This is a genomic window from Pseudostreptobacillus sp., from assembly GCF_977040545.1.
Window position 1 is genome coordinate 1 of sequence record NZ_CDRRBS010000001.1, and the last position, 42,026, is coordinate 42,026.

37 protein-coding genes are annotated in these 42,026 nt (G+C 27.3%); 5 read left to right on the forward strand and 32 right to left on the reverse strand.

Going from position 1 to position 42,026, the window contains the following annotated elements; translation table 11 throughout:
• From ACWYO2_RS00005 to nagB, 15 genes are all read right to left on the reverse strand, one after another.
• The coding region (locus ACWYO2_RS00005; RefSeq protein WP_455514446.1) for a glycine--tRNA ligase subunit beta at nucleotides 1-702 on the reverse strand (702 nt) is incomplete at its 3' end.
• Complete coding sequence (gene glyQ / locus ACWYO2_RS00010) at nucleotides 702-1,583, reverse strand: glycine--tRNA ligase subunit alpha (RefSeq protein ID WP_455514447.1); 882 nt, start codon at nucleotides 1,581-1,583, stop codon at nucleotides 702-704. The genes ACWYO2_RS00005 and glyQ, both read right to left, overlap by 1 nt.
• A gap of 2 nt (nucleotides 1,584-1,585) precedes the next feature.
• A complete protein-coding gene (gene lspA / locus ACWYO2_RS00015; RefSeq protein ID WP_455514448.1) occupies nucleotides 1,586-2,065 on the reverse strand; it encodes a signal peptidase II in 480 nt (159 codons plus the stop codon).
• 1 nt (nucleotide 2,066) lies between these two features.
• Complete coding sequence (gene ileS, locus ACWYO2_RS00020; RefSeq protein ID WP_455514449.1) at nucleotides 2,067-4,856, reverse strand: isoleucine--tRNA ligase; 2,790 nt, start codon at nucleotides 4,854-4,856, stop codon at nucleotides 2,067-2,069.
• A gap of 10 nt (nucleotides 4,857-4,866) precedes the next feature.
• Complete coding sequence (locus ACWYO2_RS00025) at nucleotides 4,867-7,161, reverse strand: Tex family protein (RefSeq protein WP_455514450.1); 2,295 nt, start codon at nucleotides 7,159-7,161, stop codon at nucleotides 4,867-4,869.
• 134 nt (nucleotides 7,162-7,295) lie between these two features.
• Entirely contained in the window at nucleotides 7,296-8,255 is a 960-nt protein-coding gene (locus ACWYO2_RS00030) for a transketolase family protein (protein WP_455514451.1), read from the reverse strand.
• The gene (locus ACWYO2_RS00035; RefSeq protein ID WP_455514452.1) at nucleotides 8,255-9,070 is read right to left on the reverse strand and encodes a transketolase; all 816 of its coding nucleotides are present in this window, start codon (nucleotides 9,068-9,070) and stop codon (nucleotides 8,255-8,257) included. Before ACWYO2_RS00035 ends, ACWYO2_RS00030 begins: the two co-directional genes overlap by 1 nt.
• 11 nt (nucleotides 9,071-9,081) lie before the next feature.
• Nucleotides 9,082-10,437, reverse strand: a complete 1,356-nt coding sequence (locus ACWYO2_RS00040; RefSeq protein ID WP_455514453.1) for a PTS ascorbate transporter subunit IIC — start codon at nucleotides 10,435-10,437, stop codon at nucleotides 9,082-9,084.
• A 33-nt stretch (nucleotides 10,438-10,470) separates the two neighbouring features.
• The gene (locus ACWYO2_RS00045; protein ID WP_455514454.1) at nucleotides 10,471-10,740 is read right to left on the reverse strand and encodes a PTS sugar transporter subunit IIB; all 270 of its coding nucleotides are present in this window, start codon (nucleotides 10,738-10,740) and stop codon (nucleotides 10,471-10,473) included.
• A 13-nt stretch (nucleotides 10,741-10,753) separates the two neighbouring features.
• Nucleotides 10,754-11,173 (reverse strand): PTS sugar transporter subunit IIA, encoded by a 420-nt coding sequence (locus ACWYO2_RS00050; RefSeq protein WP_455514455.1) that lies wholly within the window; start codon nucleotides 11,171-11,173, stop codon nucleotides 10,754-10,756.
• A 1-nt stretch (nucleotide 11,174) separates the two neighbouring features.
• The gene (locus tag ACWYO2_RS00055; protein ID WP_455514456.1) at nucleotides 11,175-13,100 is read right to left on the reverse strand and encodes a BglG family transcription antiterminator; all 1,926 of its coding nucleotides are present in this window, start codon (nucleotides 13,098-13,100) and stop codon (nucleotides 11,175-11,177) included.
• Nucleotides 13,101-13,272: 172 nt separating this feature from the next.
• Entirely contained in the window at nucleotides 13,273-14,229 is a 957-nt protein-coding gene (locus ACWYO2_RS00060) for a type I phosphomannose isomerase catalytic subunit (protein ID WP_455514457.1), read from the reverse strand.
• Nucleotides 14,230-14,239: 10 nt separating this feature from the next.
• Complete coding sequence (locus ACWYO2_RS00065) at nucleotides 14,240-14,773, reverse strand: hypothetical protein (RefSeq protein WP_455514458.1); 534 nt, start codon at nucleotides 14,771-14,773, stop codon at nucleotides 14,240-14,242.
• 3 nt (nucleotides 14,774-14,776) lie between these two features.
• Nucleotides 14,777-16,126, reverse strand: a complete 1,350-nt coding sequence (locus ACWYO2_RS00070) for a glucose-6-phosphate isomerase (RefSeq protein ID WP_455514459.1) — start codon at nucleotides 16,124-16,126, stop codon at nucleotides 14,777-14,779.
• Between the two features lies 1 nt (nucleotide 16,127).
• On the reverse strand, nucleotides 16,128-16,967 hold the full coding sequence (nagB, locus tag ACWYO2_RS00075) for a glucosamine-6-phosphate deaminase (RefSeq protein ID WP_455514460.1): 840 nt from the start codon (nucleotides 16,965-16,967) through the stop codon (nucleotides 16,128-16,130).
• 155 nt (nucleotides 16,968-17,122) lie between these two features.
• Here nagB and ilvA point away from each other — a divergent pair, with 155 nt between their 5' ends.
• A complete protein-coding gene (ilvA, locus tag ACWYO2_RS00080; RefSeq protein WP_455514461.1) occupies nucleotides 17,123-18,328 on the forward strand; it encodes a threonine ammonia-lyase in 1,206 nt (401 codons plus the stop codon).
• A 73-nt stretch (nucleotides 18,329-18,401) separates the two neighbouring features.
• Here the strand turns inward: ilvA and ACWYO2_RS00085 are convergent, their stop codons facing one another.
• From ACWYO2_RS00085 to hrcA, 7 genes are read right to left on the reverse strand one after another with little or no spacing between them, the layout of a single operon-like run.
• The gene (locus ACWYO2_RS00085; RefSeq protein WP_455514481.1) at nucleotides 18,402-19,031 is read right to left on the reverse strand and encodes a DUF421 domain-containing protein; all 630 of its coding nucleotides are present in this window, start codon (nucleotides 19,029-19,031) and stop codon (nucleotides 18,402-18,404) included.
• On the reverse strand, nucleotides 19,028-19,477 hold the full coding sequence (locus ACWYO2_RS00090; RefSeq protein ID WP_455514462.1) for a DUF3290 family protein: 450 nt from the start codon (nucleotides 19,475-19,477) through the stop codon (nucleotides 19,028-19,030). Before ACWYO2_RS00090 ends, ACWYO2_RS00085 begins: the two co-directional genes overlap by 4 nt.
• 38 nt (nucleotides 19,478-19,515) lie before the next feature.
• Nucleotides 19,516-20,664 (reverse strand): molecular chaperone DnaJ, encoded by a 1,149-nt coding sequence (gene dnaJ / locus ACWYO2_RS00095; RefSeq protein WP_455514463.1) that lies wholly within the window; start codon nucleotides 20,662-20,664, stop codon nucleotides 19,516-19,518.
• Entirely contained in the window at nucleotides 20,664-21,533 is an 870-nt protein-coding gene (locus ACWYO2_RS00100) for an aldose 1-epimerase family protein (RefSeq protein WP_455514464.1), read from the reverse strand. The genes dnaJ and ACWYO2_RS00100 overlap by 1 nt, the downstream gene beginning before the upstream one ends.
• A gap of 39 nt (nucleotides 21,534-21,572) precedes the next feature.
• A complete protein-coding gene (gene dnaK / locus ACWYO2_RS00105) occupies nucleotides 21,573-23,384 on the reverse strand; it encodes a molecular chaperone DnaK (protein WP_455514465.1) in 1,812 nt (603 codons plus the stop codon).
• A gap of 11 nt (nucleotides 23,385-23,395) precedes the next feature.
• Nucleotides 23,396-23,950 carry a nucleotide exchange factor GrpE gene (locus ACWYO2_RS00110; RefSeq protein WP_455514466.1) on the reverse strand — a complete coding sequence of 185 codons (555 nt, stop codon included), beginning with the start codon at nucleotides 23,948-23,950 and terminating at the stop codon, nucleotides 23,396-23,398.
• 13 nt (nucleotides 23,951-23,963) lie between these two features.
• Nucleotides 23,964-24,992, reverse strand: a complete 1,029-nt coding sequence (gene hrcA / locus ACWYO2_RS00115) for a heat-inducible transcriptional repressor HrcA (protein WP_455514467.1) — start codon at nucleotides 24,990-24,992, stop codon at nucleotides 23,964-23,966.
• A 146-nt stretch (nucleotides 24,993-25,138) separates the two neighbouring features.
• Here hrcA and fni point away from each other — a divergent pair, with 146 nt between their 5' ends.
• From fni to sstT, 3 genes are read left to right on the forward strand one after another with little or no spacing between them, the layout of a single operon-like run.
• Complete coding sequence (gene fni, locus ACWYO2_RS00120; protein WP_455514468.1) at nucleotides 25,139-26,074, forward strand: type 2 isopentenyl-diphosphate Delta-isomerase; 936 nt, start codon at nucleotides 25,139-25,141, stop codon at nucleotides 26,072-26,074.
• A gap of 9 nt (nucleotides 26,075-26,083) precedes the next feature.
• Nucleotides 26,084-26,848, forward strand: coding sequence for a gamma-glutamyl-gamma-aminobutyrate hydrolase family protein (locus ACWYO2_RS00125; protein ID WP_455514469.1), 765 nt, complete (start codon nucleotides 26,084-26,086; stop codon nucleotides 26,846-26,848).
• The gene (sstT, locus tag ACWYO2_RS00130) at nucleotides 26,845-28,041 is read left to right on the forward strand and encodes a serine/threonine transporter SstT (RefSeq protein WP_455514470.1); all 1,197 of its coding nucleotides are present in this window, start codon (nucleotides 26,845-26,847) and stop codon (nucleotides 28,039-28,041) included. The genes ACWYO2_RS00125 and sstT overlap by 4 nt, the downstream gene beginning before the upstream one ends.
• Before the next feature lie 66 nt (nucleotides 28,042-28,107).
• Here sstT and ACWYO2_RS00135 read toward each other — a convergent pair whose 3' ends face one another.
• The 8 genes from ACWYO2_RS00135 to gyrB all read right to left on the reverse strand — a co-directional run bounded on the left by ACWYO2_RS00135 (nucleotide 28,108) and on the right by gyrB (nucleotide 39,362).
• The gene (locus ACWYO2_RS00135; protein ID WP_455514471.1) at nucleotides 28,108-28,779 is read right to left on the reverse strand and encodes a thiamine diphosphokinase; all 672 of its coding nucleotides are present in this window, start codon (nucleotides 28,777-28,779) and stop codon (nucleotides 28,108-28,110) included.
• Nucleotides 28,780-28,781: 2 nt separating this feature from the next.
• Entirely contained in the window at nucleotides 28,782-31,193 is a 2,412-nt protein-coding gene (gene pheT / locus ACWYO2_RS00140) for a phenylalanine--tRNA ligase subunit beta (protein WP_455514472.1), read from the reverse strand.
• 10 nt (nucleotides 31,194-31,203) lie between these two features.
• Nucleotides 31,204-32,220: a phenylalanine--tRNA ligase subunit alpha gene (gene pheS, locus ACWYO2_RS00145; RefSeq protein WP_455514473.1), complete on the reverse strand. Its 1,017-nt coding sequence runs from the start codon at nucleotides 32,218-32,220 to the stop codon at nucleotides 31,204-31,206.
• A gap of 15 nt (nucleotides 32,221-32,235) precedes the next feature.
• A complete protein-coding gene (locus tag ACWYO2_RS00150; protein ID WP_455514474.1) occupies nucleotides 32,236-33,558 on the reverse strand; it encodes a hypothetical protein in 1,323 nt (440 codons plus the stop codon).
• Complete coding sequence (locus ACWYO2_RS00155) at nucleotides 33,551-34,006, reverse strand: YfcE family phosphodiesterase (RefSeq protein ID WP_455514475.1); 456 nt, start codon at nucleotides 34,004-34,006, stop codon at nucleotides 33,551-33,553. Before ACWYO2_RS00155 ends, ACWYO2_RS00150 begins: the two co-directional genes overlap by 8 nt.
• A gap of 4 nt (nucleotides 34,007-34,010) precedes the next feature.
• Complete coding sequence (locus ACWYO2_RS00160) at nucleotides 34,011-34,784, reverse strand: GntR family transcriptional regulator (protein WP_455514476.1); 774 nt, start codon at nucleotides 34,782-34,784, stop codon at nucleotides 34,011-34,013.
• 12 nt (nucleotides 34,785-34,796) lie between these two features.
• Complete coding sequence (gyrA, locus tag ACWYO2_RS00165; protein ID WP_455514482.1) at nucleotides 34,797-37,280, reverse strand: DNA gyrase subunit A; 2,484 nt, start codon at nucleotides 37,278-37,280, stop codon at nucleotides 34,797-34,799.
• A gap of 132 nt (nucleotides 37,281-37,412) precedes the next feature.
• Complete coding sequence (gyrB, locus tag ACWYO2_RS00170; RefSeq protein WP_455514477.1) at nucleotides 37,413-39,362, reverse strand: DNA topoisomerase (ATP-hydrolyzing) subunit B; 1,950 nt, start codon at nucleotides 39,360-39,362, stop codon at nucleotides 37,413-37,415.
• 307 nt (nucleotides 39,363-39,669) lie between these two features.
• On the opposite strand from gyrB, the gene ACWYO2_RS00175 reads away from it, so the two are divergent.
• On the forward strand, nucleotides 39,670-40,245 hold the full coding sequence (locus tag ACWYO2_RS00175) for a HEPN family nuclease (RefSeq protein WP_455514478.1): 576 nt from the start codon (nucleotides 39,670-39,672) through the stop codon (nucleotides 40,243-40,245).
• A 172-nt stretch (nucleotides 40,246-40,417) separates the two neighbouring features.
• Here the strand turns inward: ACWYO2_RS00175 and ACWYO2_RS00180 are convergent, their stop codons facing one another.
• Complete coding sequence (locus ACWYO2_RS00180) at nucleotides 40,418-40,780, reverse strand: Rid family detoxifying hydrolase (RefSeq protein ID WP_455514479.1); 363 nt, start codon at nucleotides 40,778-40,780, stop codon at nucleotides 40,418-40,420.
• Nucleotides 40,781-40,839: 59 nt separating this feature from the next.
• A complete protein-coding gene (tuf, locus tag ACWYO2_RS00185) occupies nucleotides 40,840-42,024 on the reverse strand; it encodes an elongation factor Tu (protein ID WP_455514480.1) in 1,185 nt (394 codons plus the stop codon).
• Nucleotides 42,025-42,026 lie beyond the last annotated feature (2 nt).

A 42,026-nucleotide genomic window follows, 5' to 3' on the forward strand; every position in this document is an offset into this window, starting at 1 on the left:
ATCTCCATCATTTTCACAGTTATTTTTAATACTATCAATAACCATTTGACGTCTTTTGATTGGATCTACAACTACATATTCTTTAAGTAATTCAGATTCATACTTACTTGAATCAGATATCAATATATCTTGATTTCCATAAAGTCTCATCCCACGTGTTCTATTTCCTGATTTAACACCTTCAAATTCAAATTCTATTACTTCATCATCTAAAGTAGCTAGTATCCATTTAATAGGTCTTGCAAATCTAAAACTTCTTTTTCCCCACTTCATATTCTTATCAAATTCTATAGACTTAATAGTTCTAACTAATATATCAGAAATTATATCCTTAGTGTATACTCCTTTAAGATTTTTCTCTACATAAATATACTCACCTTTATCAGTTTTTTCTATCTTTATATCATTTTCTGTAAGTCCTTGTGATTGTATAAATCCTTTAGCTGCTTGTGTTAATATCCCATCTTTATATGCTACACTTACTGATGGTCCCATTTTCTTTTCATAAAAATCATCTTGTTTTTCTGATATTTCTGATATATATACAGCTATTCTTCTAGGTGAATTAAATTCTACATCACCAGAAAATTTAATTCTTTCTTTATTTAATTCTTTCTTTAAGTTTTCAAGTAAATCCTTACTTGCCTTTAAAACGTATCTTGAAGGTAGTTCTTCCACTCCTATTTCAAATAAAAGTCTCATTATTCTATACCTCCTTTTTTAAGTAATGGATGTCCTAAATCCTCACGTGTTTTAACAAATATTTCAGCACATTTTTTAGCCATATCTCTTACTCTTAATATATACGACATTCTTTCTGTTGTACTTATAGCTCCTCTTGCATCTAAGTTATTAAATGTATGAGAACATTTTAATACATAATCATAAGCTGGAAGAACTAAGTTGTGACTCAAGCAATTTTTTGCTTCTTTTTCATACATATCAAATAATTTGAAATTCATTTCCACATCACTTACTTCAAAGCTATATTTACTCATTTCATATTCATATTGATAACGTCTTTCACCATACTTAACACCTTTAGACCATTCTAAATCATATACATTATCTTTATTTTGTAAATATAGAGCTATTCTTTCAAGACCATATGTTATTTCAGAAGGAACTATTTCTACCTCTATTCCTCCAACTTGTTGGAAATATGTAAACTGAGTAATTTCCATACCATCAAGCCATACTTCCCAACCTAATCCCCAAGCTCCCAAAGTTGGAGACTCCCAGTTATCTTCAACAAATCTAACATCATGATTTTTAACATCTATACCTAAAGCTTCTAAACTTTTAAGATATAGTTCCTGAATATTATCTGGAGATGGTTTCATAATTACTTGAAATTGATGATGTTGATACACTCTATTAGGATTTTGTCCATATCTTCCATCTTTAGGTCTTCTTGAAGGTTCAACATATGCAACACTCCAAGGTTCAGGTCCTAAAGACATAAGGAAAGTGTCAGGATTAAAAGTTCCTGCACCTGTCTCTACATCGTAAGGATTACTTATTATACATCCTTGTTCACTCCAATATTTTTGAAGTGTTAATATTATATCTTGAAAATACATAATTATTCTCCTTTTGTTTTTTTAAATACATAATTAGATAATAGATAATATACAACTAATATATATATACCTATATGTATATATGCATCTGCAACATTAAATACAAAACTCCATATACCACGAAAATCTATCATGTCTATTACAAATCCTCTTAAATATCTGTCTATCATATTACCTGTTGCTCCTGATGCTATAAATATTACACCTATTTTATTAATAATATTTGTATTTAAAAAATTCTTAGTTTCTGTATAAAGTAAATAAATTATTAAAAGTGTACTAATTATAGTAAATGCAATTATACTTCCTTGAAATAATCCAAATATACCACCATGATTCTCAACATATGTAAACTTTAAAAAATCACCTAATATATTAATTGAATATCCTATATTTCCACCAGAAATATTATACATAAATTGCTTAGTTAATTGATCAAATAATACAAGAAGTACATATAGAGTTATAAGTATAAAATACATATTATTGATTCTCCTTTTGTAATCTTAAAACTTTTGCATCTCTTAGTGTTACATCTGGATATTCTGAATCAGTTCCTACTTCTAAACTATATTTCCAACATCTTTCACATTTCTTACCTAATGCTCTAACAACTTTAGCTTTTATTCCTTCTATTTCTGTTTCTTCTAATTCAGTTGCATTTTCAACAAATTCAACTTGAGATACAAGTAAAATATCCGATATATCCCACTCACTATACTCCTTAACAAAACTATATTCTGAATTAGATATATTTATTAACACTCTAGCATCAAGAGATAAACCTATAAGACCATTTTGTCTTTCTTTTTCTATTTTTTTATTTATTTCTCTTCTTAAAGAACCTAATTTTTCCCATTTTTCATTTAATTCATTATTGATATACTCAGGATTTTCTTCTACCCATGAAGTTAAATGTACACTTTCCTCTTTACCTTCATAATCAAGTCTTTCCCATATTTCTTCTGCAGTAAATGATAAAACTGGAGATATAACCCTTACAAGTACATCTAAAATATTTGAAAGTACAGTTTGAGCTGATCTTCTTTCTAATGAATCTTTATATTCACAATATAGTCTATCTTTTATTATATCTAAATAAAATGATGACATTTCAACTGAACAGAAATAAAGTATTTCTTGGAATAATGCATAAAATTCATAATTTTCATAATGCTTAGTTGTTTTTCTCTTTAACTCTTCTAATTTATGCATAGCCCATTTATCTATTTCTAACATATCTTTATAATCAACTTTAGTTTTTCTATCAAAATCATTTATATTTCCTAGTAAATATCTAGCTGTGTTTCTTATTTTTCTATATGAATCAGACATTTGTTGTATTATATTATCTGATATTCTAACATCTTCTCTATAATCAACAGATGATACCCAAAGTCTTAATATATCTGCACCGTGTACATCTATGATATCTTTAGGAGTTATTGTATTTCCTAAAGATTTAGACATTTTTCTTCCTTGTCCATCCATAACAAATCCATGAGTTAATATCTTCTTATACGGAGCATCAAAAGTTGATGCAACTGAAGTAAGTAGTGATGATTGGAACCATCCTCTATGTTGATCTGAACCTTCAAGATATAGATCAACTGGTCTTTCATATCCTCTTGTTACAACAACAGATCTATGAGAAACTCCAGAATCAAACCAAACATCTAATATACTTCTTTCTTTTCTTAATTCAACTTCTCTTAAATTAAATTTATCTAATAATTCATCTCCTATAATTTCATTTGCTGAATATTTCCACCAAATATCTGTACCTTCTTTTTCTACAAGCTCTATAACTCTTTCCATTATTTCACTATGATATATAACTTCATTTGTTTTAGCATTATAGAAAATTGGTATAGGTACACCCCAAACTCTTTGTCTTGATATAGTCCAATCTGGTCTATTTTCCATCATAGAAGTTATTCTATTTCTTCCCCAAGTAGGAACAAATTCAACTTTTAATAATTGTTCTAAAGCATTTTTTCTAACTTCTCCATCTACTTTTATAAACCATTGTTCCGTAGCTCTAAATATTACAGGTTTTTTACTTCTCCAATCATGAGGATAAGAATGTGAGATTTTTTTCAAACCTAAAAGTTTTTGATTTTCTTCAAGTTTTTCTATAATAGCTTTATTAGCTTTTTTATAAAACATTCCTTCAAATCCTGGAGCTTCACTTGTCATATGTCCTTTATCATCAACAGGAGATAATATTCCTATTTCATATTTTTGTGCCGCTATATAGTCATCTACCCCATGTCCTGGTGCAGTGTGAACACATCCTGTTCCTGCTTCAAGAGTAACGTGTTCTCCAAGTATTATAATACTTTCTCTTGAATATATAGGATGTGTGTAAGTTAATCTTTCAAGTTCACTTCCTTTAAATTCTTTTATCAATTCAAATTCTGTTATTTCCATTTCCTTAAATGCAGAAGATGATAATTCTTTTGCAAGTATTAAATTCCCTTTTGAAGTTTTATAAACTCCATATTCAAATTCTTCATTTAATGCTATAGCAAGATTAGCAGGTATTGTCCATGGTGTTGTTGTCCATATCACAAATGATGCTGATTCAAGTCCTAATTTTGATAAACTATCAGCCGTTAAATCCATTTTTACAAATATAGAATCAGATTCAACATCTTTATACTCAATTTCAGCTTCAGCAAGTGCTGTTTCTGTTGTAGGTGACCAATATACTGGTTTAAGACCTTTATATACATATCCATTTTCATATATATCTCTAAATACTCTTAATTCTTCAGCTTCAAATTCTTTCTTTAAAGTTATATATGGGTTATTCCAATCTCCAAGGATTCCCATACGCACAAAATCTTTCTTTTGATTTTCAACAGATTTAAGTGCATATTTTTTACAAGCTTCTCTAAGTTGTAAAGGACTCATTTCCTTAACTTTTTCTCCAAGCTCTTGTATCATTTTCCATTCTATTGGTAATCCATGTGTATCCCATCCTGGTATATATGGTGCATTATATCCTCTAAGTCTTTTATATTTTAATATTATATCCTTAAGTATTTTATTTATTGAATGACCTATATGTAAATCTCCGTTTGCATAAGGTGGCCCATCATGCAAGAAGAATGTAGGTTTATTTTTATCTAAACTTTTTTCATAAATATTTTTCTTAGTCCAATCTCTTATTACAAGGGGTTCTTTTTGTGCAAGATTAGCCTTCATTTTAAAACTTGTTTTAGGTAAATTTAGGGTAGAAGCATAATCTACTTTTTCATTTTCCATTGTTTTCCTCCTATTTCTTTATTTTAAATCCTCTAGCCATTAGCTGATTTTCCAATTTTCTTTGTTCTATTTCTTCTTTTCTTTTTTTATCATCAAATTTTTTCTTAACTACTTTTTTAGGTTTTACATAATTAGGATTTTTACGTGTTAATCCAACTCTTTGTCTAGGTATATCTATATCTAATACCCTAACTTTTATAATTTGTCCTATTGATAACACCTTAGTAGGATCTGTAATATATTCATCTGATATTTGAGATAAATGTATCATAGCATCATTTTTTAATCCTATATCTACAAAAGCTCCAAATTTAGTAACATTCCTTACAGTTCCTTCAAGTTCCATACCAACTTTTAAATCTTCTATACTTAATACATCTTCTCTTAAAAGAGGTTTATCAAAATCATCTCTTGGATCACGTCTATCTTTTATTAAAGCCTCATATACATCCTTAACAGTTTTATCTAATCCAGTTTTTTCTATAATTTCCTTTAAATCAGCACCATTTAATTTTTCTCTTACAGATTTAAGATCTTCTTTTAACTCCATTACACTACTATTACATTTTTTAAGAATTTCTTCTGCAATATAGTATGACTCTGGGTGAATTATTGTATTATCTAAAGGATTATCACTATCAGGAATAACAATAAATCCTGCTAATTGTTCAAATGCTTTTGCACCTAATCCCTTAACTTTTAAAACTTCTTTTCTATTTTTAAAATCTCCATTTTCTTTTCTATAATCAACTATATTTTTAGCTATATTTTTCTTAATACCTGATACATATCCAAGTAATGCAGCACTTGCAGTATTAATATTAACTCCAACTCTATTCACTATTTTTTCTATAGTTTGTTCTAATTCTGTATTTAAGTTCTTTTGATTAACATCGTGTTGATACATTCCAACACCTATAGATTTAGGATCTATTTTAACAAGTTCTGCTAATGGATCTTGTATTCTTCTTGAAATAGATATAGTCCCTCTTACAGTAACATCAAGGTCTGGGAATTCTTCAGCCGCTATCTTAGAAGCTGAATAAACAGAAGCTCCTGCTTCATTAACTATAATATATGAAATCTTTTTATCTTTATACTCTTTCAATATATCAGATACAAAACTAGCTGTTTCACGCGATGCTGTACCATTACCTATAGCTACTATATCTACATCATATTCTTTAATATATTTTAATATTTTTTCACGAGCCGTAGCTAATTGTTTTTCACTATGCATTTCTTTAACTAAATAAACTACATCATTTGCTCTAAAGAATCCTTCATTATCAATAATAGCAAGCTTTGCCCCTGTTCTATAACCAGGATCTAATCCTAGTATAGTTTTTTTATATAAAGGTGGTTGTAAAAGTAAATCTTCTAAATTCTTTGCAAAATTAGCAATTGCTTCTTCTTCTGATTTTTCAGTTAATATATTTCTCAATTCATTCTCTATTGATGGATAAATTAATCTATCTAAAGAGTCTATTATTACATTTTCTAAAAATGATTTTAAATTCTTATTTTCAAAATATGTTCCGTATATATGAGATACTATATTTTCTCTAACATCATCATCAATTTCTAAATCTACCTTAAGTATTTTTTCATTTTCTCCACGATTAACTGCTAATATTCTATGAGACAGTATTTTATTATATGCTTCACTAAAGTCATAATAATCTTTATATACTTGTTTTTCATCTAACTCTTTATTTTTTTCTATTAATTTAGATACAAGTTTAGATTTATCCGTTAAAACTTTTCTTAAATATTCTCTTATTTCTATATTTTCAGATAATTTTTGAGCTATTATTAAATGCGCTCCTTCTATAGCTGATTTAACATCAACAACATTTTCGTTTATAAAGCCTTTTGCTTCTTCTTCAAGCATTTCCATATTAGTTTCTGGTTTAACTAAATATTCTGAAAGTGGTTCTAATCCATTTTCAATAGCAATATCAGCTTTAGTTTTTTTCTTTTTCTTATATGGAAGATATAAATCTTCTACTCTTTGTAGAACTTGAGCTTCTTTTATAGCTAATTCTAACTCCGGAGTAAGAGCTCCTTGTTCTTCTATCAATCTTATTACTTCTTCTTTTCTTTTTTCTAAATTTCTAAAATATGTAACTTTATCAACTATATCTCTAATTTGTTCTTCATCAAGATTTCCTGTAACTTCTTTTCTATATCTAGAAATAAAAGGTATAGTGGATCCTTCATCATAAAGTTTAATTGTTTGTTCTACTTGATTTGCACTAATTTTTATATCTTCTGCAACAAGTTCAAATATCTTATTTTCCACAATTTCTGCCTCCAACATGTTATTCATAATATTTTACCATATTTTAGACCTAATTTCCACCATAAATTAAAAGGATTGACTCCTATAAAACAAAGAGTCAATCCTAATTTATTTTTTAATATATTTAATATTAACTATATATTATTTTTTACAGCTTGATATATATCTTCTGCTCTTAATCCATATTCTTCTTGTAAAAATTCAAGAGTTCCAACTTGACCAAATCTTTCTTTCACTCCTACTCTAACAAGCTTAGTTTGACATTCTTCTGCTAAAACTTCTGCAACTGCACTTCCTAGACCATTTGTAATACTATGATTTTCTGCAGTAACTACCAACTTTTTACCTTTTGAATGTTCAATTATAGCTTCTCTATCTATAGGTTTTAAAGTGAACATATCAATTACTGTAATTGATATTCCTTCTTCTTCAAGTTTTTTAGCTGCCATACGAGCTTCATGTACCATCATACCAATAGCAATTATACAAATATCACTACCAAGTTGTAATACATTAGCTTTTCCTATTTCAAATTTAGAACCTTCTTCATAAATTTTAAATACATTTTTTCTTGTTAAACGTATCCAATAAAATTTATCTTGTTTGCTATATACTTCATCTAAAACTGATTTTAAAACATTAGAATCTGTAGGTTCTATAACAACTGAATTCGCAAGCCCTCTTATTAGACCCATATCTTCAAATGACATATGAGTTCCACCATTATGAACAGCTTGTATTCCTGCATCTGAAGCTATTACTGTTATCGGATTATTTTGATATAGAGAAGATATGAAAATTTGATCTAAACATCTTCTACTTGCAAAAGCTGTAAATGTATGTACAAAAGGTTTAAGCCCTACTCTTGAAAGACCTGCTGCACAAGAAATTTCTTGAGCTTCCATTATACCTACATTAATAACACGCCCTTTATATTTTTCTACCAAACTTCCACTACCAAGAGAACCCATTAAGTCTGCATCTAATACCACTACTTTTTCATCTTTTGTTAAGTATTCTTCAAATTTATTTGTACACACTTTTCTTAACTCAAGTTCTTCTTTAGTAGTTTCTCCATTATATACTTTAAACATTAATTACCCTCTCTTTCTAATTCGGCTACTACTCTTTCAAGTTCTGCTTTAACTTCAGCATTTGGACGTATATGATGATTACCTTTGAATTTTTCTATAAATTCTACACCTTGACCTTTAATAGTATCAAGCACTATAAATAAAGGTCTATCCGTTTTCTTTAAAGTTGCTTCTTTTATAGCTTCAACATCATCCCCTTTTACAGTAATAGCATCAAATCCAAAAGATTTAGCTTTTTCTTCAAAAGAATAAGGTCTATTAATATCTTCTAAATATCCATCTAATTGTTGTTTGTTATAGTCTAAAAATACAACCATATTATTTAAATCATTATGAGCAATAAATTGCATAGCTTCCCATACTTGACCTTCTTGAGATTCTCCATCCCCTATAATACAAAATACTTTATTATCTTTACCTAATATTTTTAATCCTTTAGCTATACCAGAGGCTATAGATATACCTTGACCAAGTGATCCTGTTGTAACATCTACTCCCTTAGTTTTAAGTCTATCTGGATGACTTGGTAAATTTGTTCCATTAACATTTAAAGTTAATAAATCTTTTACATCAAAGAAACCTTTTAATGCAAGTGCGCTATAAAGTGCAGGCCCTGCATGACCTTTAGAAAGGACAAGATAATCTCTATCTTCCCAATTAGGATTCTTAGGATCATACTTCATTACATCATTATATAAAACTGCTAAAGTTTCTACTACAGAAAGTGAACCTCCATAATGACCAAATCCTAAATTATTTAACATCTTAACAACATTAATTCTAATATCTCTTGCAAATTTTTTAGTATTTTCCATATTTAATATCCTTAATCTTCTTTTTTAGCTATAAAGTTATGTCCTACAAGTAATATTACTATTGCAAATATTATACAAGTTATTACTGTTGGTGATAATACTTTAGAAGCTCCTCCTAATATTATACCTAAAGTTGCAAAGTCTGCATCTGAGAATGTAGATTCTGCAAATCCTAAAGTTGCAAGTAATGGGAATAATACTGCTGGTAATGCTGTTAATAATAATCCATTAGCAAATGCTCCTATCATAGCACCTTTTCTACCACCTGTTGAGTTACCAAATACCCCTGCAGTTGCTCCACAGAAGAAGTGAGGTACTACACCTGGTAAGATTAATGGTAATGCAAATACTCCTTTAAATACCCATAATAGAACTAAACCAACTATACCTCCTAAGAAGCTGAATAAGAACCCTATTAATACAGCATTTGGTGCATAAGGGAATACTATAGGACAATCAAGTGCAGGTTTTGCATTAGGAACTAATTTTTCAGAAATTCCTGTAAATGCTGGAACTATTTCATTTAATATTAATCTAACACCTTGTAATACTACGAATACTCCTCCAGCAAATGCTATTGCTTTAATTAATACAAATACTATATAGTTTTGTCCATCAGAAAGAGTTGAAACAAATTCATTTCCTGCAGCTATTGCTAGAACTAAGTAAATTACCATCATTGTTAATGAAATTGAAATTGAACTATCTCTTAAGAATGATAAGTTCTTAGGAAGTTCCATTTCTTCAGTTGATTTAGAACCTTTACCTACAGCTTTTCCTATATATCCTGATAAGATATATCCTAAAGTACTAAAGTGACCAAATGCAACACTATCATCACCTGTAATACCTTTCATAAATGGTTGAGCAAGTGCTGGGAATACTGCCATTGTTAATCCTAATAATACTGATCCAACAATTACAAGCATGCTTCCACTAAATCCTGCTATAGTTAACAGAACAGCTATCATACAAGCCATGTATAAAGTATGGTGACCTGTTAAGAATATATATTTCAAACGAGTGAAACGAGCAATTAAAATATTAGCAACCATACCTAAAGCCATAATTAATGCAGTTGGTGTACCAAAGTCTTTTAATGCAACAGCTATAATTGCTTCATTATTAGGAACTACTCCTGTAATATGAAATGCTTGTTCAAAAATTTTACCCATAGGAGAAAGTGATGCAATGATTAAATCTGCCCCTGCTCCTAAAATTAAGAATCCCATTATAGTTTTAATTGTTCCTTTAATTACATCTGTTAATGGTTTTCCTTGTAATACTAATCCTACTAGAGCTATTAACCCAACAAGAATTGATGGTGTTTTTAATATCCCTACGATTAAATTTAATAATGATATCATAAAATATCCTCCTAAAATTTATTTATATTTGTTTTATTTTAATCTTTCTGTTAATTTTTCTTCAAGTTCTGGCATACTTATTATGCTATTTAGAACTACTATTTTATCTTTAGGTATAGAAGTTGCACTTTCTGCAATATCTCTACCCATAACGAATATATCAGCTGAATTTGATGTAACTGAAGCAAGATCTGAATGTGTCGCTTCTGCCTCTTTACCTATTTTTTTTAAAACTTTCTTTATGTTCATTTCAAGCATAAAGCTTGAACCAAGTCCTGAACCACAAACTGCCATTATTTTCATTTTATCCTCCTATTTATCTATTTAAAATTTTAATTAACTCATTTTTATCTTCAGCTTTAAGAAGATCTTTTATTTTTTCTTCATCTTGGAATATTTCAAGTAAAGCTCCTATAGTATCTATGTGTGAATTAGAATCTTTAGCTGCCAAAATAAATATTAAAGATATTGGATCACCACCAAAATCTACAGGTTTATTTACTTTTAAAAAAGAAACTCCAGTCTCATTAACACCATTTTCTGGTCTTGCATGAGGCATAGCTATATGTTCTCCTAAAATAATATAAAACCCTAAATCATTTATACTTTTTATCATAGCATCTACATAGCTTTGTTCAATATTCCCTGATTTAATCAAAGGTTCAGAAGCTAACTTTATACTTTCTTCCCAATCTTTAACCTCACTTAATACATTTACATTAGACTCATTAAACATGTTACTCCTCTCTATAGTTATCAATATATTCTACTAACTTTTGATAACTATCAATATTTGTAATTTTTTCCATAAAATTAGGCCTTAATATTAATTTATATATATCATTTAAAATTTCTAAATGATTTCTTTCATCACTAGTTGAAAAACAAAAGAATATCTTTGCCATTCTGCCTTTAATATCAACCGCTTCCTTTAATATTAATAAAGAAAGATCAGTTTTATACACATTACCCATAGATTGTGAATGTGGCAAAGCAATGTTATTATCAATTATTATATATGGTCCTAATTTTTCAATATTATCTATCATACTTTTAGTATATCTACTATTTGCTGCACCATGTTCTTCAAGTATATGACCTGAAATTTTTATTGCTTCTTTCCAATCTTTAACCCTATTTTTAAAAACAACCTTACTCTCAGATAAAATTTCTAGTAAATTATTTTTCATTTTTAATTTATCAATAAATATATTAGAATACTTTTGATTTAATAATTTTTTCAAAACTATTTCATCAAAATTACCTATTTCTTTAAGATCTTTAATAAAATTATCTATTACTATTTTATCTTTTTTTCTTTTTATTCCAAGTGACTCTAGTTTTTTATAGTCTTCTATTTGTAACACTGGATTAATTTTAATTGCTTCAAAATCTAAATCAACCGTTGTTAAAATATAGTCTATATTCATATTTTTAGAAATATCTTTATTTATCATATACGCGGGTAGAACATCTATTATATCTACATCAAAATGATCTTTTAAGTAATATTCTAATACTCTAGAAGTTCCATAACCTAATCCACATACCAGTATGACTTTTTTTCTATTATTGATTTCAATTCTATCGATTGAAGCTTTAAAATGATACATTATCAATGATAATTCTATATCTGTAAATTTAATTTCAAAAGTTTCTTCTATCTCAACTAAACCTTTTTTTAATATATCTATTAAATTCTCATCATTCCAATCAAGTTTTTCATAAAATGTATTAGATAATTTAATATTCTTTTTTAATCTATATATAGAAACTTTTAAGTGACTTAATAAAAAGTCATATAATATAGCATCTTCTGTCAAATCTACATTTAAATTATCACTTACATATTTAATCAACTTTTTAATTAAAAAACTTTCATCTAACCATGACTCTAAATTAGAATTAATAGATAAGCCTATCAGTATATCAGCTATAGTATTAAATGATTTTTTATCATCAAAATATTTATCAAATATTTTTTCTATAACAAAGTAATCATTCCCTGCTATAAGATTAGAATTTACTGTATTTTTTTCATAAAAAATATAATGACAATATATTGAAATAAGTAATTTTAAATATACATCTTCACTAATATTTAACTTAATATTATTAGAGGTTTCTTTGATAAACTCTTTAATATTGAATATCAAATCTTTATCCAAAACATCATCTATATACTTATTGATTCTACGATTTCTATATATTCTTTCAAGAATTTCTATCTTTTTAATATTACTCTTTTTAATATAATAACCTTTAGAATTAATATATTCAAATTTTTCATTCATAGATTCCATATCAGATTTTATAGTATTTCTTGAAACTCCTATAATTTTAGATAGAGAAGATATATTTAGTCCTGTTAAATTAAATATACTATTTAAATATATGAGATCTATTCTATCATCTTTAATTAAATCATTACTCTTATCATTTTCTTTAAGAATTTTAGTTATTGAATCAATATCAAATATAAATCTTGAATCTTTAATTAAAATCTTAGGATTTTTATTTTTTAATAAATAATAATTTATCTTATTAATATAATATTGTATAGATCTTTTAGAGACACCAAAATGTTCTGAAACCTGATTTATAGTCAGTTCTTCTTCTGTTAAAAGCATTTCTAATATTTTTACTTCTCTTTCATTTAACATTATTTTCACTCCTATATGGTATAGTATACCTTGAAAAATATATATGGCAATTATAAACCTTTTTCATAAAAATGAAAAGAAGTGACCACCTATACATTAATGGTAACTATACTTTTAAGATAAAATAAAAATACCTATAATCAAATAACAATATAATTATAGGTATTTCATATTATATAGCCAAACTTCTTAATAATTCCAAACTTCCTTTAACTTTTACTTTAATATTCGCTGGAATTAAAACTGTTTCACCTTTTTTAACTTTTAAACTTTCTCCTAAATATTCTATAACACCTTCACCTTCTAATATAGAATATATCAACATATTTTTATAACTATCTTCAAACTCATCTAATATTTTTATTCTATCTATAGAATAAAAATCTGTATTAGAGATATTTTTTCTAATTTCATCATCTTTAAAATTAGTGTTTCTAACTTCAGGTATTAAATTAAAGTCTATAACTTCAGCTGCTCTATCAAGATGAAGTTCTCTTTTTTTCCCATTATCTAATCTATCAAAATCATATATCCTATAAGTAATATCTGAATTTTCCTGAATCTCAGCAAATATAACACTACCTTCAAGACTAGCATGTACACTTCCAGGTATAACATCTATTATATCCCCAGTTTTAACAGAAACAACATTAAATAAATCTACAAAATCATTATTTTTAGTCTTCTCTAAAAACTTCTCTTTATTTATACCTTTTTTCATACCCATTATTAACTTAGCATCATCACTTGCATACATGATAAACCAAGACTCACACTTACCCAATTCATTATGATTCTTCAAAGCATATTCATCACTAGGGTGTACTTGTATAGATAATCTATCATTTACATCTAAATACTTAATTAATAAAGGAAATCTATTTCCATATTTAGTATATATTTCTTCTCCAACAAGTTCTTGTTTAAATTCTTCTAAAAGACTTTGTAACTGTCTTCCTGAAAGATATCCATTTTCAACTTCACTCATCCCATTTTTATGAGATGAAACTTCCCAAGATTCACCAAAATTTCTATCATCAGGTAATTCTATACCAAGTTTTTCTTGTAAATTTCTACCTCCCCATACTTTAGGTATTAACACTTTTTTAAATTTCAAAGGATACAGCATAATAATCTCCTTACTGTGCTTTTTGTATTTGTTCTGATTGTTGCTCAGTTTGTTGTGTTGTTTGGAATTCCTTAACAAAGTTTACAAAGTCTTCTTTGTTATTTAATACCCATTTTCCATCTACTTTAGACATATTAGCTTTTAAATCTTTTTCTACATATTTAAGTTCTTTTTCTTGTCCCAGTTTTTCAAAGTATTCTTTTGCAAATACATTCATTTTTTCTTCAGTTAAACCCTCAGATAATGATTTTTGTATTATTTCATTTAACAGTTCTTTCATATATACTTCAAGATCAACTCTTTTCATATGTACATCTATTTCTGATTTATCTTTTTCTTGATTTACATTATTTATACTATATTCAAACTTTTTAATTAAACCATCCATACCTTTTGCTAATTCATTGTCAGCTGTTACAATATTTTCATTTCTTATTGATTCAAGTTCTGTAACTAAAGATTGTTTAGATTTAGGTTCACCACAAGAAATGAAAATAGTAAATGCAAATAATGTAAAAATAATAGGTTTCAAAAATTTTTTCATCAATTATTCTCCTAACAATTCTTTTAATTTTTTAGTTTCTTCTTCATAACCTGGTTTTTCAAGTAAAGCAAACATATTTTTCTTATACTCTTCAACTCCTGGTTGATCAAACGGATTTATACCTAACATATATCCACCTATAGCTACTGCTTTTTCAAAGAAGTAGAATAAATATCCTAAATTGAAAGGAGTAGCTTCAGGTATGCTAATAACAAGATTTGGAACATTTCCTGTTACGTGTGCTAATATAACTCCTTTTGCAGCTTGTTTATTAACATAATCTAAAGTTTTACCTGAAATGTAGTTCAATCCATCTAAATCAACTTCTTCTTTATTTATCAATATATCTTCTTCTGGTTTATCTATTAATAATACAGTTTCAAACATAGTTCTTCTAGCTTCTTGTATTGATTGTCCAATAGAATGTAAATCAGTTGAAAAATCAGCTGAAGTAGGATATATTCCCTTACCATCTTTACCTTCTGATTCAGCAAATAGTTGTTTCCACCATTCTGCTATAAAATGTAATCTCGGTTCATAATTTGTTAATATTTCTATATTTTTACCCTTGTTATATAATATATGTCTAGTTGCAGCATATATCATTGCATCATTTTCATAAAAATTCTTATTTGAATAATCTTCCATAGCTGTTGCTGCACCATCCATTAATTCTTGAATATTTATCCCAGCTACAGCTATTGGTAATAAACCTACGGCTGTTAATACTGAAAATCTTCCACCAACATTATCTGGAACAACAAAAGTTTCATACCCTTCACTTGTTGATAGATTTTTTAAAGCACCTTTTGCTTTATCTGTAGTAGCATATATTCTTTTAGCAGCTTCTTTTTTCCCATATTTTTTCTCTAATTTTTCCTTAAATACTCTAAATGCAATAGCTGGTTCTGTTGTAGTCCCTGATTTTGATATTACATTTATAGAAAAATCTTTATCTCCAACTAAATCTAATAAATGTTTTAAATAAACAGGACTCATATTAGTTCCTGCAAAGAATATTTGAGGACCTTTTCTAACACTTTTATCTTGATTATTATAGAAAGTATTTGATAAAAATTCTATAGCTGCTTTTGCCCCTAAATATGAACCTCCTATACCTATAACTATTAGTATTTCTGAATCATTTTTAATTTTTTCAGCTGCTTTTTGAATTCTAACAAATTCTTCTTTATCATAATTTTTAGGAAGATCTACCCATCCTAAAAAATCATTACCTGCACCACTTTTATTTTCTAATATTTGATTAGATAATTCTACAAATGGTCTTAATTGATCATATTCATGTTTTTTAATAAAGTTTTCTGTATATTTTGTTTCTAATTTTAATTTCATTTTATCTCTCCTTAGCTAAATTTTCTAATTCTTTTTCTAATTTTTCTAAATCTAAATTTACAGATTCTATATCTTTAAAGTATCTATATGTTCTAACTTTTAAATCAAGAGCAGCATCTTCATCTATTACAAGTATAGCTTTTCTATGTAATTGTAATGCTGATATAGTCCATAAATGATTAACACCTTCTTCTATACCCTTGTGTATAGCATGAGCTTTTTTAGGCCCATTTGCCATTATCAACACTTCTTTTGAATCCATAATAGTCCCTACTCCTACTGTTAAAGCAAGTTTTGGAACTTTTGTAATATCATTATTGAAAAATCTTGAGTTTACTAATATTGTATCTTCTGTTAATTCTTTATCTCTAGTTCTTGATGCAAGTGAAGATCCTGGTTCATTAAATGCTATATGACCATCTTCTCCTACTCCACCTAAAAATAAGTTTATTCCTCCAACAGACTTAATCTTATCTTCATATCTTTTACATTCAGCTTCTAAATCAGTTGCAAGTCCATCTAAAATATTAATGTTTTCTTTTTTAATATCTATATGATTGAAAAAGTTGTTATACATAAAATAATGATAACTTTGATCATGAGTTGGTTCAAGTCCAACGTATTCATCCATATTAAAAGTAATAACATTTTCAAATGAAACTATACCTTTTTTATTGAGTTCTATTAAATTTCTATAAGTTTCTAAAGGTGTAGAACCTGTAGGTAGGCCTAAAACAAAAGGTCTATCTTTTGTAGGTTTAAACTTTAATATTTCACGTGCAACATGAAACGCAGTCCATTTACCAACTTCTTTTGAATTTTTAACAATAAGTAATCTCATCAAAATCTCTCCTATTCTATTAAATTATTACATATATTTAATATAATTATAACTAGTTTAAAGGTGAGTGTCAAGAAAATAATATAACAAAAAAGTATAAAAAAAATTTTTTCTATGTTATACTATAAATATATAACATAAGGAAGGTAAATACTATGATTAAATTAAAAGATATAGAATTAGCTTATGACAATATTAAAGATTCAATAAAAAGAACACCACTTATAGAATGTCCTTTATTAAATAATATTACAGGGGGTAATGTAAGGCTTAAACTTGAAAATTTACAAAAAACAGGATCATTTAAAGTTAGAGGTGCATTAAATAAAATAAAAAACTTAACAGATGAAGAAAAAGCTCGTGGAGTTATAGCATCTTCTGCTGGAAATCATGCTCAAGGAGTAGCTTTGGGTGCTCGTGAATCTGGAATTAAAGCGACTATTGTTATGCCAAAATTTGCTCCTATTTCTAAAATTGAAGCAACTAAAAGCTATGGTGCTGAAGTAGTTCTTCATGGAGATACTTTTAATGACGCTTATTTAAAAGCACGTGAGATACAAAAAGAAAATGATTATGTATTCCTACATGCTTTTGATGATGATGTTATTATTGCTGGACAAGGTACATTAGGACTTGAGATTTATGAAGATTTCAAAGATGTTGATATAGTTCTTTGTGCTGTAGGTGGCGGAGGTATAATGGCTGGAGTAGCTGTTGCTCTTAAAGAACAAAACCCAAATATTAAATTAATAGGAGTAGAAGCTGAAAATATGGCCTCTATGAAAAAAGCTTTAGAAAAAGGTAAACCTTATCTTGTAACTGGACCTACAACTATAGCTGATGGTATAGCCGTTGGTCAAGTAGGACAAATTCCTTTTGAAATATTTAAAAAATACGTAGATGATATAATCACCGTAAATGAAGATGAAATAGCTCAAGCTATACTATTTCTACTTGAAAAATCAAAAGTTGTTGCAGAAGGAGCAGGAGCTAGTGCACTTGCGCCATTGCTATTTAACAAAATAGATGTAAAAGGTAAAAATGTAGCAGTTATAATTTCTGGTGGAAATATAGATATAACTAATATAGAAAAAATAGTTAATAGAGCTCAAATAGTACAAAAAAGAAGAACAAAATTAAATATACGTGTTAAAGATATTATAGGAGAATTGAGTAAAATAACTAAATTACTTTCTGAAAATCATACAAATATACTATATCTTAATCAAACAAGATATTGTGAAAAACTTCAAAGTAATGAACAATTATTAGAAGTTGTTATAGAATGTGTAAGTAAAGATCACTTAGATAGTGTTCTTAATATTTTAAGTGAAAATAAAATTGAATATAGTATCGTATAAAAAATAATTAAAAAAGTGTACTTAGATAGAAAGAACAATGAACATGTTCTTTTAAAGTACACTTTTATCATTTTTAATATGTTGTAATAAAAAGCTGTTCCTTTTCATATTCACATAAAAAAACTTCTCTTAAATTATATCCTTGCTTTTTCAATTCATCAAGTAACCATTCTTCACTTTTATCTATTATTTCCAAAACATTTTTCTGTATAGTTGCATCTGTAATCAAAGGAAATTTAGTATTTTCTTCTCCATATTGAACTACAATAAGTTGTCCATTTTGTTCAAGTATTGCCTGTTTTACTTTATTTACACTATATACGTTTTGATTTCTAAGCTTAAATGAAATCTCTTGTGCTGTTAATCCTGCTCGTCTACAACCCTCAACATCAATAATCCCTTTTTTTATAAGTATAACAGGTTCACCATCTATCATTTTTTTCAAAAAATGATTATTAGTTTTAATCCATTTTAAAGCTAAAACTAAAAAAGACCATAATAATAGTATTATAAAATACTGTAATAATGTAATACCAGGATTATATATAACTCCACCTATTATACCCCCTAAAACATAATTTTGTATCTGATCGCTTGCACTTGATGGAGCAAGATTACCCTTACCTGATATATTAATAACAAAAGTTATAGATAAAAGTCCTAATGCAAGTTTTAATCCTATTATTAAATATGCAATCATTATTTTTTTACCTCCACCAACTCTATATCTGGATTTAATATATTCAATCTTTCAAACATATATGTATTATCACTTTTTATAACTCTATAATACCAATCTTTAGTTTTAATAACTATACCTATATTATTATCATTTGAACGTGTTATATATATTTCATCTTTAGGTACTCCTAATTTATTAGAAGCTTTTTCAACAATATTTATCGAATCATAATAACTGCTATTTATAGCATTAAAATTTCTATAATCATTAATTTTAAGACAAGAAAACAAAACTATAGCTATCATAAATAATATTATTAATTCTCTATATTTACTATCTCCATTAGATTTAAAATACATAAATACCGAAAATATTATTATACCTAAAAATATTATTAATATTATCATTTGAAAAATATTTGCTGATAATATATGTTCTTTTAAATATTCATAAGAATAAAATTTCATGATTAATCCTCTTTACTAATAAATTTTCTTATAAATCTTTAAGAAAATAAATCCTTTAATTTGTCAAAAAATGTTTTACTTTGTTTTTGATTTTTTTCAGTCAAACTATCATCAAAATTAATTAATTTTTCTTTTTGTTCACTGTTTAATTTAGTAGGAACTTCAACAAAAATTTCAACTATTTGAGATCCTATGCCATAACTATGTTTAATTCCAGCATCTCTTATTCTCATTTTAGTTCCATTTTGTGTTCCTTCTGATATTTTTATTTTAGTTTTACCTCTTAAAGTTGGAACCTCTATTTCCCCTCCTAAAGTTGCTAATTTAAAGCTTATAGGCACTTTACAATAAACATCTATACCATTTCTTGTAAATATTGAATGACGTTTCTCTCTAATTTGTATATATAAGTCACCATATTCACTTCCGTGACCTTCATAATTTCCACCAGATCTAATAACTAATCTTGAACCATCTTCTACACCTGCTGGTATTTTAACAGTTTTCTTTACATTTTCTCTCTTTGTTGCTTTACCATTACATTTATCACACTTAGACTCAGGTATACTTCCTGTTCCATGACAATTACCGCATTCTACATGAACTCTACTCATTCCAAATATACTTTTCTGAACTTCTTCTGTATATCCTTTACCATTACATTTAGAACATGTTTTAGTTTTACCGTTTTTAGCTCCTGTTCCATGACAACTATCACATTCTCCGGTTCTCGTATACTCTAAATCCTTTTGTACTCCATCAGCTATTTCTTCTAATGTTAATTCTACAGTATAAAGAAGATCATCACCTTTTTTTCTAGATTGTTGTTGTTGTCCAAAACCACCGAATCCACTAAAGCCTCCAAATCCACCTCCGAAAACATTGTTTATAATATCTTCAAAGTCAAATCCTGCTCCTCCAAATCCAGAACCATTACCAAAACCACCATTTTCAAAAGCAGCATGACCATATTGATCATACATTTGTCTTTTTTCTGAATCTGAAAGTACTTGATAAGCTTCATTTAATTCTTTAAATTTTTCTTCAGCAACTTTTTTTTCTTCTTCACTTGCATTAACCATTCTATCCGGATGATATTTTAGAGCTGCTTTTCTAAAAGCTTTTTTTATTTCATCATCACTTGCATTTTTACTTATACCAAGTAATTCATAATAATCTTTTTTCATTAATTACCTTTCTTAAATTCAAATTTTAATATAGCATTAAATTCTGAATTAGATTCTAGTTTTTGTATTCCTTCTTTTTCTTTTATATCTCTTCCTTGATTAATGTTATCATTTATACCAAACCATGGTTCTATACATACAAATGGAGCTTTCAATGATTTCCAAAAAGCTACATACGGAAATCCTGTAAAATCAACCATTACTTCTTTATCGTTATTTCTTGATTTAATAAATACTTTATTAGAATTTAAACCTTTAAAAGATATTGCATCTTCTTCAAAATTATTATCTAATATTTCTATAACTTTTTTATTTTCTTGCTTTGAGAAAAATTCTTTTAATCCATCATAAAATCCACTTTCATGCAATCTATATTTACTTGCACTTTCTTCTTTTTCAAATTCTATATAGTTTACATTTTCATAATTTTCTTCTAATAAAAATGCAGGATGCGCTCCTATAGAAAAATACATATCTTTCTCATCTATATTTTTAACTAAATATGATAAATTAAATCCCTTACCTGTAAGTGTGTATTTCATATAAAGTTCAAATTTAAATGGATATTTTTTTAATGTTTCTTCTGTTGAACTAAATTTAAACGTAACTTCATCATCAGTTAAATATACTACTTCAAATTTATTATCTCTTGCAAATCCATGTCTTGTAGGCATAGAATATTCAACACCTTCATATATATATTTACCTTCTCTTAGACCTCCAACAAACGGAAATAACACTGGAGAAGTCTTAGGCCAAAAGTCTTTTTTGTTCCACATAAACTCTTCAGCATCTAATTTTAAAGATTTAATCTCTGCTCCCATTTCTTCAATTTCTGCAGTAACACAACCACTTCTTAGTACTATCATAACATTTCTCCTTTTTACAGAAGAAATAGGTCAAATGACCTATTTAACTTCTTCTGCTTCTACTATATTATCATCGCTATCATTTTTATTTTCTGAATTATCTGCATTTGCTTGTTGTGATGCTGCTTGATAAATTCTTGTTGCAAAACCTTCGCTTGCTTTAGATAATTTATCTATAGCACTTCTAATATCTTCTATGCTATCTCCATCTTTAACTTTCTTAACTTCTTCAATTGCAGCTTCTATATCAGCTTTTTCATTTCCTTGTAATTTATCTTCATTTTCTTTAATAGTTTTTTCAGTAGCCATTACTAATTGATCTGCCATATTTCTAGCTTCTATTAATTCTCTAAATTTATTATCAGCTTCTTCATTAGCTTCTGCTTCTTTCTTCATTCTTTCTACATCATCTTTACTTAAGTTTGATGAACCAGAAATTGTAATTTGATTTTCTTTACCTGTTCCTAAATCTTTCGCAGAAACATGTACTATACCATTTGAATCTATATCAAAAGTAACTTCTATTTGAGGTATTCCTCTTGGAGCTGCAGGTATTCCTTCTAAATTAAATTGTCCAAGAGAATGGTTTTGTGAAGCTTGTGCTCTTTCACCTTGTAATACATGTATTGTAACTGCTGTTTGATTATCTGTCGCAGTTGAATAAGTTTGTGATTTTTTAGTTGGTATAGTTGTATTTCTTTCTATCATTTTAGTAAATACTCCACCCATTGTTTCTATTCCTAATGAAAGTGGTGTTACATCAAGTAATAATACATCTTTAACATCTCCAGCTAATACTCCACCTTGAATAGCAGCTCCCATAGCAACTACTTCATCAGGATTTATAGATTTATTAGGTTCTTTTCCAAAATATTCTTTAACCCATTCTTGAACTGCTGGTATTCTTGTTGATCCTCCAACTAATAATACTTGTTCTATATCTCTTACTGATAATCCTGCATCATCTAATGCTTGTTTTACTGGACCTTTAGTTTTTTCTACTAAATGTTTAGTTAATTCATTAAATGCTGCTCTAGTTAATTTCTTTTCTAAATTCTTAGGCCCTGTCGCATCCATTGCTATGAAAGGTAAAGAAATTGTTGTTTCAAGTGTTGAAGATAATTTTTTCTTAGCATCTTCAGCAGCATCTTTTAATCTTTGATATGCTTGAGGTTCTTTTCTTAAATCTATTCCGTGTTCTTTTTGGAATTCATCTGCAAGCCAGTTTATTACTTCTTCATCAAAATTATCTCCACCTAAATGATTATTACCTGCTGTAGCTTTAACTTCTACAAGACCTGATCCAACTTCAAGAACTGATACGTCAAATGTACCTCCTCCTAAGTCAAATACTAATATTTTTTCTTCTTTTTCCTTATCTAATCCATAAGCTAAAGCTGCTGCTGTTGGTTCATTTATTATTCTCTTAACTGTTAACCCTGCTATTTCCCCAGCATCTTTAGTTGCTTGTCTTTGTGCATCTGTAAAGTATGCAGGAACTGTAATTACTGCTTCTTTAACTTCTTCTCCTAAATAACTTTCAGCATCTTTTTTAAGTTTCTTTAAAGTCATTGCTGATATTTCTTGTGGTGTATATTTCTTAGAATGTATATCTACTTTATAGTCACTACCCATATGTGTTTTGATTGAAATTACAGTTTGTTTAGGTTCTGTTATTGCCTTTCTTTTAGCTGTAGAACCTACTATTATTTCTCCATTTGATTCTATTGATACTACTGATGGTGTAGTTCTTTCTCCTTCTGCATTTGGTATTACAGTAAATGCACTTCCTTCCATAACTGCTACACATGAATTTGTTGTTCCTAAATCTATTCCTATTATTTTACTCATTTCTATTCCTCCTATTTATTTTCTTCTTCTATTTTATTTATTACAACCATTGATGGTCTTATTACTCTACCTTTTAATTTATATCCTTTTTGAGATACAAAAACTACTGTATTATTTGCTTTTTCTTTGTCTGATATAGTAGTTATAGCATGATGTTCAGTTGCATCATATATTTTATCTTGTGCTTCTATTTCTTCTACTCCTTCATGCTTTAACATTTCTTTAAAATTATTAACACTCATATTCAAACCTTCAATTAAAGCTTCCATATTATTTGTGTCATTCGTTGCAAGTTGAGCTCTTTCTAAATTATCTAAATTTTCTAAAACTTTAAGTATTATATCTTTAGCTGCATATTCTTTAAAATCTTGAAGCTCTTTTTCTTTTCTTTTAGAAAAATTTTGAAAATCTGCCATTTTAATCGCATACGCTTTTTTATATTCTTCAAGCTCTGCTTTAATTTTTTCTAGTTCATTTCCTTCTTTTTCTACATTTTCAACTTCTTCTTTTATCTCTTCTTGTTCTTGAATTTCTTCCTCTAATTTATCTTTTACTTCTTCTGACATTTCGCCTCCTAATCTATTTAAACTCTAAAAATTTATTATTCATATTTTGATTTAAAACTTTTTTTAACATAACTACAACATAATCTATTATACCTATAAGTTTTGCATAATCTACACGTGTTGGGGTTATAAGTCCTAATATTCCTTTATCATCTCCAAATTCATAACACCTAAATATGAAAGAATAACCTTCAAACTTACTTAATCCAATATCTTCACCAAATACTACATTTGTCTCATTAACATCATATTCAACACTTTTAGCTAATTTTTTAAATATATCTTTAACTTCATTTTTATTATTTATCGTCTTCATTACTTCTAATAATTTATCAAATTCTATATCATCTTTTAATAAATAATCCATTCCATCTACAAATACCTTATTATCTCCAAAAGTATATCTTTTATCTATTTCAAGATCACTATTCCCTATATTATTTAAGAATATTTCAAGTTCTCTTAATGTAAATGTTTTATGAGTAGTTTCTAGTAAATTTTTCATATATTGATTAAGATTTTCTATATTATCTTCACTCATATAAGTATTTACTGTTAATACTGATGTTTTTATTATATTATTTTTCAAAACAACTACTACATATATATTAGTATCAGTTATTTTAATAAATTGTACTTTTTTTACAATTTCTAAATCAGAAGATGGTTCTATAGCAATAGCCATAGTTTCTGAAATATTTGACAACATTTCAACTGTTTCTTTAAAGATTTGATCTGTTTCATTTATTCTTTTTTGATAAGACATAAAAATTTTATCTTTAATCGTATCTTCTAAATCAGAATTAGGAACAACATCCTCTATATATCTTCTATATCCTTCTATAGTAGGTATTCTTCCTGAAGATGTATGAGTCTTTGTTATTAAACCCATCGTTTCAAGATCTGACATCACATTTCTTATAGTCGCAGATGAAACTCCTATATTATATTTCTTTTCTAAAGTTCTTGATCCAACCGATTCACCATTATTTAAATAATGGGTAACTATTATTCTAAAAACCTCTTTTTCTCTATCGTTCAAGTATTTCACCTCCCATTAGCACTCATACTCTTATAGTGCTAGTATATATCATTTTGGAAAATATGTCAATAATTTTTTTAAATTTTATTTACTTTTTTTACTTTTATTGTTAATATATCCTTAAAGTAATATTTTAGGGAGTTTTTATGAATAGAAAAGATCAACATTTAGAACTAGCATTAAAGCAAATTGAAAAATTTAACTCTTTCGATAAATATAGATTAAAGTATTTTTCATTACCTAAATTTTCATTAGAAGATATAGATCTACAAACAAGTATTTGTGGCATAAAAATAGATTTCCCATTCTATATTAATGCTATTACTGGAGGTAGCTCTTTAGGGGATAAAATAAATAAAGATTTAGAATATGTTGCTAAAAAAACTAATATACTATTTTTCCCAGGATCATATAGTCCTATACTAAAAGGAAAAAGCACCTACTATCCTAAAGGATTTGGTTTCAATTTAGGTATAGATAAAAATGTAGATGAATTTATAACCGGAATAAAGGCAACAAATCCAAAATTTATTCAAATACACCTAAATTTAATACAAGAATTATTAATGCCTGAAGGAGATCACAACTTTTCAGATTGGAAAATAAACTTAGAACATATATTAAAGAAAATTGAAATTCCAATAATTTTAAAAGAAACAGGATTTGGTATGAATAGTGAAACAATGGAAGAACTTATTTCTATGGGAGTTAAATGTATAGATATAAGCGGTACAGGAGGAACAAACTTTGCAAATATAGAAAATATAAGAGCAAATAAAAATAGAAAATACTTTGAAGAAATAGGATATGATACCTGTAGTTCACTTGAATATTCTAAAAAATTTCAAAAAGATATAGATATACTTGCAAGCGGAGGAATCAGAAATCCTTTAGATGTCGTAAAAGCTTTATCTTTAGGGGCAAAAGCTGTAGGAATTTCTAAACAATTTCTTAAAATTTTAATAAAACAAGGTAGAGATGAACTTATAACCACAATAGAAGATTGGAAAATGGAAATTAAATATTTAATGTTAATTTCAAATTCAAAAAATATAGAAGAATTAAAAGGTAAGATATATTAAGGAGGAAACATGGAAAGAAAACCAATAATAGGAATATCAGCAAGTCTAACTTACGAAAGAGAAGATTCATCATTAGGTTATGAAACAGCATTTGTAAGTCAATATTACATAAAAAATATAATAGATGCAGGAGGTATACCTTTAGTATTACCTATAACAGATAATTTAGATGTTATACATTCATATATCCAAAACATAGATGGATTACTTTTAACTGGAGGATATGATGTAAATCCTGAATTATATAATCAAGAACCTCATAAATTATTAAAGGAAATATTGCCTGAAAGAGATCATTTTGAGCTACATTTATTATCTGAAGCTTGTTCTAATTCTAAGCCAGTTTTCGGTATATGTAGAGGATTACAACTAATAAATTCTGGATTCGGAGGAACCTTATTCCAAGATTTATCTCTTGCACCATTTGAAACCATCAAACATACACAAGAGGCAAAATTAAGTACAGAAACCCATTCTATAAACCTTTATGGTATTCTTAAAGAAATTATAGGGAGTGATAAATGCTTAGTCAATTCATATCATCATCAAGCAATAGATAAACTTGCTAACGGATTTGAAGTTGTAGCTTGTGCAAACGATGGAATAATAGAGGCTATATTTACTCAAAACTCTAATCTTTGGATATTAGGTGTACAATGGCACCCAGAATTAATAGTTAAGAATAATAATAATTCAAAAAAAATATTTGAATTATTTATACAAAAATCAATTGAGAAAAATAAAGAACAAAAAGAAAGGATCAATAATTTATGATTGAAAAAATAAAAAATTTAAGTTTAATAAATAAAATACTTATAGGAATGATATTAGGAGGAATATTGGGTATATTATTTCCAAAATTTACTTTAATATCAATTATGGGTAATCTTTTTGTAGGGGCATTAAAAGCAATAGCTCCTCTACTAGTTTTCTTTCTTGTAATTAGTGCAATAGCTAATAGAAAAGAAAGTGGAAATACAAATATGAGAAATATTATATTACTATATCTATTAGCTACATTTGCTGCTTCTGCTACAGGGGTTATTGCAAGTTTCATATTTCCAGTACATATAGAGCAATTGAATAATATAGACACTAGTTCTATAACACCTCCAGGTAATATATACGAAGTAATACAACAATTACTTTTAAAAATTGTAGATAATCCAATAGCTGCGCTTGCATCAGCAAATTATATAGGTATTTTATCTTGGGCAGTTATATTTGGAATAGCTTTAAAAGGAGCAAATTCTCATATTAAAGATTTACTTGAAACATTAGCTGAAGCTACTTCACTTGCACTAAAATGGATAATACATCTTGCACCCTTAGGTATAATGGGACTTGTTTTTAAATCAGTTTCAGAAAGTGGATTAAACATATTTACAGACTATTTACAATTACTTGCCGTTCTTATCGGTAGTATGGCTTTTGTAGCATTAATTCTTAATCCCATAATAGTATTTTTAATGATAAAAGAAAATCCATATCCATTAGTATTTAAATGTTTAAAAGAAAGTGGACTAACTGCATTTTTTGCTAGAAGTTCAGCTGCTAATATACCTATAAATATGAAAATTTGTGAAGACTTAGGTTTAGATAGAAGCGTTTATGCAGTATCTATCCCACTAGGAGCAACTATAAATATGGCAGGTGCCGCAATTACTATATCAGTTCTTACTTTAGCTGCTGTAAATACTTTAGGAATACAAATAGATTTATTAACTGCTTTAATACTTAGTATATTATCAGCACTATCTGCTTGTGGTGCTTCAGGAGTTACTGGTGGTTCACTATTACTAATACCTGTTGCTGCAAGTTTATTTGGTATATCAAATGATATAGCTATGCAAATTGTATCAATAGGATTTATTATAGGAATAATACAAGATTCTTGTGAAACAGCATTAAATTCATCATCTGACGTATTATTTACAATAGCTGCTGAATATCATAATAAAAAATAATAAAATAAAAATTAGGCATGAATATTAAAATTCAAGCCTAATTTTATTTACATATATTTTCAAAATTTAATTTTCTTTTCTTAAAAATAGAAGTATTTTACCTTCAATACATTCTATAGTTGCCAAATCATCTGCAACTATATTACTAACTAATCCCATAGTTGAGGGTATATCTTTACCATCTAAATTATACACAAAACCTTTAAGTATTAAATTTTTAATATTAGTAAGAGGTACAGTAGATGCAATATATCCTTTTTTATCTTTTATTTCATATTTTTTATCAATATACACTACATATTCATTAGAAGATGTAATAAAAACCATATTAGGATTATTTTCCAATAATTTCAAATTAGATAAAGTCATATCAACTCTATAACCTGTAGCTCCAAAAACAACAGCATCTATATCCGTTTTTATTTGTATTATTTCATCATTAAATCTCGTATTCATATCATAACTGAGATTTAATATATCCATCAAAACTAATTCAAAATCAGTATAATCCTTATCTCCAGAAAATTTAACTATCCTTACATTATTTGATCTAAAATATTCTAAAGCTTCAGAAGTTATAGAATCAAGATCCCCTAATATTACATTAGGTAATATTCTTTCTTTATACGCAAAATTTGCTCCTCCATCTGCACAATATATTACTCTATCTTTTAATAATTCTTTATATTCTTCTATAAATTCAGGATATTCACCATTTAAAAATATAGCATATTTCATAATTATCTTAATTCCGCATCAAATTCTTTTTTAAGTTTTCCTACTATTTTATCCATAACACTATTAATATCTTTTTCTTCAAGAGTCTTATTATCATCTCTCATAACTATACTTATAGCAACTGATTTAAACCCAGGTTTAACTCCTATACCTCTATAAATATCAAATAATTCAACTTTTTCTATTAATTTATCTACTTTTTGTATAGATTTAATCATATCACCTACTAAAACTTCTTCTTTTACAACAACAGCAATATCTCTAGGAACAGATTGATATTTACTTAACCCCTTATATTTTACACCTTTATTAATATATTTTAATAATAAATCTAAATAAATTTCAGCATATATAACACGATTTCTATCAATTTCCATATTTTCTAAAACATCAGGATGTATTTCACCAAACGTTCCAATTAACTCTTTACCTACAAATAAATCAACACTTCTTCCAGGATGGTATGAAGAATTTATACTTCTTTTAATTTGATAAGATTTAAAGTTTAGTTTTTCAAACATAGCTTCAACTATACCCTTCATATCAAAGAAATCATAACTTTCAGGTTTAGGTGCCCATAAATTTTTAGTAAATGAGCCACTAAGAACTATTCCTAAAGTTTCTCTTTCACTCACTCTTTTTTCATTAATATATACAGATTTTTCTATTTTATCATCAGATAAAACAAATCTCTTAGAAACCTCAAAAAATCTAATATCTTCTTGACCTCTATTTAAATTATCCTTAACATTTTTTAATAAACTATACATTAAAGTAGGTCTTAAAACCGAAAATTCTTCAACTATAGGATTTTTTAAAGTTATTATATTTTCAGAATCTATATTCATATTAAGTTTTTCAAATGAATTCGCCGGTATAAATGAGTAATTTATAACCTCTCTTAACCCTAAATTAGAAACAAGCACTTTAATATCTGTTGTATATTTAGTTGTATCGTTTAATCTATTTTCTGAAAGAGTAATTTTAGGCATTTTATTTTCTATATTATCAAAACCATACATACGTATTACTTCTTCAAAATAATCAAACTGATTAATTAAATCTCCTCTAAAACTTGGAGCTGTTAATTCTAAAGTATCTCCTTTATCAACAACTTTTATTTCTAATTTATTAAATATTTCTATAACTTTTTCTTTTGGAATAACCTTACCTATAAATCTATTCATTCTATCTAAAGATAATTGACATATATTTTTCTCTTTTTTAACAGGATAGACATCATTTATATCACAAACTTCTCCACCTGCTATTTCAACGATTAAATCAGTTAATCTATTCATAACATAATCAAAGTTTTCAGTATCCACAGCTCTTTCAAATCTATATGAAGATTCACTAATTAAAGAATGTCTTCTACTTGTTCTTCTAACTGAGATATTATCAAAATGAGCTAATTCTATTAATATATTATTAGTATTTTCACTTACTTCTGTATTTTCTCCACCCATAACGCCTGCAAGTGCTATTACTTCTTCCCCATTTCTAATTACTATATCATCATTTGATAAAATTCTTTCTTTAGAATCTAAAGTAGTAAATTTTTCATCATTTCTAGCTTTATCTACTATAATTTTATTAGACTTCAATTTATCAAAATCAAATATATGATTAGGTTGATTTGTTTCTATCATAATAAAATTAGAAATATCTACTAAATTATTTATACTTCTTATACCCATAGATGCTAGCCTAGTAACAAGCCATTTTGGTGATGGTCCAACTTTTACATTTTTAATAACACGAGCCATATATCTCTTTGATAAATTATCTTTTATATTAATATCAATAAGTTCTTCAGAAACTTTATGATTATTAATTTTAGGCATTTTTAATTCAGTATTATAGTAAGCTGAAAGTTCTCTAGCTATACCAATATGAGATAAACAATCAGGTCTATTAGGTGTTATCTCTAACTCAAATACAGTATCATTTAAATTATAGTATTCATTTAAAGGAATACCTAACTTTGTATCTTTAGGGAATATTATTATACCTGAATTATCATTGCCCACTCCAAGTTCTGTTTCAGAGCATAACATACCGTTAGACTCTATTCCTCTTATCTTACCTTTTTTTATAACAAAATCTTCACTAAGCTTAGCACCAACTTGTGCCATAGCAACTATATCACCTTCTTTATGATTACTAGCTCCACATACAACTTGTGAAACAAAAGAACCATTATCTACCTGGCATACAGTTAAGTGATCTGAATCTGGGTGCATTTTCAACTCTAAAATTTTAGAAGTTAAAATATTTTTTAAATTTTCTCCTTGTAATTCAATATTTTCAACCTCTTGACCTATCATAGTTAAAGCATTTTCCAATTCTTTTATATCTATATTTTCATCAAGATTAATATAATCTTTTAACCAATTAAGTGAAATTAACATATTTCCTCCATTAAAACTGTTCTAAAAATCTAATATCATTTTCAAAGAATGCTCTTAAGTCATTTATTCCATATTTCAACATAGTAATTCTTTCAACTCCTATACCAAAAGCAAATCCTTGATATTTTTCTCCATCTATTCCGGCATATTCAAGAACCTTAACATTAACCATACCTGAACCTAATATTTCAAGCCATCCAGTTCCCTTACATGTTCTACAACCTTCACCTCTACATACTCCACATTCTACATCCATTTCTGCACTAGGTTCAGTAAAAGGGAAAAAGTGAGGTCTAAACCTTACGTTTCTATCACTACCAAATATTCTTCTTACAACACTTTCAAGTATTGCCTTAAAGTTAGAGAAAGATACATCTTCTCCAACCATTAAACCTTCTATTTGATGGAACATAGGTGTATGTGAAACATCATAATCAGGTCTATAAACCTTACCTATAGATATCATTTTAAATGGTGGTTTATGCTCTTTCATATATCTAATTTGAACTGGTGATGTTTGAGTTCTTAATATTACATCATCATTTATATAGAACGTATCTGTCAATTCTCTTGAAGGATGAGTTTTAGGTATATTTAATGCATCAAAATTTAATTTTACCTCTTCAACTTCAGGCCCATCAACTATATCAAATCCCATTTCACTCATAATTTCTTTAACTTCTATTAAAGTTTTAGTAATTGGGTGTAAACTAGATTTTTCTAAACTTCTTCCTGGTAAAGATATATCTATAATCTCAGATTCTAATCTTGCTTTTTTTACTTCTTTTTTTAACACTTCAAGTTTAGCATCTATATCGTTTTGTATTTCATTTCTAAACTCATTTGCAACAGCTCCATATTCTTTTCTTTTTTCAGCTACAATATTTCCTATTTCTTTCATAGCAGAAGTGAATAGACCTTTTTTACCAAAGTATTTAATTCTTAATTCATTAAATCCTTCAATAGAAGATATATCTTGTATCTCTTTAAGAGCTTCTTCTCTTATTTTTTTTAAATCATCAAACATTTTTCCTCCACTTCATCATTTAACTTTTACTATATTATTTGATTTAAGTACATTAATTAACTCTTCTTTATCTATATATATTTTTTGTGCTTCAAAGTTATTTAATGCTTCAAATCCTACAATATTAGAATTTTGTTCATACATAACACCTATATATATTAATTTATAGACAATATTAATATTATTTAAACCTACTATTTCTGTAATACTTAATTGATCTTTATTAACTTTTTCTAAAATATAGTATTCTTTTTTCCCATCTTTTGCATTACCTTCATATATACCTGTAATATCATCATGTATACTTTTAGATATATATCTTCCATCATATTCATTTAAAAAATTAAATAAACTATTAACATTTATATTTTCTATATTATTTACTATTTTAGGAACTTTATCTATGTATACTTTTGTTTTAAGATTACCTGTTTTTAAACCTAAAAATTCCTTATTCTCTATATCATAACTAACATTAATTGATTTTTCTTCATTTCCAACTAAAGCTTGTTCTGGATTTTCAACTTCATAATTAACTCCTTTTAGATATAGCATTCTAAAAGCTGGATCAATATTATTTGCATTAACTTTCTTCATATTTATACTACCAACTAAATATACATCATCATTATTATGAATATAGTTTTTAACCATATATTCTAAAGGATTAAATTGTTTAACAGAATAATTAATATATAAATTCCATGATACTAAAGAAAATAAAAGAATAATTGATGATAAAAATATACCTAAATTTAATTTAGCAAATTTAATATCATCTGATTTATCTAATATCTCTCTAATATTTAGAATTATTGCACCCAATGTTGAAAATAGAATTATAAATAACAATATTATTATTATATCTCTAAAATCAATTATTTTTTGAACTCTTCCTAATAAATACATTGCATTTTCAAAACTTAAACCATATTCTCCTGTTGTTATACTATTTAAAGCATAAAATACATCTCTTGTAATATATACATAAAAAACAGTACTCATAGATGATACCCATATCATAACAGTGCTAGCTTGTAATAATCTATTATTTTCTTTTTTTATCACTCTATAAACTATGAAGGCAGCAAATACAAATAACAAAATCAATAAAAATAAACGATTTGTAGCTCCCAAAAATTGTATAGCTTTTAAATCTACACTTTTTGTTGAAAGTTTAGTCACTAATGTTATAAAATCTGTTTGATTCGTTATACTTCCTTTTAAATTATATGCTAAATCCATAATCTTAAATACTAAAAGAAGTTGAGTTATTAAACAAAGAGATAAAAGCCATACCATTACCGTCTCAAACATTTTAACACTTTTTTTAAACATTTCGTCCTCCTTTAAATTCTATATTGCCATCTTGATATATTGCATATTCATGATTTACTATTGCACCAGGATTAACAAATAAAATATTATTAAACTTACTTAAATGCTGTATATGTGTATGACCAAAAATCACCATATTAGCATTTTTTTCAACGCCCATAGTATATATACTATTCATATTTCTTTTAACATCAAATAAATGACCATGGGTAAGTATAACCTTACCTAAGCCATCTATTTTTATTTCTTCTATATCTATACCCGTATAATCATCATAATCACAATTTCCTCTAACTATATATACTGGAATATCAAAAGCTAAATTTAAATCATATGCATCACTACTATGATCACCTGCATACATAATTATATTTGGATTTTCTTTTTCTACTACTTCATAAAGATATTTTACATCTCTATGAGAGTCTGAAACCAATAATATTTTCATAACATCACCCTATAAATATTGGAGTTTTAGTATTTTCTAAAACTTTAACTCCAACTTGTCCTGTTAATTTTCCAATTAAAAGAGAATATCTCAAATTACCCATAAGTAACATATCATATTTAGAAGAATACTCTAATATTATTTTAGATGGATCCCCATTTTTATCAATAATATTACATTGTGACCCAAATCTTTCAATAAGTCTATTTTCATCTTCTACATTTACTCTTAATACATCTATATCCTTAACACCAAATATATTAAAATATTGATATACAGTAGTATTTACCCTATATCCTCCATCATTAAGCATAAGTATATTATCAAAATTATAATCAGTATCAGTATTTGATAATATTATCATTGGCTTATAATGATACTTTAACAATCCATTAAGATTATCACTCAATCTATTACCATCATTTTTACAAACAACAAGTAAATCATAAGCTTTTAATTCTTCTAAAACTACATCTAATATTGTTCCTTCTAACGTATAAACTTTTCTAAAATATGGTTCAAGTTGAATATAATAATCATTATACTTATCATTTTCAATAGTTCTATATTCTTTCGCCAAATCTACTGTATTATTAACAACACCTAGACCTTGTATTGTCAAAGGTAATTTTTCATAAATTTCTAAATTTTTAACATATACAAGGTCATTTTCAATATTATCTCCAAATTTTTCTTTAAGGCTTTTTGAAAATTTAATTATTTCTTTTATTTCAGTATCATTAGTTAGTAAAAATAGAAATCTTTTAAATCTTTCCATAACTTATAACCTCTAATCTTCTACATCTTCCTCTTTGCTTTCAGAAATAACCCTATCAGCTGAAACTAAATACTCATCTTTATGTTTTAGTTTTTGTATTCTAACACCTTGAGTACTTCTTCCTATTACAGATAAATCTTTAATAATTGTTCTAATAACTGTTCCACTAGAAGATATAGCTATAAGGTTAATTTCTCCATTTTCTACTTCATTTTCTTTAATTATCGCAGAATAAACTACAAAATTATTTTCTCCTACTAACTTATAATTCTTAAGACCTTTTCCACCTCTCGATTGAGTCTTATAATCTTCTAATGGTGTTCTCTTACCATACCCTTTAGAACTTATAGTAAGTACAGTTAATTTTTCAATATCATCATTACTATTAATGATATCAGCTGAAACTACAGCATCACCTTCATTTAATTTAATTGCTCTAACTCCTGCTGCACTTCTTCCCATAGAACGTATATCTTTTTCACTAAATCTAATAGCTATTCCATCTTTAGTTGCTATGAATATTTCATCATTTCCACTTCCTGATGTTACACCAACAAATTTAACTTCATCACTATCATCTTTAAATGTCAATGCTTTTTTACCATTTTTATTTATACTTCTAAATTCTTCAAGCTTAGTTTTCTTAATTATTCCACTCTTAGTAATAAATACTAAATCTCTTGTGTCATTTTCTTTTTCATCAACTCTAATAATTACACTTACCTTTTCATTTTCTTCAAGATCTATAATATTTTGAATCAATTTACCACGTGCTTGTTTAGAACTTTCAGCAATTTCATAAACCTTAGTAGAATATACTTTACCTTTATCACTAAATATCATAAGCTTATCTAAAGTTTTAGCAGTGTATATATCCTTAAGAACATCATCTTCAACTGTAGTTGTACTTGATACTCCTTGTCCACCTCTTTTTTGTGCTTTATATGCATCTAGTGACATACGTTTAATATATCCTTTTTTAGTTATAGTAACTATAACATCTTCATTTTTAATTAAATCTTCTATTCCTATTTCTAATCTATCATTCTCAATATCAGTACGTCTATCATCACCGTATTTTTCTTTAAGCTCTAAAACTTCATTTCTAATTATTTCATATACTCTTGAATCATTAGCTAATATATCTTCTAAATCTTTAATTAAAATTAATAATTCTTTATATTCATTTTCAATTTTTTCTCTTTCAAGACCTGTTAATCTTTGTAATCTCATATCAAGTATAGCTCTTGCTTGTATATCTGTAAAATCAAATTTTTCCATCAATGCTATACGAGCAGTATTACCATCACTTGAACCTCTTATTATTCTAATAATTTCATCTATATGATCTAGTGCTTTTCTAAACCCTTCTAATATATGAGCTCTTTTCTTAGCTTTATTTAATTCATATCTAGTTTTTCTTACTATTACATCATATCTATGTTCTAAGTATTTAACTAATATTTGCTTTAAATTTAATACACGAGGCACATCATTAACTAATGCAAGCATTATTATACCAAAAGTTGTTTGAAGATCTGTAAATTTATATAAACTATTTAAGATCAATTCACTTTCTTCACCTTTTTTTAATTCTATAACAATTCTTGTATCTGTTTTACTTTCATCCCTCAAATCAGATATCCCTGTAATCCTTTTATCTTTAACAAGTTCTGCTATTCTTTCTATAAGTTTAGCTCTATTTACTTGATAAGGGATTTCTGTAATTACTATTGATTCTTTTCCTGACTTTTTATCTTTTTCTATATGCGTTTTACCTGAAACTCTTACCTTACCTCTACCTGTTTTATACGCTGAGTATATTCCTGATTTACCGTATATTATACCTCCAGTTGGAAAATCAGGTCCTTTAATATATGTAATTAATTCATCAACACTAATATCTTTATTATCTATTAAAGCAACTATAGCATCTGATACTTCTCTCAAATTATGAGGTGGAATATTCGTAGCCATTCCTACAGCTATTCCAGTAGTTCCATTTAAAAGTAAATTAGGAAGTTTAGCCGGAAGAACTTTAGGCTCATCTAAACTTTCATCAAAATTCTTTCTCCAATCTATAGTATCTTTATCTATATCCACAAGTAATTCTGATGTAATTTTTGCCATACGAGCTTCCGTATATCTCATCGCTGCAGCTGAATCTCCATCAACAGACCCAAAGTTTCCATGTCCATCAACTAACATATATCTAGTATTAAAATCTTGTGCCATTCTTACCATAGAATTATACACTGCACTATCTCCGTGTGGATGATATTTACCTAATACTTCCCCAACTATTCTTGCTGATTTTTTATACGGCTTATCATAACCCATACCCATATCATTCATAGCAAATAAAATTCTTCTATGAACTGGTTTTAATCCATCTCTAACATCTGGTAATGCACGAGAAACTATAACACTCATAGAATAATCTAAATATGAATTTTTAATTTCATCTTCTATGAATATAGGTATTTCATTAGACATTTCTGTTCTACGCATTACCTCTAATACTTCAGCACTATCTTCCGTATTATCTTCTGTTTCTTCAATAATTTCTTTTTCTAAATCATCAAATTCATCATATTTATCCGACATTTTTCACCTCTATCTTAAATTTTATATATCTAAATTTCTAACATAAGTTGCATGCTCTTCAATAAATGCACGTCTTGGTTCAACCTTATCTCCCATTAATATATTAAACATTTGATCTGCATACTGTGCATCTTCTAATGTTACTTTTAAAAGTGTTCTAACCTCTGGGTCCATTGTAGTTTCATAAAGCTGTTCTGGATTCATTTCTCCCAACCCTTTATATCTTTGTATATTATATCTTCTATTTTCTCTTTCTATAACTGAGGTAATTGCTTTAAGTTCAGCATCTGAATAAGCATACTTAATACTTTTACCTACTGTTATTTTATACAATGGTGGTTGAGCTATATATATGTGTCCACGATTAATTAATTCTCTTAAATATCTATAGAAGAATGTAAGCATAAGCGTTCTAATGTGAGCACCATCAACATCGGCATCTGTCATTATTATTATTTTATGATATCTTAATTTTTCAACATCAAATCTATCAAGTATACCTGTACCAAACGCTGTTATCATATTTTTTATTTCTGAATTTTCAAGTATCTTGTGTTCATTAGCTTTTTCAACATTCAATATCTTACCACGTAATGGAAGTATTGCTTGAAATTCTCTCTTTCTTCCTTGTTTTGCAGAACCTCCTGCACTATCTCCTTCGACTATAAAGACCTCTGAAATAGTTGGATCTTTCGATTGACAATCTGCAAGTTTACCAGGAAGTGAACCAAATTCAAAACTATTTTTTTTAGTAACTGCTTCACGTGCTTTTTTTGCTGCCTCACGAGCATCTTTAGATATAGATATTTTGTTTATTATAACCTCAGTTTCTTTAGGATTATCTTCTAAATACATTTTAAGTTTATTAGAAACTACACCAGATACTATTCCTGTTGCTTCTGTTGTCCCAAGTTTTGATTTAGTTTGTGATTCAAATTGAGGTTCTGGATATTTTAAGTTTATTACGCAAACTAACCCCTCTCTAACATCACTACCTTGAAAATTACCTTTTTTACCTAAAGTACGTGCCATATCATTCATTATACGAGTTAAAGCTGTTCTGAATCCTGATACGTGAGTTCCTCCATCATATGTATTAATATTATTAACAAATGAATATTCTCTTGTATCTTGAGCATTTCTATAAGTCATGGCAATTTCAACTTCTGAATATTTATCAGGAAGTGGATTCCCATCATCATCAAATTCATTTTTAGATAAAACAACTTGATCTTTCATGTATATTACATTACCTATAATATTATCTCCATCTGAGATTTCTCTTACAAAATCTTTTATACCACCTTCAAAACAAAAATCAACTTGTTTAATATTTTCCTTATCTCTTTCATCTATTAAAATTATTTTTAACCCACTATTTAAATATGCTAATTCTTTTAATCTTCTTTCTAATACCGAATATTCAAAATTTATATTTTCAAATATTTCTGCATCAGGTTTAAAACTAATAGTTGTACCATGAGCATTTTTAGGAGCTTTTCCTATTTCCAACGCTTCAGTTATAGGTTTACCTTTTGAAAATGTTTGTCTTACAACTTTACCATCTCTTGTAACCGTTGCTATTAATTCTTCTGATAAAGCATTAACTACTGATACTCCAACTCCATGAAGCCCTCCTGAAAATTGATAATTTGAATTATCAAACTTACCTCCTGCATGAAGTACTGTCATTACAACTTCTAAAGTTGATTTCCCTGATTTATGAGTTTCTGTTGGTATCCCTCTACCATTATCTGTTATTTCTATCACAGAATTAGGCAACATTTTAATAGTTATCGTATCACAAAATCCTGCTAAAGCTTCATCTATACTATTATCAACTATCTCCCAAACTAAGTGATGCAATCCACTTGTTCCAGTAGATCCTATATACATTCCTGGTCTTACTCTAACAGCTTCCAATCCTTCTAAGACTGTAATACTATCTCCACCATAATTTTTATCTGACATATTCCCTCCACATTATTTTCTTTTATATATAATTATAGCATAAAATCAAGATTTTTTAAAGGTTTACGATAAAAAAAGAACCTTAATTTAACAGTAATTTTGCCATAAAACAAATACAAAATTTGAGTTTAAAAAATATTTTACACATTTTAAATTTTATATTCTAAGTAGTTTTAAAAAATGTTGACTCGATATAAAAAAATGTTAAAATCAATTCATATTAGAAGAAATATATTAATTAAATAAATTTCATCAAAAACAGTTTATTAATATATAAAATCAAATCAATTTATGGAGGTATTTATTTATGGAAAATCTATCAAAACATTCTGATAAAAATATAGAAACTATTCTTTCACAAGCACTTACAATAACTACACTAATTTATGAATTACATAAATCAAATTTTTTAAAAAGTGATTTTTTTAAAAATAATTGTTTTAAAGAAGACAACGATAATAATTCTAAGTTTAAAGAAATTTTAAATAAATACGGTATTGGAAATACGGCTACATTACAAATGTTTTTATATATATTATTAGTTATGCCTAAAGAAATTTTGAATGACAAACAATTTCAAAATAAACTTAACAAAAAAATGAAAACTCTTAATTTTTCTATAGAGACTTCTTATCCTAATGAGAATAAAGAAAATGTTAATCTTTATAAACGTATAAGAAATGCAGTTGCACATTCTAGATGTTTTTATACTACAGAAAACAATATAAATTATGTAGAATTTAAAGATAAATTAACTGACGAAAATAAAAAAGTATTTAAATGTAAAATTAAAATGGAAATTTCTCAAGTTGGATTAATGTTTTTAGAAGTACAAAAGAGTATGATGAAGTTCCTTAATAACAAAATAAATAAAAGTTTATAACACTTAAATTATAAAATATATATTAGTAAATTACATATTTAAATTTAATATTATCAAAATAAATAATCTAAGGAATTACATTTTTTTTAATGTAGTTCCTTATTTTCTTATAATCTCAAATTTCAAATTAAAAAGCCAAATAATAGAATCAATCTAAAATTTGGCTTAATAGTTATTTAATATACGCTATTACTTCTATTTCTACAAGTCCACCTTTAGGTAATTTAGCCACTTCAAAAGCTGATCTTGCAGGATATGGTTCTTCAAAGAAAGTTGCATAAACTTCATTAACATTTACAAAATCATCTATACTATCTAATAACACTGTAGTTTTAACTACATTTTTAGTAGTTAACCCATTTATTTCAAGTATAGTTTTAATATTTTCTAATGATTGTTTAGCTTGTTCTTCCGCCGTTTTTCCTTCTATAAGGTTAGTTTCTGGATTAATTCCAAGTTGACCTGAAATATATAGAAAATCTCCTGCTACATAAAATGCTGAATAAGGTCCTACTGCGTTAGGTATTTTTTTCATGATTACTCCTTTGTAAAAATAGCCTAATAAATTAGGCTATTTTATATATTTTAATTTTATTATTCGTTAATATCTGCAACTACTCCTGATGCAACTGTTCTTCCACCTTCTCTTATTGAGAATCTTAATCCTTGTTCAATTGCTATTGGGTGTATTAATTCTACTGATACTGATATGTTATCTCCAGGCATTACCATTTCTACTCCTTCTGGTAAGTGTACTTCTCCTGTTATATCTGTTGTTCTGAAGTAAAATTGTGGTTTATATCCTGTGAAGAATGGTGTATGTCTTCCCCCTTCTTCTTTTGTTAATACATATATTTCCCCTCTGAACTTAGTATGTGGATGTATTGATCCTGGTTTTGCTAATACTTGTCCTCTTTCTACTTCTTCTTTCTTTATTCCTCTTAATAATGCTCCTATATTATCCCCAGCTTCTCCTGAATCTAATAATTTTCTGAACATTTCTATTCCTGTTACTGTTGTCTTTGAAGTTTCTTTTATCCCTACTATTTCTACTTCTTCTCCAACTTTAACTGTTCCTCTTTCTACTCTTCCTGTTACTACTGTTCCTCTTCCTGTTATTGTCATAACATCTTCTATTGGCATCAAGAATGGTTGATCTACTGGTCTTTCTGGTGTTGGTATGTATGAATCTACTTGATTTATTAATTCAATGATTGCATTTTCCCATTTTTCTTCTCCATTTAATGCTCCTAATGATGATCCTCTTACTACTGGTATTTCATCTCCTGGGAAGTCATATTCTGATAATAATTCTCTTACTTCCATTTCTACTAATTCTAATAATTCTTCTTCTTCTACCATATCTACTTTATTTAAGTATACTACTATGTATGGTACTCCTACTTGTCTTGCTAGTAAGATATGTTCTCTTGTTTGTGGCATTGGTCCATCTGCTGCTGATACTACTAATATAGCTCCATCCATTTGTGCTGCCCCTGTTATCATGTTTTTTACATAATCGGCATGGCCTGGACAGTCTACGTGTGCATAGTGTCTGTTTTCTGATTCATACTCTATATGAGCTGTATTTATTGTTATCCCTCTTTCTCTTTCTTCTGGGGCTTGATCTATGTTTTCAAAATCTACTTTTTGTGCTAATCCTTTTGCCGCTAATACTTTTGATATTGCTGCTGTTGTTGTTGTCTTCCCGTGATCTACGTGTCCTATTGTTCCTACGTTTACGTGTGGTTTACTTCTTTCAAATTTTTGTTTTGCCATTT

Coding starts and splice junctions, on each gene's coding strand:
- glyQ (WP_455514447.1), bottom strand. CDS start 1,583: ATGTATTTTCAAGATATAATATTAACACTTCAAAAATATTGGAGTGAA.
- lspA (WP_455514448.1), bottom strand. CDS start 2,065: ATGTATTTTATACTTATAACTCTATATGTACTTCTTGTATTATTTGAT.
- ileS (WP_455514449.1), bottom strand. CDS start 4,856: ATGGAAAATGAAAAAGTAGATTATGCTTCTACCCTAAATTTACCTAAA.
- ACWYO2_RS00030 (WP_455514451.1), bottom strand. CDS start 8,255: ATGTTTAAAGTATATAATGGAGAAACTACTAAAGAAGAACTTGAGTTA.
- ACWYO2_RS00035 (WP_455514452.1), bottom strand. CDS start 9,070: ATGGAAAATACTAAAAAATTTGCAAGAGATATTAGAATTAATGTTGTT.
- ACWYO2_RS00040 (WP_455514453.1), bottom strand. CDS start 10,437: ATGATATCATTATTAAATTTAATCGTAGGGATATTAAAAACACCATCA.
- ACWYO2_RS00045 (WP_455514454.1), bottom strand. CDS start 10,740: ATGAAAATAATGGCAGTTTGTGGTTCAGGACTTGGTTCAAGCTTTATG.
- ACWYO2_RS00050 (WP_455514455.1), bottom strand. CDS start 11,173: ATGTTTAATGAGTCTAATGTAAATGTATTAAGTGAGGTTAAAGATTGG.
- ACWYO2_RS00055 (WP_455514456.1), bottom strand. CDS start 13,100: ATGTTAAATGAAAGAGAAGTAAAAATATTAGAAATGCTTTTAACAGAA.
- ACWYO2_RS00060 (WP_455514457.1), bottom strand. CDS start 14,229: ATGCTGTATCCTTTGAAATTTAAAAAAGTGTTAATACCTAAAGTATGG.
- ACWYO2_RS00065 (WP_455514458.1), bottom strand. CDS start 14,773: ATGAAAAAATTTTTGAAACCTATTATTTTTACATTATTTGCATTTACT.
- ACWYO2_RS00070 (WP_455514459.1), bottom strand. CDS start 16,126: ATGAAATTAAAATTAGAAACAAAATATACAGAAAACTTTATTAAAAAA.
- nagB (WP_455514460.1), bottom strand. CDS start 16,967: ATGAGATTACTTATTGTTAAAAATTCAAAAGAAGTTGGTAAATGGACT.
- ilvA (WP_455514461.1), top strand. CDS start 17,123: ATGATTAAATTAAAAGATATAGAATTAGCTTATGACAATATTAAAGAT.
- ACWYO2_RS00090 (WP_455514462.1), bottom strand. CDS start 19,477: ATGAAATTTTATTCTTATGAATATTTAAAAGAACATATATTATCAGCA.
- dnaJ (WP_455514463.1), bottom strand. CDS start 20,664: ATGAAAAAAGATTATTATGAATTACTTGGTATAAGTAAAAATGCAAGT.
- ACWYO2_RS00100 (WP_455514464.1), bottom strand. CDS start 21,533: ATGATAGTACTAAGAAGTGGTTGTGTTACTGCAGAAATTGAAGAAATG.
- dnaK (WP_455514465.1), bottom strand. CDS start 23,384: ATGAGTAAAATAATAGGAATAGATTTAGGAACAACAAATTCATGTGTA.
- ACWYO2_RS00110 (WP_455514466.1), bottom strand. CDS start 23,950: ATGTCAGAAGAAGTAAAAGATAAATTAGAGGAAGAAATTCAAGAACAA.
- fni (WP_455514468.1), top strand. CDS start 25,139: ATGAATAGAAAAGATCAACATTTAGAACTAGCATTAAAGCAAATTGAA.
- ACWYO2_RS00125 (WP_455514469.1), top strand. CDS start 26,084: ATGGAAAGAAAACCAATAATAGGAATATCAGCAAGTCTAACTTACGAA.
- sstT (WP_455514470.1), top strand. CDS start 26,845: ATGATTGAAAAAATAAAAAATTTAAGTTTAATAAATAAAATACTTATA.
- ACWYO2_RS00135 (WP_455514471.1), bottom strand. CDS start 28,779: ATGAAATATGCTATATTTTTAAATGGTGAATATCCTGAATTTATAGAA.
- pheT (WP_455514472.1), bottom strand. CDS start 31,193: ATGTTAATTTCACTTAATTGGTTAAAAGATTATATTAATCTTGATGAA.
- pheS (WP_455514473.1), bottom strand. CDS start 32,220: ATGTTTGATGATTTAAAAAAAATAAGAGAAGAAGCTCTTAAAGAGATA.
- ACWYO2_RS00150 (WP_455514474.1), bottom strand. CDS start 33,558: ATGTTTAAAAAAAGTGTTAAAATGTTTGAGACGGTAATGGTATGGCTT.
- ACWYO2_RS00155 (WP_455514475.1), bottom strand. CDS start 34,006: ATGAAAATATTATTGGTTTCAGACTCTCATAGAGATGTAAAATATCTT.
- ACWYO2_RS00160 (WP_455514476.1), bottom strand. CDS start 34,784: ATGGAAAGATTTAAAAGATTTCTATTTTTACTAACTAATGATACTGAA.
- gyrA (WP_455514482.1), bottom strand. CDS start 37,280: ATGTCTAATGAAATACCTATATTCATAGAAGATGAAATTAAAAATTCA.
- gyrB (WP_455514477.1), bottom strand. CDS start 39,362: ATGTCAGATAAAAATTATGGTGGAGATAGTATTACAGTCTTAGAAGGA.
- ACWYO2_RS00175 (WP_455514478.1), top strand. CDS start 39,670: ATGGAAAATCTATCAAAACATTCTGATAAAAATATAGAAACTATTCTT.
- ACWYO2_RS00180 (WP_455514479.1), bottom strand. CDS start 40,780: ATGAAAAAAATACCTAACGCAGTAGGACCTTATTCAGCATTTTATGTA.
- tuf (WP_455514480.1), bottom strand. CDS start 42,024: ATGGCAAAACAAAAATTTGAAAGAAGTAAACCACACGTAAACGTAGGA.